Below are 57,671 nucleotides of genomic sequence, written 5' to 3'. Positions count from 1 at the left end.
GACCATTTGTATATAAATCTGAGTTCTACTTAGGACCCTTATCTTACGTATAAATTATGGATACACAAGAAAGAATTAAAGACAGAATACTACGTAGAGCAGCACAAACCTGGGGATATACAGATAGTGAGCTAGAAACCTCTTTTGATCCAATCGTATCCTTACTTTTGGAAGCATGTAGTTCTGAACTTGAAAAAATATCAGCGGAGCTAAACAATTCACGATCTAGAATTATTGAAAGATTGCTAGAGATCATGTCTCCGGAAAATAAAACGGGAGTAATTCCCGCGCGTTCTATCATGCATGTAGTTCCTCTAGAAAATAATTTTACAATTTCGTTAGAGCACCAATTTCAATGTAAAAAAACAATTCAAAACATTTATGATCCACTAAATCCTACAGTTAAAGAAATATGTTTTGGACCTACCTTGCCTTTCAAATTAACCCAAGCATCCTTAGAATATTTAGCCTATGGAAATTCCTTATTTTCTTTAAAAAGAATCATACACAAAGATCCATTAGGTAAAATAAAATCACATTTATCTCCAGGTGAACTTTGGTTAGGATTAAAATGTCCTAAAGACGAAACAGTAATTGAAAAATTAATGTTTTTTACAGATATCAGAAACATTTCTCAAAGAGAAGTATTTTATAACTATTTAAAACAAGCCAAATTCTACATAAACAATAAACAAGTATCCTTTAAAGAAGGATATAATGTTCCAAATTTTAAAATAGATATAGATGCCGTTGTAAATAAAAATTACAACAAAATAAATCAATTATATACAGATGTAAATAACTTCTATGCAGATAAATTCATACATTTAGAAGAGGATATATCACTAGAAGAAGAAGGAATTTTTGATTTACCTAAAGAATTAGAAGAAATATTTAAAGATAAAAATTTAAATATTCAGGAAAGTGGAGATATTGTATGGATAAAAATCCAATTTCCAGAAGTGGTGATCAATGATATATTGGAGAACGTAATGCTTTATGTTAATTCTATCCCTGTTTTAAACAAAAAATTATTAAATCAAAGTCAAACTATAGATTCATTTATAAACTATATCCCCCTTTCCTCTGATGATACATTCCTAGATTTAGGAATCATCCATGATTCCAGAGGATTTAAGTATCATATAAAAGAGTTTTCAGAAGGTAATTTAGAAATAGGAGATGCCACGCTAAGACATACAGGAGTTACCCGTTTTGATGAACGTAATGCCTCGGAACTAATACAATATCTCATTGAACTTCTAAAAGACGAAAGTGCATCCTTTACGGTGATTGGAGGAGATTTTATAGACGGAACGATAAGAGAGGTGAATCAATTAATTGCAACTTTAGAACAACATATAAAAGAAAAAAAATTCACTAAAACTAGTTTTCCTTACGTCATTATAAGACCAAAATCACCAGAAACGAAAGGAGATAATGATATGTTTACTATTACCTATTGGGTAACAAGCGGAGAAGATGCCAATGATTTAAGAGTTGGGACTCGATTAGATGGTGTATTGGCAGGGGATTTTGTTCCAAATTCAGCTATGTTAATAAGTACATCAGTGGGAGGAAAAACAAGACTAAGCACACAAGAAAAAATTATTTCTTATAGAGAAGCATTACTAACTAGAGGTAGAGTGGTAACATTTGCAGATATAAAAACGTTCTGTTTAAATCATTTCAAATTCTCAATCTCATCAGTTGAAGTCCGAAAAGGAACCAAAGTAGATTCATCAACCAACAAAGGATTTGTAAGAACCATTGATATAGTTTTAACAAGAAATGATAAAGCAGAATATCAGGTATCAGATTTTGAATGGCAATACTTATGTGATAACCTCTTACATAAATTAGATTACGTATCATCCAATGTATATCCATATAGATTAATTGTAAAATGAAAAAAATATTAGTAGTACTGTTATTAATTTTCTTCTTTGTAATGTCTTGTAGAAGTCGATATTATAAAGATATACCTTTTAAACTTGTTTATAACCAACAGGATATTGAGAAAAGTCTGAATGTACCTAAATATAAGTATAGCATTTTAGATACCTTAAATCAGGAATATGAAATGAACTTAACCGATAGGGAAGTATACTTAAAAGAAAAGTATTCTATTGTATTAGGAGTTAAGCCACAAGAAGTTAAAAATTATAAATTTTATGATTTTATAGACCAATGGCTGGGAACAAAATATTCCGGTGAAGGATTTACCCGAGATAGCCTAAATATGGCGCCATTTGTAAGTGCATTGTATCAATATACTTACAAAATTAAGCTACCCTCAAACGCTATGGGAATGTTTAAATCCAATCAAGTAAGTTTATTTACTGGAAGAAAATATTTAGAAGAAGGAGACATCTTATTTTTTAGATATGGTAAAGACAGTCCTGTTTCAGATGTAGCTGTTTATTTGAAGAATAACAGAGTTCTAACCACATCAAAGAGAGATGGCTTAATAATATCCGATTTTAATAATGACTATTTTCAATTAAGATATATATCTGCTGGAAGATTAATATTACCAGAAGATAAAGAGTCCAACTAAATAAAATGGAAAATACAGAAAAACATACTATTCAAGAAATACTTAAAAACAGAATAAACTCTTTAACAGATGATTTAAGAGCAGAAGTTATAGTATCAGAATTAATCCATAAGATTAAAGAAGAGGATAGAAATTTTCTGGTAGATTTTAAAGGACAATTTAAAAGACCATTTAGAAAAGACGTTTTAGGCGCAGAAATCGTTGATTTTAATTTTGATACCACTCAATTTGTTAAAATAAATCTCTCTAGAGACGGAATTTTTGATACACTCCCACAAGGATTATTTCATGCCTCTGAAAAAAATAGGCAGAAAATAAGTGTAGATGAAATGACCCAAGAGTACAAAACTCATAAAGTAGAAGAAGAATACGCCAGAAAATTCTTTCTACCTTTTGAAAATGAATTCTTCCTTAAATCTATTGAAAGAGAAAATAAAGAGAAAGAAATATTATTAGAACTAAACGGATCTAAGCCCATAGATTTCTTTTATGAATTTTGGAATTTAGACAGAGATCTTCCAGAAATATTAATGTCTAAACTCATTAGAATACTTCCTTACACCAATCAAATAGTCGGGAATTTAGAACTAACAATCCATTGTCTAAGTTATTTAATTGAAGAAAAGGTTGAAATTGCAGAACAAACTTATAAAGAACAATCCAGCACCGAACAAGATATAACTTTGGGCGATTGTCGTTTAGGATTAGACATGATTTCAGGTAGTGCTTATTTAGATTATTCATTATATCTGGAATTTAGAATAGGAGAGCTAAAAAAAACATCATTTGCAGAATATATTCACGAAGGGAAAATGAAAAAATTCTTAGAATTATTTTACGAATTTTTTTTACCGATGGAGATAGATGTAAAAACAACAATTTTACTTAATAAAGAAGAAGAAATATTTGATTTTAATAAGACAGCCGTATTAGGTATAACTACAAGAATATGAATTTTAGAACTTATTTTAAAGACTTAATAGACCCTACAATTATAGTTGGAATAATTGTGATCTTAATTGTTTTTACACTACTAACAATTTTTTTCGGGTCTAAAGTAGGCGATTTTAAACAAAAATATAAATCCAAGTATATAACTTATCTGATAGTATTATTTTTAGGAGTTTCATTAATAACCTTTATAGGTTCTTCAGAAATATTTAATAACCAATTGGATAATATTTTAGTTTTCTATCAAACTATATTTTTTATGGTTGGGGTTACGCATACCTATTTATATCGAGTATATTTTAATAGATTTGAAAAAAGAAGCATAAAGCAGAGTTGGGTAGAAGGATTGTTTACTCTACTAATATTTGTTTTTAATATAATACCTTTTGTACTCGTTTTTACAATTGTAAAAGGAAATACTTATGCTTATACAATGGCGGGTTCTACAGTATTTTTTATAGTGCCCTCTTTAATATTTTTAACATTTGAATCCACAATTTCAGTACCTCCTAAGATATATAAAACTTGGAAATTTCCCGAAGATCATTCATTTCCTGATCCATTAAATAGCGATTATAGAGATATGCTCGTAGTAACCTTTGTATTTTACAAAAATCCTGAATCAGATGTACGAACAGAGTTTAGAGCAAAAGCTCCAATAAGAATGGATTTTGGTCGTTTATTTTATCATTTTGTTAATGACTACAACATTAGAAATCCTGACGATACCATAAAGTTAAATGATACAGACGGAGAAAGACAGCACTGGGTATTTTATTTAAAATCAAAGTATCTAGGATTTGCAAAATTTATAAGACCTGATTATCCTTTATATATGAATAGTATAGAAGAGAATAGTGTAATTATATGCCAAAGAACTCCTCCATTAATCGATGCTGAAGAAGGATTAAAATATATGGAGAAGGAAATTGAAGGAGAGGAAAAAGCTAAATCTAAATCTAAAAAAAAAGAAAATAAAAATATTTAATTAAAGATAAATCCCTGCCATGCTAGAAAAATTAAGTAAATTTCCCGTGAATTGGGTAGATGGAATGAAGATAAATAAATCTCATTTCATAGCTATGCAAGAAAATTTTGCAGATGTAACAAGAGATGCAATAGGGAGCCATGTAACCCCTATAAGCTACGGCTTATTACCCGTACAAACCCCTTTGGAGTCCATTAAATTATCCCTAGTTATAGATAACCATAAGCTACTAAGAGTAAAAGTTGAAGAATGCCACGCCATAACTCCTAATGGATCAAGAATAGAGATTAGTTCGAAAGACAATGCTATTGATACACAAATGCCTTATCCGGAAGCAGTCTATGACATAGAACAAGGAACAGAATTAGTTTTATTAGCAAATATTGTTGTAAATCCGGTAGAACAGATTCCTTTCGGAGAATTAGATCCAGAAGAAAACCCTCCAAGATATCCATTTTTACATCCCACTTATAGATTGCATTTAGAATTAGAAGGACAAAGTTCACAGCAAGCGGCCCATAAATCCTTTCAATTAACGGTGGGGAAAATACTTGTAAATAGAGATCAAACCCGTTTACAGCCAAACTATATACCTCCTTGTACGATGACAAACAGTCATAAAGAATTAATTGATGCTCATACCAGAATTGATCGATTCATGGGACAATTAGAATTGTTAGCCGTACAAATAGCCCAAAAAATAAACAGGAAACAGCAAACCAATGAACTAGCGGTAATGGTATTGAAGTTGTCGGAAATAATAATTACCTATTTAGGAAATGAGATAAATTCCTTACGGTGGATGGGGCTTTATTCTACTCCGGCATTTATGTTTGATAAAATAGTCCGTTTAGCAAGAATTATGAAGAATTACGTAGATGCTAAATCAGGAGCAGGGAAGGAAGAATTACTTAACTATTTAGCAGAATGGTGTGGATTATCTCAAGGAGATTTTGAAGTTTTATTTACAGATTTAGTGAATGTTGGATACAACCATATACAAATAGATAAAACATTAACACAAGTAGATAAATTTATGCAAACCATAGAGCAATTATTTATTTCACTAAATAAATTAGACTTTATAGGAAAAAGAAATGATACTGGAATATTTGTAAAAGAAAGATTAGAAAATGATCCGATTGAAAAAAATAAAAGGAGTAGATTTTTTGATGAATAAATAAATTAACCGATGGAAATACTAAATAAAAAAGAAAGATTTATTTCATTTATAATTTTTATAAGTCTATTTTTAATTACAACATTAATTATAATATGGGCATTGTTTTACAATGTCTACCTGCCTAAAAGAGAAAATGCTCAACTAAAAAAAGAAAATAAAGCACTTATAACTGAATTTAGATACCAGGCTAGGTTTGAAAATCAAATGGAAGATTTAAAAAAATTTATTGATTCTATCGATTTACCTAAACAAGATTTAAACACAAGTTTCTATTTTCAACAAAAAGCTATAAATAAAATTATAGAAATAGAACAAGGAATACCTAAAGAAGACAGTGTAAGAAGAGGACTGCTTTACAAGAATTTTTTGCTAACAAGCAGGTCGTTAATTGATGCAAAAAAAACAATTAAAACTTACGGTCAAAGTAAATCAGAAATAGATACTTTATTGGCGCAGATTGTCACTTACAAAAAGCAAATTGAGCTAATGAAAAGAGACTTAGATATTTGCAGAATGTTAAATAAAAAAGATTAAGAATTAACTTTTTTTTAACAATTGTGGATTTTAAAAAATATGAAAAATATACTTATATTTGTAATATAACTAAAATTATTTAATTTAAATTTATTTATTATGTCATTTAAAGCAAAATTAGAAGTAGCTGGAAAAACGTACAATGTACTAAATGTTAATTATTCTTTAGCTCAAGAAACAGATCCAACGGGTCGTCCATCTTCTCAAACTAGAGGAGGGAGGATTGAAGTTACTGTAGAATCTACTGGAGAAACTGATGTTTTCGAATGGATGACTAATAGTTTCGAAAGAAAAGATGGTAAAGTAGTTTTCATCAAAAGAGATTCTGATGCAACATTAAAAGAATTAAACTTTACCGATGGTTATGTTGTAAAATACAGAGAAAATTTTGATTCAATTGGATCAAATCCATTAACTGAAACTTTCACAATCTCCGCAAAAACTATTAAAATGGGAACTGGAGAGCATGTAAACGAATGGGTGTAATTTATATACCTGAAAGTTAGCTTTTAGTAAAAACTTTTAACTCTTTTATCTTAAAGAGTAATTGAGAAGGGAGTTTTAAGCTCCCTTCTCTTGTAATATTAATAATCCCTAAGATAAAAATTTATATGTCGTCTTTTTTAGCAAAATTAGAGATGGAAGGAGATACTTACAATGTTTTACAGTGTAAATATGATTTCTATCAAAACATAGATAATGCAGGAAAACCTCAAGGATCTTGTAAAGGAGGAAAAATTTTATTAACTATTGAAAGTAGTGGTAAACCTACTTTTATAGAATGGATGCTATCATCTGAAAAAACCAAAGATGCAGTTATAGTCTTTTATAGGAGAGATGCGATGAGTAAATTGCAAGAAGTTAAATTTGAAAAGGGATATTGTATTGAATTTTCAGAAGAATTTGATGCTATCAATGATCAACCCATGAAAATAAAATTACTTATTTCTGCAAAAAAACTTTCCATCTGTACGGTAGGATTTGAAAATAGTTGGAAAATCAGTTAATTAAATAAAATTTATACTTGTTAAAAGGCTTTTATAATATATAAAAGCCTTTTTTTATAGGTAAGTATTATGATAATGCATCCATCAATGACGGAATAATTTGTTTTTTTCTAGAAACTACACCCTTTAAAAAAGCCTCGTTATCAATAAATTTAGTATTAAAAGCTTTCTCACATTCGTTTATTAGACCGCCAGCAGAAATCATTTTAGAGTCACCCTCTAAAATATTTGTAATAACAAAAACAAATAAATCCAAGGAAGATTCAGAAATTGTATGGTTTAGTACATCAAGGATTTCATTTTTTCTCGATAAAATATCAGAAAAATCTATAGCATTGACTTGCGATACAACAATTTTTTTTCCATGAACTTCAAAAGACTTAGCATCTAAATGAATGAGCTGTTCAGCAGTTTTATTGGATAGATTAGTCCCTGCCTTTAGTAAATCTAATCCATAACTATTAATATCAACTTCTGCGATAGAGCTTAATTCCTCGGCAGCTCTTACATCTTCTTCCGTGCAGGTTGGAGATTTAAAAAGTAAAGTATCAGAGATAATACCTGAGAGCATTAATCCTGCTATATTTTTAGGTATAGCAATACTATTTTCTTTAAAAATTTTTAAAATTATAGTTTGTGTACACCCAACAGCTTCTGCACGATAATATAAAGGAGAGGCAGTTTGAAAATTAGCAATTCTATGATGATCAATAACTGCAAGAATATTCAATTCTGAAATATCAGAAACAGCCTGTTGAAACTCATTATGATCTACAAGCATTACATCTTTAGTATCATTAGAAGCACGATCAATAATTCTAGGAGCATCAAACTTAAAATAGTTTAAAGCAAATAATGTTTCCTCGTTACATTCTCCTAATGCAACTGCTTCAGTATTTTTCCCTAACTGATTTTGAAGAAAAGAAAAAGAAATTGCTGAGGTAATTGAATCTGTATCAGGATTTAAATGTCCAATAACCAGTATTTTATTCATAAATTAAATTTAGATTATCAAATAATTTAGGTGTTTAAAATCAATATACAAATATACATTTAAAATATAGATTTAAAATGAGAGACAAAATGCTTTAGAGTTTTAAAATGTATTTTGAAAATATATAAATAATAGATAATTTTTTAATTAATGAAAACTTATCTATTTTTGCAATACATAAATTTGAAAAAACATGTTTCAAAGTTTACAAGATAAATTAGATAAAGCCTTACATAACATAAGTGGAAGAGGGAAAATTACAGAAATTAATGTTGCTGAAACCGTTAAGGAAATACGTAGGGCTCTAGTTGATGCAGATGTAAGTTACAAAGTAGCTAAAGATTTAACCAAGCGCATACAAGACAAAGCTTTAGGGCAGAATGTATTAACTTCCTTGTCTCCAGGGCAATTGATGGTAAAGATTGTACATGATGAACTTGCGCAATTGATGGGTGGTGAAAATGTAGGAATAAACTTATCTTCAAACCCTTCCATCATTCTTATTGCAGGTTTGCAAGGTTCTGGAAAAACAACTTTTTCAGGAAAACTTGCCAACTATCTTAAAACAAAAAAAAATAAAAAAGTTTTATTAGTCGCTGGCGATGTTTATAGACCTGCTGCAATAAATCAATTGAAAGTATTGGGAGAACAAATAGGAGTAGAAGTATTTTCAGAATTAGAAAATAAAAATCCTGTTGAAATTGCTCAGCATGCTATTGAATATGCCAATCAAAATAAATTCTCGGCCATAATCATAGATACAGCTGGTCGATTAGCCATTGATCAAGTAATGATGGATGAAATTAAAAACGTTCATCAAGCGGTCAATCCACAAGAGACTCTATTTGTTGTAGATTCAATGACAGGCCAAGACGCTGTAAATACTGCGAAAGCTTTTAACGAAGTCTTAGATTACAACGGGGTAGTTCTAACTAAATTAGACGGAGATACCCGTGGGGGAGCGGCATTAACCATTCGTACAGTGGTAGATAAACCTATCAAATTCATATCTACAGGTGAAAAAATGGAGGCATTGGATGTATTCTATCCAGAGCGAATGGCTGACAGAATTTTAGGAATGGGTGATGTTGTATCTTTAGTGGAAAGAGCACAAGAGCAATTTGATGAGGAAGAAGCCAGAAAATTACACAAGAAAATAGCTAAAAATCAGTTTGGTTTTGATGATTTCTTAAAGCAAATCAAACAGATTAAGAGAATGGGAAACATGAAAGATTTAATGGGAATGATTCCTGGAGTAGGTAAGGCATTAAAAGATGTAAATATAGACGATGATGCCTTTAAATATGTAGAAGCGCTAATATATTCAATGACACCGGAAGAACGAAGAAACCCATCCATTATAAACACTTCAAGAAAAAATAGAATAGCCAAGGGTAGCGGTAGAACCATTCAAGATATTAATCAGTTACTTAAACAATTTGAACAAATGAGTAAAATGATGAAAATGATGCAAAGTCCGCAAGGAAAAATGATGATGCAAGCTATGGCAAAACAAATGGGGGGAGCAGGAGGTAAACCTTTTTAATAAACCAATTTTATATAAATAAAAGGGAGGAAACTAATTTTAGTTTCCTCCTTTTTTATACATTTATAACTCTATGGTTTGTTTATTAAATTTAAGAACTCTTGCTCATCTAGTATGATTACACTGCCTAGTTCCTTTGCTTTTTTCAACTTAGAACCCGCTTTCTCACCCACTATTAAATAATTTAAATTTTTACTTACTGATGAAACATTCTTACCACCATTTAGCTCCACCATCTGTTCCGCATTTTCTCTAGTAAAAACAGTTAACTTTCCGGTAAACAAAAAGGTTTTTCCCTCAAGTTTATTGGATATTAAACTATTATTATCTTCAATTTCAAAATGCAAACCAGCCATTTTTAGCTTTTCAATAATTCTCCAATGAACATCATTACTAAAATATTCAACCAGACTTAAAGCTATTTTTTCGCCAATATCATCGGTATTGATCAGCTCCTCAACAGAAGCATTTTTAATATTTTCAATAGTTTTAAATTTTTTTACTAATTTTTTAGCTATTGTTTCTCCAATATGCTTGATGCCTAAGGCATACAAAACTTTTTCAAAAGGAGTGTTTTTAGAATTTTCAATTCCATTGATTATATTTTCTGCAGATTTATCAGCCATACGGTCTAAATGGATCAGCTGTTCCTTTTTAAGCTCGTAGAAATCAGAAATATTTTCAATTAATCCATTCTTATAAAGCAAGGTTACTGTTTCAGCTCCAACACTATCAATGTTCATGGCTTTTCGTGATACAAAATGCTCTAGTCTTCCTATAACCTGAGGGGGACATAGATCCTCATTGGGACAAAAATGGGCGGCTTCACCCTCTTTTCTAACAAGAGGAGTTTCACAAACCGGGCAATTTTTAATAAATTCAATTTTGGTAGTGTTTTTTTCTCTCTTATCATAATTTATATCCACAATCTTTGGTATAATTTCCCCCCCTTTCTCAACAAAAACATAATCATTAATCCTAAGATCCAATTTAGAAATAAAATCTTCGTTGTGCAAAGAAGCTCTCTTTACTACAGTCCCTGCTAATAATACAGGCATCAAATTAGCCACAGGAGTAATTGCACCAGTTCTACCTACTTGGTAATCGATACTTAATAATTTAGTTTCAACTTTTTCAGCTTTAAATTTGTAAGCAATAGCCCACCGCGGAGATTTAGAAGTGTATCCAAGTTCTTCTTGTTCACTTAATGAGTTCACTTTAATGACAATTCCATCAATTTCAAAAGGGAGGTTAAACCTTTCGGTGTTCCAATAATCAATAAATTGAAAAACCTCATCTAAATTTTTACATAGTTTAGCAAAATTTCCAATTTTAAAACCTAAGTTTTTAGCATATTGCAAGGATTCCCATTGAGTTGCATAAACATCATCAACCGAAATTATGTTATAAAGATAACAATCTAACCCTCTTTTGGCAGTTTCAGTACTATCTTGAAGTTTTAAGCTACCACTAGCGGTATTTCTTGGGTTTGCATAAGGTTCCAATCCTTCGCTAATGCGTAATTGATTTAATTTTTCTAAAGATTTTTTAGGCATTATTATTTCACCCCTTATAAAAAATCTTTCAGGATAATCTCCAGAAAGTTCCAAAGGAACTGAACGTATCGTTTTCACATTAGTACTTACATCGTCTCCTTGAAATCCATCACCCCTTGTTATCGCCTGTTTAAATTTTCCTTGTTCATATAAGATACTTATAGATAAACCGTCGTATTTTAATTCACAAACAAATTCCACTTCATCGGAAATAGATTTTTTAATACGTTCAGCCCAATCATGAATATCATCAAAAGAGTAACTATTATCCAAAGAATACATTCGCTTTTCATGTGTAATTGTAGAGAAATTTTTAGTGATTTCTCCACCTACACGGTGAGTAGGAGAATTAGGATCATCCAATTCAGGATAGGCTTGTTCTAATTGTCTAAGTTCATTTAATAATTGATCAAATTCATAATCGGATACCTCAGACTTATCCAATACGTAATATTGATAATTCAGGTGATTAATCTGTTTGCGTAGCTCTTGAATTTTTATAAATATGTTGTCCATTATTAATAAATAATTGAAGATTGAAAAGATGCAATAAAAATATAATTTTATTAGAGAATTTTATCATCTTATCCTTTCATTTTTTTTTGCTATAAAGCTATTATAAACAGATTTCCATCCATGTTGAGAGATTAAGTAATGGTATTTTGGAAAAAAACGGTTAATCTCGTATAAAATTTCTTTTGGAACATTAGATTTCCGCAATTTTTTATTTAATTGAATTTGAGTGCCTAATTCAGCTCCTTTTACTGGAGAGGGGAGTAAATTGTATATTAATAAATTAAATTCCCATGGATGTTGAAGGTCGCAGTCTATAGGTCTTCGTATAACAGGAATAGGATTCATGATTTTTTTTAAAAATTTTCTGGCTCCGTTACGAGTCCATATAGCAGCCAGTGTAGTTATTGGAATGCTTGTTCCACAGGCCGCTAAAAAATAACCTTTGTATATATCTGTAATTTTTATGTGATGTCTTTTTCCATTGATTAATTTAAGAATTTCCCATTGATGTTTTTTTGAAAGATTGTTTTTATGATTTAATATGCTATTTTCTATAATATTTTTAAAATCGGTACATAAAATAGCATCATCTTCAATTATAAGCGCATATTCATATTTAGAAACTAGAAATGTTTTTAATGCTTTCACATGACTTAGATAACAGCCTATTTCTCCCGGAACCAAATCTCTGTCGTATTTGTTTTTAATTATATACTCATCTCCTTTTAATAAACTACCATCTACCGCAGGAATCCTTAAAAAGTTCATTTTTTGTTTTTTAAACTCACTTTCCATAAAATTTAGTCGATCTTTGGAACGGTTTAAATTAATTAAATAGGTTTCATAGAGGTTAAATGGTGAATTCATAAACTTAGTTTTGGTATGTAAAAATATTAATAAAAATCAATAAGAAAAATACACTCACTTCATGTTAAAAATAATTTCTAAATTTGTTTTATTAATTTTTAATGGAATAATATGTCTTACGGATTGCTGAAAGGGAAAAAAGGAATTATTTTTGGAGCTTTAGATTCTAATTCTATTGCTTGGAAAGTGGCAGAGCTTGCTCATCAAGAAGGAGCAGAATTTGTATTAACAAACGCACCAGTAGCCTTAAGAATGGGAGAATTGAATGGATTGGCTGAAAAAACGGGTTCAGACATTGTACCAGCAGATGCTACATCAATGGAAGATTTGGGTAAGTTGTTTGATCATACACTTGAAAAGTTTGAGAAAATTGATTTTATTTTGCATTCCATCGGTATGTCTGTAAATGTAAGAAAAGGAAAAGAATATACAGATATTAATTACGATTGGTTAATGAAAGGTTGGGATATATCCGCAGTTTCATTTCATAAGGTTATGAAGACTGCTTGGGATAAAGATGCGATGAATGAGTGGGGAAGTATATTAGCCTTGACATATATAGCAGCACAAAGAACTTTTCCTGGATATAATGATATGGCAGACAATAAAGCCTACTTAGAAAGTATAGCTAGAAGCTTTGGTTATGAATGGGGGAATAAAAATAAAGTTAGAGTAAATACAATTTCACAATCTCCAACACTTACAACAGCAGGACAGGGGATAAAAGGGTTTAATGGATTTGTAGATTTTGCAAAAGAAATGTCACCCCTAGGGAATGCTACAGCAGACGATTGTGCGAATTACTGTATAACTTTATTTTCAGATTTAACTAAGATGGTTACCATGCAAAATTTATTTCACGACGGTGGTTTCTCAAATGTTGGAGTAAGCGAAATGGTTATGAATAGATTTGAAAAATAATTTTCTTCACATAAAAGTAAATATTTAGAAAATAACTAAGTGGATCTATATTTTGTAGATTCACTTTTTAATACAATAATTCTCCTAATTGAAATTTTTTAAAGGATTAAATGTATTGATAAAAAAATAAAGCCTTACGATTCCGTAAGGCTTTTTATCTTTATAAGATTTAAAAGACTATTTTAATAATTTAGTTTTAGCTTCATCAATATGAAAGTAATTTATAACCGCATTATAATCATTATAATCAACCGGTGGTGTAGTACTTTGTGTTGATGGAAAGAAACCTGGAAGTACTACAATCCTAAACCATTGATTGGTTATGTATTCAGGATTTAAATTAGCAATATTTTTATATCCATCTACATAAATGGTGAAGTCTTCCATACTAAAATCGTAATTATAACTTACTGTTCCGTAATTATCTGCATACGTACTTGGCAGTAATTCCCATACTGGGTTTCCTGATGTGGTAACATTGGTTTGTCTGTAAATCAATAGATGTTCAGAATTACTTAAGGTAAAAGGAGCTCTAAAGATATAAGAAGAAGGATTTACCTCTGTAAAAGAGGTTACATTAATTTCATAAACTTCTGGTATTGTGTCTGTATCAGTGTATAAATTGTTATTACTATTGTTATCATCATTGCTACATGAGATAATGAAAAGATTAAGGATTGCAATAAGCAAAGTAAAACCAAGAATTTTTTTCATAAAATTTAACTTTATCAAAATTAATTAAGCATTTTGACAAATATAAACGAATTAAGTTTAAAGTACTACCTTTGCATGTTAAAAATTTTTAAGAAAAATGATTTTAGTACAGAATTTAGGACTTCATTTTGCCGGAAGATATTTATTTGAAGAGGTTAATTTTAGAATTAATAAAAATGATAGAATAGGGCTTGCAGGAAAAAATGGTGCAGGAAAATCAACTTTATTAAAAATTTTAGCAAAAGAACAACCCTCTACAGAAGGTAATGTTGAAAAGGAAGGAGAAGTAAGGATTGGTTTTTTAAAGCAAGATCTAGATTTTGAAAAAGGTAGAACGGTTTGGGATGAAGCAAAACAAGCTTTTAAGGAACTAAATCAAATTAACGATAAAATTGATAAAATAAATCATGAGCTAGCAACTCGTACAGATTATGAATCTGATTCTTATGCTAAATTAATTCATGATCTAACAGATTTAACCGACAGATTTTCACATTTAGGAGGCTACAATATAGACGGTGAAATAGAAAAAATACTAAAAGGATTAGGGTTTAAAGAATCAGATTTTAATAAACTAACCGACGACTTTTCAGGTGGATGGAGAATGCGAATAGAATTAGCAAAGTTGCTCTTAGAAGAAAACGATGTACTTTTATTGGATGAACCTACCAACCACTTGGACATAGAATCCATAATTTGGTTAGAAGGATTTTTAATAAACTATAAAGGTGCTGTTGTTTTGGTATCTCACGATAAACAATTTCTAACCAATGTAACCAATAGAACCATTGAAATTTCAAACCAAACCATTCAAGATTATAAGGCAAATTATACTAAGTATTTAATTCTAAGACAAGAAAGAAAAGAGAAGCTTATACAATCTCAAAAGAATCAGGAGCAGGAAATTAAAAGAACTGAGCAACTTATACAAAAATTCAGGGCAAAAGCTAGTAAAGCTTCTTTCGCACAATCCCTAATAAAAAAGTTAGATAAAGTAGAAAGAATAGAAGTGGAAGATGAAGATGTAACCCGTTTTAATATCAAATTTGAGCCAAGTGTAACACCTGGGAAAATCATTTTTAAAGCAGAAAAACTGGGAAAATCATTTGGGGATCATGTGGTTTTTCAAAATGCTGATTTTTTTATTGAAAGGGGAGAAAAAATTGCCTTTGTAGGTCAAAATGGGCAAGGAAAAACCACTATGGCGAAAATTATGGAAGGAGTAATTCCTCATGAGGGTTCGTTGGAGATCGGTCATAATGTACAAATCGGTTATTTTGCACAAAATCAAGCAGAAGTTCTTAATCCAAATAAAACCATTTTAGAAGAAGCAGAAGATTCAGCAACAGAAGAATCCCGCCCTAGAGTTAGGGATTTATTAGGATCTTTCTTATTTCAAGGAGATGAGGTTCAGAAAAAAGTATCTGTTCTTTCCGGAGGAGAAAGAAATCGATTGGCTTTATGTAAATTATTACTACGTCCGTTTAATACATTGATAATGGACGAACCCACCAATCACTTAGATTTGCAATCCAAAGCTATATTAAAACAGGCTTTAATAAATTTTCAGGGAACTTTATTATTAGTTTCTCACGATCGTGAATTTTTAGATGGATTGGTAAATAAGATTTTTGAATTTAGAAACGGTGAAGTAAAAGAATTTTTAGGAGGCATCACAGAATATTTAGAATATAGGAAGAAAGAAAATATGAGGGAGGTAGATATGGAAAAATCTACACTTGCCAAAAAAGCATTTACCCAAGAGAATAATCCTTCGGCTCCAAAAAAAGAAGATTCACTTAAAACAAAAGAAGAAAAAGCATTGGAAAATAAATTAGCTAAGCTAGAAAAAGATATGGGGGAGGTAGAAACTAAAATAAAAAGATATGAAGAAAACTTTGCTAATGAAAACCCAACAGAAGAACTTTTAAAAAAATATGAAGAATTAAAACAAACATTGCTTAATTTAAATAAAGAATGGGAACAGACTTTTAACCAATTAAGTTAATTGAAAAAATTATAAATAAAAACTAAATTATTACTACTATGATTATATTTTTTGGTATTAGATATACCACAGGCAGGCTTATACTTACTGGTCAAGAATGTCCAGCATGTAAAGAGAATCACTCTTTAGCTGTAATTCCACAACAAGGTTATTTCCACATTTTTTGGATACCTGTATTTCCAATTTCAAGGGATTATATTCCTGTATGTAACTCTTGTGGATCTACATTTATACACAAAAGACCTCCTATAGATAGAGAGCTTAAGTCCCAATACAAAACCCCAGTATGGACTTTTTCAGGACTCATAATTATAGGCATATTCTTACTTTATATATTTTCAATGATGCTTATATCTAAAATATAATAACTATTAAGATTTTTAATTAGAAATCTAATATTTATTTTTTATACTAAATCTTATTACCATAAAGTGGAATAAGATTTAGTATTTTCATTTATAGCTGAATTCGTAGCAAGTTTTCCAAGATTAGAAAAAAAGTTTTAAAAATTAATTTTTTTATCACGACATCTAATTGCATATCTAGAATGAAATTTGTACAATTTGTTAATAAGTATATTTATATCAACACTAATAGATAACAATGTATTTTTAAAGAACTAAATCATGAAAAATTCTTAATGATTATAGGATAGAATTGTTATCTTTAAGCATCATATAAAAGACACCAAGTATTTCTAAACAAATAAAAAAATTCACTTGCCATGGAGAATGATGGGAATAAACTTAACGTTGACTTTTTATATCTACCCGTTGTAAACTTTGCTATGCAGCAAAATAGAGTCTCTCTCATACGAGATCTTTCAATTGAAAATCTTACAGAAGAAATACTAAAGGATATTAAAGTTAAGTTAGTGGCAGATCCTGAATTTACAACAATTACTCCTATATCCATAGAAGGAATCCAACCAAAAGAAAAAGTTAGACTAGAAATACCGAAAATAAACCTATCAGCCAATTATTTTGCACCACTTACAGAACAAATATCCGGATACATAGCGCTTAAAGTATATTCAAAGGAGAAACTTCTATTCGAAGAAAAATATTCAATCAACATTTTAGCTTACGATCAATGGGGAGGTATTGGGGTATTGCCCGAAATGCTTGCTGCATTCGTTACACCGAATCATCCTGCAACATTACCCATAATTAGGCGAGCAGCAATGATTTTAGAAAAATGGACAGGCAACCCATCCTTAGACGAGTATCAAAGTCGTAATCCAGACAGAGTACAAAAACAAATGGCTGCAATATACACAGCCATAGCTGAACAGGAAATTATATACAGTACTATACCTGCCAGTTTTGAAGACTATGGACAACGAATCCGGTTAGTAGATTCGGTATTAAATCAAAAACTTGGAACCTGCCTAGATATGGCTTTGTTATATGCTTCATGCTTAGAAGCGATCGGGATAAATTCACTGATTATTGTTGTAAATGGACATGCTTTTGCCGGAGCTTGGCTGGTTCCTGAAACTTTTCCTGATAGCATAGTTGAGGATGTATCTCTTATTAAAAATAGAATTGCCGAAGGCATCAACGAGATCACACTAGTAGAAACCACTGGTATGAATATGGGGCAGAATGTAGAATTTGATCAGGCAGTTAAAAATGCAAACCATCGTATTTCACAGAATGGTTTCATACTAGCAGTAGACATCAAAAGAGCTCGTTTTTCAGGGATAAAACCCATACCTCAGCGAGTTTTAAATGGACAACATTGGGAAATAAAAGAAGAAGAACTTAGTCCTATTTCAGATAGATCAGAAATAACCCCACAAAATATTAATCCTTACGATTTGTCTGGAATAAGTTCAGAAGTTGTTGTTACCAAGCAATTATTATGGGAACGAAAATTACTCGATTTAAGTTTGCGTAATAATCTTTTGAATATAAGGCTTACCAAAAACACATTGCAGCTAATTTCTACCGATTTAGATATTTTTGAAGATGCTTTGTCAGAGGGAGAGGAATTTAGAATATTGCAAAAACCTACGGATTGGGAACATCCATTATTCGATTTTGGCCTTTATAAATCAGTCACAGAATCAGATCCTATAATGGATCTCGTTAAATCGGAATTAACTCAAAAAAGGATTCGATCTTACCTCACTGAAAACGAACTTAGCAAAGCCTTGACCCACTTGTACCGTTCATCTCGTACAGCCATGGAAGAAAATGGGGCTAATACTCTGTACGTTGCCTTAGGTTTATTAAAATGGTACGAAACCCCATCAAGTGAGCGACCACGATATGCTCCCATATTGTTGATTCCTGTTGAAATTATACGTAAATCAGTAGCCCATGGGTACGTAATTCGTTCAAGAGAAGAAGAAATAATGGTAAATATTACACTCTTGGAAATGCTTCGTCAGAATTTCAACATTAATATTTCTGGGTTAGATCCGCTTCCTACAGATGGAAGTGGGGTAGATGTAAAACTTATTTACACCATTTTTAGAAATCGTATAAAGAATCAGCCCAAATGGGATGTAGAAGAACAAGCCATATTAGGTTTGTTTTCATTTAATAAATTTATTATGTGGAACGATATTCACAATAACGCTCATAAGCTTATTGAGAATCAAGTAGTTTCCAGTCTTTTGAATGGTAAAATAGAATGGAACATGGAAGAAAGTGTTGTTGATGCAAACACATTTGACCATAAACTTCTTCCTAACGAAATTATTTTACCAATTAGCGCAGATTCTTCTCAATTGGAAGCCATTTGGGAAGCCTCAGAAGATAGAAATTTTATATTGCATGGTCCGCCGGGTACAGGAAAATCACAAACCATTACAAACCTTATCGCCAATGCCTTGTACAAGGGCAAGCGGGTTTTATTCGTTGCTGAAAAGAGGGCGGCATTATCCGTAGTTCAACGACGATTAGAAGCGATTGGTTTAGCCCCTTTTTGTTTAGAATTACATTCCAATAAAGCTAAGAAAGGAATGATTCTTTCTCAATTGAAAGAAACCACTGAGATAGTAAAAAACATACCTCCAGAAAATTTTAAACAGGAAGCAGAACGTATTTTTACCCTACGTACGGAGATAAATGAGTATATGGAGGCCTTGCATAAGGTGTATCCGTTTGGACACTCTCTTTACGAAGCCATTGTTAAATATCAACAAATAGATGCTGAACCTCAATTTAAAATACCGGAAACACTTTTCTCAGAATTAGACCTAAACAGAGAACAACAATGGAGAGAAACACTAGAACAACTTATCTCTGTAGCGGGTGCTTGTGGGCATCCATACCAGCATCCTCTTACAGGAATTAATATCGATGAGTATTCGCCAACAATTAGAGAGGAGGCTACAAAAATTTTACAGGATCTAATCAGATTGATCACTGATATTCAAAAAAACTTGGAGCAACTACCAGATCTTTTTAATGAATTTGAAGTTAACAAGGACAAAACAAATTTAAATATTGTAACTAGCCTCATTGATAAGTTATTAAGTATTCCTGAACTTACCACTGAATTACTAGTATCTCCTCAATTAAATGAGACTTTAGATGAATACAAAGATGTATGCATCCACGGAAAAAACAGAGATATTTTAAAGCAAAGTTTACTTTGCAAATTTTCAGAAGGAGTATTGTTATTAGACGCAAATAAAATTTTATTTGACTGGAATAGAGCATCTAATCAATGGTTTATACCTCGTTTTTTCGGTCAACGAACGATTAAGAAAAAATTGAAAGTATATGCAACCTGCCAATTGAACAAGAATCAAATAGCATCCACTTTAGAGGAAATAATTGCATTTCAATCAGAACAAGACTATTTGAAAAAATATGAAAATGATTTGCCTTTGTACTTTAAAAAGTATGGGCGTCAGGGAAACGAAAATTGGGAAACAATAGAGCAGATAATTGCAGATACTTATGCTATCCATTCATTACTATTGGAACATACCAAAGATCTATCCAAAGCTACAAATTTAAAGCGTGTATTATCCCATCAACTTCCAGATGGAATAAATTCCTTCAAAATAATGTATGGCAGTGCACTTATAAGTATAACCCATTTAAAACAGAATTTAGACCAGAAGGAAAGATTACTATATGATAAATTAGGTGTAAGTAAAGATATATTATACCAACCATCTATGAATTGGATGGATTCCGCTTTAGGGCAGCTGAATATTTGGAAAAAAAATTTAGATAAACTTAAAGATTGGTTTCAATGGTTGGTTGTTTATAAAAAGATGAAAGCTATACAATTAGGGTTTGTGGCAGATCAATATAAAGAGCAGAACATTGAAACAGTTAATCTTTTAAACATATTCAACAAAAGCTTTTATAAATCATCTATTGATTATATTATATCCAAAGAGCCTAATTTACAATTATTTAAAGGAGAAATATTTAATGATAAAATAGAAAAATACATAAAGCTGGTTTCAGATTTCGAGGATTTAACCCGAAAAGAATTAGTAGCTAAACTATCCGCCAATCTTCCCTCTTTTACTCGGGAGGCTTCACAAAACTCGGAAGTAGGTATTTTGCAACGGAACATTCGAAATAATGTCCGTGGGATTTCTATTCGAAGATTATTCGATTTAATTCCGACTTTACTGCCAAGAATGTGCCCATGTATGTTAATGAGCCCTATATCTGTAGCTCAATATATTGATGTAGATGCAGATAAATTTGACTTGATAGTTTTTGATGAAGCCTCACAAATGCCAACTTATGAGGCAGTCGGAGCTATAGCACGAGGTAAAAATGTGGTGATCGTAGGTGATCCTAAACAAATGCCTCCGACCAATTTTTTCTCAGTAAACTCTACCGATGAAGAGAATATAGAAATGGAAGATTTAGAAAGTATACTGGATGATTGTTTAGCTCTTTCTATGCCATCTAAATATTTGCTTTGGCATTACCGCAGCAAACATGAAAGTTTGATCGCCTTTAGTAACTCGGAATATTATGATAATAAACTGTTGACCTTTCCATCTCCGGATAATATTGAATCTAAAGTTAAATTAGTCCCAGTTCAGGGCTATTATGACAAGGGTAAAACCAGACAAAACAAAGCGGAGGCACAAGCCATAGTAGATGAGATTGTTAGGAGATTAAAAGATGATAAGCTTAGAACCAAAAGTATTGGGGTTGTAACATTTAGTTCCGTTCAACAATCTCTTATTGAAGATTTACTTTCTGAGGTATTTATGCACGACTCTCAATTAGAAAGTTTAGCGCTGGAATGTGAAGAACCTATATTTATAAAGAATTTGGAAAATGTACAAGGAGATGAGAGGGATATTATTCTTTTTTCAGTAGGTTATGGTCCGGATATAGAGGGGAGAGTGAGTATGAATTTTGGTCCCCTTAATAGAGAAGGGGGAGAACGTAGACTGAATGTAGCGGTCTCAAGAGCTAGATACGAAATGATTATCTATTCAACTTTACGCTCTGATCAAATAGACCTCAATAGAACCAGTGCTGTGGGGGTTGCAGGGCTTAAGCGCTTTTTAGAATATGCCGAAAAAGGAGGGAGAATAGCTACTAGTACGCAAAATATAATTTCTGAATATTCAATAAACGATATAATAGCCGGTCAACTCGAAAAGTTAGGCTACAAAGTTGATACAAATATTGGTTGCTCGGGTTATAAAATAGATATTGGAATTGTAGATAAAGAGAATCCATCCAGTTATATATTGGGGATTATATGTGATGGAGAAAATTACAAAAGAGCGAAGATGCTTCGAGATCGAGAAATTGTGCAAAATAGCGTATTAAAAATGCTAGGTTGGAGAATACTTAAAATATGGACTTTAGACTGGAGGGAGAATCCCAATGCAGTTTTAGCAAATATAGAGAAAGCTTTAATTGAAAAAGAAAAGAATACTGTGGATATAGGCATTAAAGCTTCACAAAAAAAAATGGAGGTTAAAAATGAAATCATAGAAGATACATCATCTCCCACAGAACTTGTTGAAAATAAGATATATTCTTATCAAACGGCAACTTTAATGCCTTCACCCTATGGGAGCGAAGAATTCTTTTATTCTGGACACAAATCTATAATTCTAAATCAGATTAAAGAAGTGATGGAAACAGAAGCCCCCATAAGCAAAACCTTACTATCTAAAAGAGTACTTGCTGCTTGGGGTATATCAAGATTAGGGCAACGTTTAGACAGTTATCTGCAAGAGTTGTTGATGTCTACTTCCTTTTTTATATCACAAAATGAAGATTTATCTTTTTATTGGTTGAACGAAGAACAATATCAGCGATATGATTATTTTAGAACCGGATTGCGTGATGCGGTTAATCTTCCACCGGAAGAGGTGGCTAATGCAATGAAGTATATTTTGACTAATGAGATAAGCATACCCACCACAGATTTATCCAGACTGACTGCTCAGCTTTTAGGTTTTGCTCGAAATGGATCTAACGTTGATGCGGCTATGCATAGAGGGATGGTCAAAGCAATTAAAAAGAATTATTTGAAAGTAGAGAATGGACGCGCAGTAATCATGTAATCTTCAGTTTTTTTAATGCTGCAATCGACCTTTTTACATATTCATTCTCAGGTTCTACCATGAGCCAGAAATTGAGGTACCCCATTAATCGTTGAAGGTAAACAGGATCTGTTGAACCCCTAAATCTTTGATGTTCGACTAAACCTTTGGTTAATATGTAATGCATATTCTTTCGGATTTCTCTTCTTTTAGCTCTGGGTATGGTCATCTTTTCACCGGAACTTATAGAGATACCGGTAACAATCTTTCGTTTCTTTTCTGTCAAGAAGCGAGTTTTTTTCCTTTGTATTATAAAATTTTCTTTTCTTATTATTACATCAATATCAGTAAGTAGAGGTTCAAAAGCAATATCAGTCCCTGAGAAAGTCAGATCATCAGCATAACGAGTATATCTCAAACTATTTTTCTGAGCAATGGAAGCTAATTCTATGTCCATATTAAAGGCAATTATATTGCTAAGAGTAGGGCTTGTTGGCGCACCCTGAGGAAGTTTTCCACCTAAAGTACACAATTCAGCTAAAACTTGGGATATATTTACAGGGTATCCAATTTTCTCAAAAGTTTTTATTACTCTATCTTTTTTTATTGAACCAAAAAAATCAAAAAGATCAACTTTTAAAATATGATTATTTCCTAAATGGGCTTTAGCGTTATGTGTAACCGAAAAATTTTTACGAAATCCCATACTTGCAGGGTGTATATTCACAGTTAATAAAGTTCGTTTATAGATAATTCTCTGAATATTTAACAATGCTTCATTAGGAGCAGATATGGTTCGATAGCCACCACTTCTTTTAGCTAGTTTAAAATGGCTATAATAGGCAGAAGTGTTTCTTAATATGCTGATCAATGTGTTTTTATCAATAATTAAGAAATTGGCACACCAAGTTATAGCTTCATCGTCGTAAGGTAAAGGTTTAGAAAATATACGGGCTAAGAAACTTTGTTTTTTAGCTTTTAAGACAGAGCCATTCTCTTTTTTTTCAACATCAACATTATTTCCGTCAAAGTTCAGAAGACGAAACAATAACCATATTACTAAAACTATAAAGAATACGACTAAGATTGTATTCATTCTTTAAATAAATAAAGAGAGGATGAGCGTTTACTTTCAGTAATACTTGGATTTATACCTAAGAATCTGAAAGGTTCAGGTAATAAATCGAAGTTATTACTGAATCTCAGAAAAAGGCATGAACCAACGAGGCGACTACACCTCTTTCTTGCTAAATTTTAACTCATCCTCTGAAATGCTAAAGTAGGTTTTTTATTTTAGTTATAAAATAAACTTGAGAATGTAATTCTAAGATTTATTAGAAAAAATTAAGCAGAATTGATTTTCAATGATACGTGATATTTGGATTGATACCTTCTAGAAAGTACTATTTGTAAATATTAATATTTGAAAAGTGGGAATTAAAAAAGACCTTAAGTAATTACTTAAGGTCTTTTTTTGAGAATCACTAGATTTAATTATAAAGGAACTTGCTCAAATCTTATAATTTCGCCATTTATATTCTCTTCAAATATAAATTTATTTTCATTTAACTCAACAATAACAGCTTTTCTTATACCTTCAAATTCACCTTGTGGATTTTTAAGGTAAGTGGTTAAAAGTTTACCATCTAAAGATACATACCAATCGCCATATTTAACGATTTCATTTTTATCAGTAAAACTAGATATAGTAAAATTACCATTGACATAATTTCCGTCTTTATTTTTAGGGAAATAAGCATTAGAATTTAAATTTATAAAATAACTATTGCCTGAATTTACGGTTGCTGGGTAATCATTTAATTTTAATTCAACTCCGGTGTTTAGATTAATAGCTTTATCTGTTTTCCAATTTACAGTAGCTAAAACCTCCGCTGGGGTTTTAGGTTCAGCATGATTATCTACTCTATTAACTAAATCATAATATTTACCAGGGTTTGTATCGTCATTAATTCTGTAGGTAAATAATGAATTATTTAGAGCAACTATATCAAAAATTTTATCGGCTTCAATGTTATATATATTTTCATCTGGATTAATAGTATTATTTGATTTATAAATAGCTAACTGTTTTTTTGTATTGTTTTCAATTAAAGACCAAGTACCAAATAGTTTAGTTTGGTTGTTTGCATCAACAACTCTAAATGTTCCATCGGGTTTATAATAAGTATATCCAGAATAAGTAGATACGGGTGAATTATTCAAGTCGAATAAATTTTTATTGTTGTCAAACGCTTCCGTAGATAACCAAATATGTTCAGAAAGAACAGGAACACCAGGGGGAACTATTTCTGGAGTAGTTGTTGAAGCATGAGCATTATCGTCATTTGAGCAGGAAATTGTAAATGATAATAATCCAATTGACGCTAGTAAAATCAAGGAATTTTTTTTGTTAAACATAATTTATATTTTTTTAATACGACAAATCTAATAAAATTAATATAAAAGATTTGCAATATTACTTCAAAATGGTATAAAAAATCTTTATTCAAAATAATAAATGTTATATGTATTCCTATGATATAGGTATATAATTATATTTTATGCTATTATAAAATATAACTATGAAGATTAGATATTTTTAGTACGAACCTGAACTATTCGTAGAAATTCTATGTTATAAGCCCTTGGGGTATATATCAATTGATATACGGATAAAAATATTTTATAGAAATATTGAAAGGAAAATGATAAAAATTTTAGTTATTTGTTTAAATTAATTTTATATTTAATAGAAATAAAACGAATAATTATGAATTCATTTACTGATGAAAATACAATTGCTCAAAAGAGTTCTAGGCCTGAATTTAATAAAAATGAAAGAAAAGAGAAAGATATTAAATTGAATAAACAGTCTTGGAAAAATGTGCGTTTGGAAGTAGGGTTTGAGTACGATGAGGACGGAGAAGTTTGTAATACTAAAACTCAATTGTTTTATATAGAATCAGAAAATGGTATAATAACTAAAATTGAAGAAAATAAACCCGAGGTATCAGCTGTAGATGTTATGGGAAAGCTGATTTTACCGCCTTTTAAGGATATGCATATCCATCTAGATAAAACCAATTACACTGAGCCATGGAAAGCAGCTAAAAAACGAAATGGAGGAGTAAGAGAAATGATAAAGTTAGAGCAAAAAAATATGCCTGCTATATTGGAAAATTCTACTTACAAAGCAGAAAAAATTATTGAACTTTTGCAATCCCATGGAGTTGCATTCGCTAGAAATCATTTTAACATTGAACCCACATCCGGATTTAAATCTTTAGAAAATTTAAACAAAGCCCTAGAGAATAAAAAAGGAATGTTCTTTACGGAAACGGTAGCTTTTCCACAACATGGGATATTCTATACTCCAACAGCACCATTAATGAAAGAAGTCGCTCAAATGGATATAGATTTCATTGGAGGTTTAGATCCACATTCTTTGGATGGTAGTATTGAAAAAACCATGGATTTTATATTTCAATTAGCCTTAGATTATAATAAAGGAGTAGATATTCACTTGCACGATATGGATGAATTTGGTATAAAAACCGTAGAATATATCACTCAAAAAGTAAATGAGAACCCTCAATTAAAAGGGAAAACATATATCAGTCACGCTTATGTTTTAGCGAATTTAAATAATACACAATTAAGAGATTTATCTGATAAATTAGCAGAAGCTCAAGTGGGTATTGTTTCCACCTTACCTATAGGATCCATTCGAATGCCTATACCTGCCTTGTATGAACACAAGGTAAAAGTTAGAACAGGTAACGATAGTATCATAGATCATTGGGATACCTTCGGAACCGGAAGTATATTACAAAAAGCCAATTTATTAGCACAAATGTACGGGTATAGAACTGAGTTTGAATTATCAAGATGTCTAAGAATTGCTACCACGGATGTTTTACCGTTAAACAATAAAGGACAGAGAGCATGGCCTAAGATTGGAGATCCCGCAGATTGGGTGGTTGTAGATGCTTCTTGTTCTGCTGAGGCGGTATCAAGACTATCTGCTGTAAAATCTTTAGTATCAAAAGGGAAAATGTTATTTTAGAAAATCTTACTAAAATTTAAATTTCATTGTAAAATTTTTATTATTTCTATACGTTATAAAATTTAGTAACTAAAATTTTATTAAATTCATAATATAAAAAATAATTAAATGAGCAATATTTTTAAAAGACTTTTACGCATAGGATCAGCGGAAATTCATTCAGTAATTGATAAGATGGAAGAACCAGTTCGAATGACAGAACAAGGGATTCGAGAAATGAAAGCAGATTTAGAAAATAGTTTAGAAGCCTTAGCCAAAATTAAAGCCTTAGCCATTCGTACAAACAATGATATATCTAAAAAGAACAAGGATGCAGAAGAATACGAAGCTAAAGCCATATTATTAATGACCAAGGCAAAAAACGGAGATTTAGATCCTCAACAGGCTGAAAAATTAGCAAAAGAAGCGCTCACCTTAAAAGCTCGTTTGCTTAGCGAGGCCGAGATTCTAACAGCCGAAAAGACCCAACACGATCGAGTGGTGGAAAACATGAGCAACAATATAGATATATTAAAATTTAATATAAATAAATGGGAAAATGAACTTAGAATACTTAAAGCCAGAGTTAAAGTAAGTAAAGCAACCCAAGAGGTGAATAAGCAAATGGCGCAAGTAGATAATGACGGCACTATGAATATGCTGGAACGAATGAGAAATAAAGTAGCCGATGACGAGGCACTAGCAGAAGCATATGGAACACTTGCCAATAAGAATATCTCAGTAGATGAAGCCATAGATCGCGCTATTGGAGGGGACTCTTTAAAAGTAAATCAAGATTTAGAAGAGATAAAAAGAAAATTAGAATTATAAAATATATTTTCTAATTTAATAATATTAAAACTAACTCAAAATATTTAAATGCCAGAAATTATTCATAGTCTTTTTTATCCTTTGTCTAATGCAATTATGTCCGGCTTTATGGTTGTTATATTCATCTATTGGATATTCGCATTCTTGGGGGTAGGGCTGGATAGCTTTGATTTCGGATTGGATTTTGATGGACCTGTTGAAACCGATCTAGATGTAAATACAGCCGTTGAGCCTGATTCTGATGTAGACGCGAATACGCATGCTTCCACAGGCAAAGATGTAGCAGAACCGCATACGTATCATGAAAAATCTGAGACCGATACCTCACACGAAACTGGAGATCATTGGTTTGTACGTTTTCTTAAATTTATGAATGTTGGAAAAGTACCATTTATGCTAGTGTTATCTACTTTAAAGTTTTTTACATGGGCAGGAAGTTTAATAACAACGCAAATAACTATGGTAGGCAATTGGGGCTGGAAATCAATAATTATATTAATTCCATGTTTTCTAATCGGAATTTTCCTAACAAAAATAGTGACAAATCCATTAGCTAAATTCTTAAAAAAGACAGGTTATCAGGGCGAGGATAAAATAGAATTTTTGGGAAGAAGAGGAAGAATGTTTTCAACCATTGAACATGAAAAACTAGGAAGTGCAGAATTTATTATAGAAAAAAATCCCATAAAATTAAACGTTATCAGTCATTCAGGCGAAAAAATAAATTACGGAGATTCAGTAATAATAACAGATGAATCCAAAGACAAAAAAGTATATTTCGTAACACGAGAAATTTCTCTAGAACAAAATTAAAATTTAAATAAAAACTAAATAGTATGAGTATTGGAATCGGTGGTATTGTAGCCATAATCGTAGGAGCATTTTTGTTTATAGCTCTCTTATTTTTAGCAATATTAGCCTCATTTTACAAAAAAATCCCTCAGGGAAAAGCAATTGTTAGGACAGGAGTAGGAGGAACTAAAGTAGCCTTCAATAAAGGAATATATGTTATTCCTGTATTCCATAAAATGGAAATTATGGATATTTCAGTCAAAAAATTACAAATTGAGCGCTTGGAAAAAGATGGATTAATATGTAAAGATAATATTAGAGCCGATATAAAAGTAGCATTCTTTATTCGTGTAAATAAATCTGTGGATGATGTAATTAATGTTGCCCAAACTCTAGGTTGTGAAAGAGCAAGTGAAGTAGAAACATTAAAAAATATTTTTGAAGCTAAATTTTCTGAAGCCTTAAAAACAGTAGGTAAAAAGTTTGAGTTTATTGAACTTTATGAAGCCCGAAGAGAATTTAGAGATGAAATTTTAAACATAATAGGAAAAGACTTAAATGGATATAACTTAGATGATTGTGCTATTGATTATTTAGAGCAAACCAATTTAAGTTATTTAGATCCTCAAAACATATTAGATTCCGAAGGGATTAAAAAAATAACAGAATTAACTGCTGCCCAAAATATTAATGCCAATTTAATTAGAAGAGACGAACAGAAGGTCATTAAAAAACAAGACGTAGAAGCCCGAGAAGCAATTCTAGAACTTGAAAGACAGTTAGCAGAAAAAGAAGAAAAACAGAAAAGAGAGATAGATAACATAAAATCAAGAGAAGAAGCAGAAATACAGAAAGTAAGAGAAGAGGAAAGATTAAAATCTGAGACTGTACGCATCTCCACAGAGGAAAGTTTAGCTATACAAGAAGAAAATAAACTTCGTCAGATTATTATTGCCGCTAAAAATAAAGAAAGAACGGATGCTGTAGAAACAGAAAGAGTAGAGAAAGACCGCTCTTTAGAACAAACCGAAAGAGAAAGAATTGTTACCCTTGCACAAATCAATAAAGAAAAAGTGGTAGAAGAAGAGAAAAAGAATATCCAAGATGTAATTAGAGAAAGAGTACAACTAGAGAAGGGGGTAGTAGAAGAACAACAAAACGTTAAAGACATAGAAGCACTTCGAGAAGTAGAACGTAAGAAAAAAGCAGGAATAATAGCAGCAAGTCAAGAGGCAGAACAAAATTTAATAAAAACGGTTAAAGAAGCAGAAGCTCAGAAAAAAGCAGAAGAAGAAAAAGCACAACGATTACTAATAGAAGCAGAAGCCCAAAAAGAAGCCTCTTTAAAACAAGCAGAAGCAAGAAAAATATTGGCAGAAGCCCAAGCCAAAGAAGATGCTACCTATGGATTAGCAGAAGCGGAAGTAATAAAAGCCAAAGCAGAAGCTGATGAGCAAAAAGGAATCGTAGATGCAGGAATTATAGAAAGAACAGCCAAGGCTGAAGCCCAAGGTATTGAAGCTAAAGCCGAAGCTAAACGTAAAGAAGGTTTAGCCGAAGCCGAAGTGATTAAACAAAAAGCATTATCAGAAGCGGAAGGAATTACAGAGAAAGCCGAAGCAATGAAAAAGCTAGACGGGGTAGGAAAAGATCACGAAGAGTTTAAGCTGAAATTACAAAAAGAAAAAGAAGTAGAGTTAGCGCATATCCACGTACAAAAAGACATAGCAGATGCACAAGCCCAAGTACTAGGAGAAGCCATGAAAACAGCCAAAATTGATATTGTGGGAGGAGAATCTACCTTCTTTGAAAATATAGTAAACCAAATATCCAGAGCCAAAGGATTTGACAAATTAGTAGAAGAAAGTAAAACGATTACTGAAATAAAAGAATCTTTGTTAGGAGATGGGAATGGAGAAGGAGATTTACATGAGAGGATTCGACATTTTGCTGAAAAATTTAATATATCCTCCGAAGATATTAAAAACTTGAGTATAGCTTCCTTGATCTTTAAAATGCAACAAAATGCAGGAACAGAAGATCAAAGTACACTAGGAAACTTATCTAATTTGGTTAAAAACTTAGGATTATCAAATAAAAAGTTAGGATAAGTACAATCTTTTCAAAATACACTTCCTAAAAAAATAGTAAGTGTATTTTGAAAAATATAGGGATAATTTTAAAATTATCAATAAGATATGATTAAAATATATGGATAGACTAACATTTTCAATTCAGAATAAAAAAATTTCATATCTTATATGGTTCATAGTCTTGGGTATTATTATAAGTGTTTTAATATCTCTAAAGTTTGTTAAGGCATTAGAGTTCCTTGCTATTTCTGGGTATTCAATAGTTGTATCAGTAAGTGTAGTTTTAATCTATCTTATAGTAACAAAAAAACTAACTGCATATATATCCAAGTTTATTTCGACAGTTATTTTTAAAATAACAATAAAAGATCAAATTGTAAGTGTTGAAGAGAAAAAATCCAATGGAATATTAAAAAATTACACCGTAGATGTACGAGATATTTATACAATTTATTATAATAAACATGTAAGGAATTCCAAAATATTAAGTCTAAAAATAAAATTGGTAGATATCCATAATAATACAAAATTTCGGATTATATCCTCATATTTTGAATAAGCAGATGGAAAAGGGAATCTACAAAATTTAGATTCTTTGTCAAATATTATATTCAATAAGCTAAATATAGATAGTGATTGTAAAGGTAAAAATAACTTTATGACCAATCTTAGAAAATACAAAGTAAAAAAGAATTAAAAATATAAAAACTATGAGAAAAAGATTTTTTGTATGGATACTTTTACTTTTTTTATTTAATTATGGAAATGCACAAAAAAATATTCCGGTTAAGGATAGTATTTTTCTTTTTGATGAAGAACATAATTCCTCAACCATGAGGTATACAGACACCATAAGAATAAATTACAACTATAATAAAGATTTATTTGATATTTTACCCCAAATCCCAGATAGTGCCATAGCTAGTTGGATATGGACTAAGAAAGAAAGGCAAGAGATAACTAATTCCGTAAAAAAGAATAATTTTTTTAGCGATACAGATTTTTTTTACAATAATATACAAGAAATAAAACCCAATTATTTATCTACACAGGTGGTAGACGGAAGCTGGGAATTAGCACTATATAAAATTAAAAAAGAACATTATATAGTCATTACTAACGATATAACAGGAGATGGGAAAAACGTAATGACATTTGAATATAGTAAAGGCAATTTAAAATCTATAGCCAATGAAAATATTTTTGATCAATATCCAGAAGAAATATTAAAAACTAATTCCACGGATTGTAAAGAACAAATAGAACATATAATCCCTTATATGAGCTATGATTTTGCCAATAAAAATGAAGTAACATTCTATTACGATTTAGATAATAAAAAATGTTTTAAGGGAAATACAGTTACCTATTTATTTGATAAGAATATAAAGAAATTCTTATTATCTACCATAGAATGGTATTAATTTTAAACAAAGGAATAAATAACCTCCTTTAATTCTTACTAAAAAATATGTCTAATTTAGAAAAAAAACAAAGTTTAACAGAATCCTTAGATTCAGGAACTTACGAAATAATAAAAAAGAGACTTCAAACACAGCAAGAAGAATTAACTTCTCGTTTGTCTCAATTAAACCAAGCAAGAAAAGAAGTATTTAATTCCGTAGAATTTGTTTTAGAATCAAACCAAAGAATTAATACAGAAAATAACTGTATTGCCCGAGGAATTATAGCCATAGAAAATCTTTGTATTTTTGCTTACAATGTTCATTTTGGTTTACGAACCGATATACAACTAAGTGATGTTTTTAGCATTTATTCCTTTGATGGAAAACAGTTTACCCCCCAATCGTTGGATTTAATCAAAGACGAAACTTTCATCAACGATTACAAAAACCTATATCAATACTACCGAGATTCCATCTTTTCCAGATTTAGAAGAACAGAGAACTATCTATATATGATTTTCCAAACCGGAAAAAATACAGAAGATCTCAAAGCCTTTAAATGGTTGATAAAAGAGGGTAAATTAATCTATCAGGACGATCGAAGTATTCACGAAGTACCCAAAGTACAACAATACGAATTTAAATGGAACAAAACTACCTTAGATAACCGAAGGTTAGGGGTGCATCCGCATATTTCCATTTTAGATAAAGTATTTATAGAAGCTATACAAGGAGATATAACTTTTAAAATAGAAGACAATACTGATACCGGAAAAGGAATCTATTCCGAACCGGTAGAAAACAGGGATCAACAGTTGGATGATGCCGACTATTACTATGCTGATTTAGGGAATTTTATTTTAATAAGAATTAAACCCTATCAAGAAAAATTTAGGGCTTTTGTTTTTAACAACAGAACCAAAGAAGTAATCAATATTCCCAAATTAAATGAAACCGGGATACTTCTTCCCGATAATCAAGGAATTATATTTTCTAATGGCTATTACTTACAAAGTGGAGAATACAAAATATTTGAAAATGGATTAGAAAATTTTGAATTTATAAGAAAAATACCTTCTGCTAACGGAGAAGACTATCTTTACATTTTCTACCAGAATGAAAGCAATACCTATGTTTTAATGTCTTATAACATTATAAAACAAGAAGTAGAAACCCCTATTATCTGTAACGGATTTGCTTTACTCAATACAGGAAAGCTTATTTATTTCCGTTCCGAAGACGAAGCCATAAAACACCATGTAGTACAAATATGGAATACCCCATACCAGGCAGAAATACAAGAAGCGCCGGAACAAAAAAATAATGAAATTTACAAGATAGGAAATAAAGACATTGTAAAAGCCATGGCAGAATGCCAGGAAATCATTAACCTTATAAACAAAGAAGATTCTTACGAAGGCTTGTATAATGACATAGCAAAAAAAGCAGGCGATATTACCGATTCTTTTTTCTGGATCTCTCAACCTTCTACCTTTAAACTCTCAGAGCCTCTGAAACAAATTCAGGAAATAGCCCATACAGCCATCGATGAATTTGCTAAAGTACAGGAACAAAAAAAGAGTGCCGTACAGCAATTGGAAGAAATTACCGAAAAAGTAAAAAAACTACAATTCAACATAAAAAGTACCCAAGGAGATACCTTGGAAAGCTTAGTGAAATTGTTATCGGAAAACCGAAAATTGCAGGGAGAGGTAATAGAACATGGAAATATAAAATATATTGATCTTGAAAAAATAGAAGAACTCAAAAAACAATTAAGTAAGAGTAATACCCAACTTTCAGATCAAACCGTTGAATTTTTATTGAGAGAGGAAGCCTTAATACCATACGAAGAAAAAGTAATTGCTGAGAAAGAAAGAGTAAACCAAATCACTAAAGTAATTGACGGGCAGTTGGTCGATGAAAATTGCAAACTTATATCTTCCGAATTAGAATTACTTATCGATATTCTTAATAGTTTAAAAATAGAAGATACCACACAAACTACAAAAATCATAGAAAAAATATCTTTGATTTTTGCTTCCCTAAACGAGGTAAGAGCACAGTTGAAGAAAAAACTCGAAAGTTTAAAAACGGGGGAAGCCATTGCCGAATTTCATGCCCAATTAACCCTTTTAGATCAAAGTATTGTAAACTTTTTAGAACTTTCTACTTCCCCCGAAAAATGCGATGAATACTTTACTAAAGTAAGCGTTCAGGTAGAAGAAATGGAAAGCAAATTTGCCGATTTTGAAGAATTTATTACCCAAATTGCAGATAAAAGAGATGAGGTAATAAAAGTTTTTGATGCACAAAAAACAAGGTTGGTAGAACAAATAAACAAGAAAACTTCTTCTTTAGAACAAATCGGAAGCCGGATTCTGAAAAATATAGAAAATAAGGCGTCCTCCTTCAAAACCAAAGAAGAAATACAAGCCTTTTTCTCTACCGATTTAATGGTAGATAAAGTAAGAAAACTGGCAGAAGAACTAAAACAACTAGGAGATGTTTCCAAAGCCGAAAACTTAGAAAATAGCATAAAAACTTCCCTGGAAGACAGCTTGCGAACTCTAAGGGATAAAACAGAACTTTTTGTAGACGGAGAAAATATTATCAGTCTTGGAGAATACAAATTTGCCGTTAACCGTCAGCCCTTAGATCTTACCATTGTAAGAAGAAATAACCTATTATATTATCACTTAACCGGAACCGGGTTTTTCCATTCCGTAAAAGAAGAAAAAATATATCAATATCAATCCATCTGGGAACAAGATGTTATTTCCGAAAACAACCAAGTATACAGAGCAGAATACTTAGCCTATCAGGCATTTCAAGAAAGTTTTAAAAATAAAAACTTTAATCTTAGCGAATACATAAAAAACAAAATAGAACAAAGCTATGCAGAAGCTTATCTAAAAGGAGTTCATGATTTTGACGCCATTCAGATCTATACTGCCTTAAACGAATTGCACCAATCCCTACAAACCTTGGTTTATTCCCCTTCTTTACGAGCCGTGGCACAATTGTTTTGGAATAGTTTATTAGAAGAAGAAAAAAATAAACTAAACAAACTAATTATATCCGCAAGTTCAGTATTAAAAATATTTCCTGATTCCGATAACTACCAATATGTAGTCAATAATTTAAAAGAACAATTCGAACAATGGAATACCGCTTTTAGTACACTGGAAATATCTTCCGAACAAGTAGCGGAATATTTATTTAAAGAATTCAGTACATCTCCAAACTTTACCAAAAGTAAACAGGCAGATGAATTGAAAAAAGAATTTACCGCCTATCTAAAATCACAAAAAGCACTAAGTATTTTTGAAGAAGATACCCAAGACGCATCTTTAGAATTCTCCGATCAGTTTTACTTAGTGAAAAACTGGCTGGAATCTTTTACCGGATTGTCTGACCATTTTTCAGCCTTTGAAAAATATATAGACGAAGCCAGTTGTTTATTATTGTTTGAACATAAAAATGCCTATACCTTAGTAGAAAGTACGGATGAAACTATTCTAACCCAACTCAAAGGCAGTCATCCTGTAATAGAAAAAGACAGTTATGTACTCAATTATCATAGTTTTATAGAAAAACTAATACTTTTTTCAGAGGAAAGTGTGCCTAAGTTTAAAGAATTCTCACAAACTAAGGAACAACTGTTAGAAGAATATAAAAAATCATTAAAAGTAAACGAACTACAACCCAAAGTTCTCACTTCCTTTGTAAGAAACAAACTTATAAACGATGTTTATTTCCCTCTAATCGGAGCAAATTTAGCCAAACAAATTGGAGTAGCCGGAGAAAACAAAAGAACCGCCCGTATGGGAATGTTACTTTTAGTATCACCTCCCGGTTACGGAAAAACCACTCTGATGGAGTACTTGGCAAAAACACTGGGATTAAATTTTGTAAAAATTAACGGCCCCACCATTGGGCATTCCATTACCTCCATAGACCCCAACGAAGCCACTACTTCTGGAGCACGAGAGGAACTAAAGAAAATAAACCTTTCTTTTGAAATGGCAGATAATGTGATGTTATACTTGGATGATATTCAGCATTGCAGTGCCGAATTTTTACAGAAATTTATTTCGTTGGCAGATGGACAAAGAAAGATGGATGGAATTTTTAGTGGAGAAAGCAAAACCTATGATTTGCGTGGAAAACGTTTTTGTGTAGTGATGGCAGGGAATCCGTATACCGAAAGTGGAGAAAAATTCCAAATTCCTGATATGTTGGCCAACCGTTCGGATGTTTATAACTTAGGAGATGTAATTGGCAATACTGAAAACTTGTTTAAGCTCAGCTTGCTGGAAAATTCCATAGCCGAGAATAATTACCTACAAAAATTAAGCAGCCGAAGTTTTGATGATTTTTATAAACTGGTCAATTATATAGAAACCGGAAATGAAGAGTTATTGAATTTGGAAGGGAATTATTCCAACCGAGAAATAGAAGAATTTATTTCCGTATTAAAAAAATGTATACAAGTGCGGGAAGTGGTAATGAAGGTCAATCAAAATTATATTTCCAGTGCAGCCATGGACCATGCCTACAGAACCGAACCAGCGTTTAAATTGCAAGGATCTTATCGAGACATGAATAAGATGGTCGGAAAGATTGTTCCCTTAATGAATGACGAAGAAGTACAAGAATTGATACGTACCCATTATGAGAATGAATCTCAAACTCTTACTTCTGATGCCGAAGCCAATATGCTGAAGTTAAAAGAATTAATGAATGAATTAACAGCAGAAGAAACTCAACGTTGGGAAAATATAAAAACTACCTTTCTTAAAAACAATAAATTAGGGGGAGTAACCCAAGATGCCCAAGCTGGTCAGGTAATTGCCCAATTAATGGATTTTAATACCAATTTAGAAGGAATTATTAAGGTATTGAATAATAGAAAGAATTAAAATATAAAACCCAATCAATAAATTGATTGGGTTTTATATTTTTTTAATAATCCCAAATGTTAGAGTTTTTAGGAGAACTGATTGGTGGAATTATTATTGAAGGTTTGGGAGCCTGTGTCCGATATTTGTTTTTTTTATTAATTGGAAAAAGAAAAAAGTTTTCCAAATTATTAGAATCTGGGGGTTATAATATCATTGTATCAATTATAACTTATGTAGTGATTTTCTTCATATTTTACCTAGCTAATTTATAGAATCTGTATATTTCTAGCTTCCACAAGCTATATAATAGGTAGGTATTCCATGAATAATTTCAGGTTCATCAATTCCTTTAAAAAACACATGATCTCCTAGCTCTTTATTTGCTTGTTGATTATGAAGTTTGATAAGAAATTCTAAAGTTGTAAAGTTCTTTCCGTTATCAGCTTTAAATTTTGCTATGATTTCAACTGGATATTCATCTTCCTCTAGTTCTTCATCAAAAATACTTTTATAGTCATCAATTAAAGTTTCATTTTCAAGTAAGTCAGATGGACCAGTAATCCAAGCCCTATATTGAATTTGTAATTCAGGAGAGTCTATAGCAACCTCATCCGGTTTCCAATCTTCATCAGTTTCACCAATCGATTTTTGATAGTTAATTACTTCTTTATTAAACTCGTCAAAACTTGTATAGGTTTTAGGAGTAAAACACCAACAAATTTGGTTTAAGCTCAAGTTTTCTTTCATAGTAGTTTTATTTAATTAAAATTATATAAGAGATAATAAATCTTATATATCAAATTTATAATTAGCTAAGTTATAAAAAAATAAAAGATTTATTTAAATGTTTCGTTTAGTATATTAAAAAAGTATTTAATTACTATTCTTAGGGATAGAGATATAAAGACAATTTAGTGTTTTTATAATTAGATTCAACATTAATACTAATTTAATTAAATGTTTCTTTTATATAATATTGCGCACCTCTAATAGAATTGTTAATAATAAATTCATATGCTTAAAAAAATCCTTATACTTTTTTCAATTTTATTTTATTCAAAAGGAATTAGCCAGACCACTGCCGAGAAGGAAATAAACCAAATATTTCAATTAGAGGAAAAAGAAAAAATACATCAGTTTTTTCAGGCAATTGAAGAATATAAACAAGACCATGATTATTCGGATGCCATGATCATGGATTCCATTTTTGCAGAAATTACCCCACCGGTTTTAGTTAATTTTATTAAAAGTATAAACAAAGAAAAATTTATCCAAGAAAAAGAATTTACCAAAGACTACGAATTCAATATTTTTCCTAAAGAATATGCAGCGAATATGCCTTGTGCAGATGTTGTAAGTCTTCAGTTTTTAGAAGAAAAAAATCAATTTCTTCTTATGGTAGGAAACTCTTTTTATGTAGAAGATTTTGGATGTACGGAAAGTGGAACAAGTTATCTATTTAAAATAGAAAAAGGAAAGATAAAAATTATAAATATAATGGAGGTAGGCTAGTTAGTCCATAGTTGTAGTTAAATAAATTACATATAGATTTATATCTTTGTAGTTTAAAACAACTACTCAATGAAATGCCTTTTACTTAAAAGAATCTTTTTGGTTCTACTATTATTTCAATTACTTTCTTGTAAATCCTCTCAGGAAAAACAAGAAGCAATTTTATCTAAAATCCCCGATCCTAAAACCTTAAACGAAACCTTTGTTAGCGATCCGGATCAAATACTTAATCCATCCACCGTTTATAGTTTAAACCAAACATTAAAAGAATTAGATATTTCAGGAAAGGCACATATAGATGTGGTTATAGTAAAATCTATAGGAGATGAAGTACCCAAGGATATCGCTTATAAATTGTTTAATACATGGAAAATAGGTAGGGCAGATACTAATAATGGTTTATTGATTTTTCTTGTACTAGATCAGCGAAGAATTGAATTTGAAACAGGTGTAGGTCTGGAACCCGTTCTTACCGATATGATTTGTGCTGATATCCAAAGAAAATATATGATTCCCTATTTAAAGCAAGGCAACTACGATCAAGCTATTGTATCTGCAATATCTCCTATCATAGAAGTATTAAATACAGAAAGTTACAATTTTAATGTAGAACCGGAAAATCTTGGAAATATTAACGTAGCTTTATCAGAACCCCATGAATCAGAACATAAAACGAGTAATTCCTTTTTTAATTCTATTGAAAATATAGCTGATAAATGGCTTAAGAATTCAAATTTCGTATTAGTTTCGATTATTATATTCTCTTCTTTGACTTTTTTTTCAACGATCATAACAGTAGTTAAAAAAGTGTTTTTTCAAAGAAAGAAAAAATCAAGACTTGTATCCAAATTCTTGATAATTTTATTTCAATTAACAATTATATTGTTAATAAGCTCCATTATTACTGCAGTATTTCATATAAATTTTAAAAAATGCGTATATGTAATCATAGGCTTATATCTTTTTAGAGGATTTTTACTTCACATAAGATTACTTATAATACTTATTTTAGCAAAAAGGAAAGATAGAGATAAAAGATATAATTACCTATTAAAGTATAAAGAAACATTTAAATATAGCGAAAATTTATATCCAATATCATTTATTCATTTATTGTATAAAAAACTTTGCAAAGATATTAAGCATTCACGTTATGACCCTTATGTATGTGAGAATTGCAAAAGTTTAATGAAATTGAATAAGAATAAAAATTTGTCCAAGGGACAATCATTAGAAGAGAAAATAAATTCAGTTGAATATGATTCTTGGGAATGTATCTCTTGTAAAACAATAAAATTAGTAAAATATACTAATATATACTCAAAAGCGAAAGAATGTGAAAAATGTCATTATAGAACTAATGTATTGAAAAAAACGTATATAACACAGAAGGCTACCACTAGTTCTTCAGGTAGTGGTTATGAACTTTACGAATGTAAATTTTGTCATGAGAAAGAAGAAATTGAATTTGTGATACCTAAAGATTCAACCCGTTCTTCCAGATCCTCCTACTCAATAGGAAGTAGTAGAAGTAGTGGAAGTAGTAGTAGAAGCAGTAGTGGTGGATATTCCTCTAGTAGTGGGGGAAGATCAGGAGGCGGAGGAGCTGGTAGTAGTTGGTAATTTTAATAGTATAATAAATAATTTAATAAAATTTAAAATTTTTTATTCAGATCCTCCGAAAGTATTAATTATTAAAAGTTTTTATATTATAAATTATGGGATTTGGATTTAATTTATTTTTTGTACTCGTATGGGCTCCCTTCAATTTTATACTTTTAATACTATGGTTATTTACAAGGAAAAAACTATGGGGTAAGTCGATTTTATTTTTTAATATTAGCTTAATCATCATTATAAGTATAAGTGTAGGAATAAGCTCAAAGAATATGATAGTTCTGCTTAAGAAGGAAGATTATTATGGGGATTATGTTATATATAGAGATGCCTATCCTGGTTATCAAGCCGATTGGCAATACTATCGTTATAAATTTACTATAAAACCTAATGATCAGATTTTATTCTATGAAACCAATGACTATGGTAAAACTAAAATTTTTAAAGGAAAGATAAGTACAATTAAACCATACTCTTCTGAAAGATTAGTTATTCAAATGGATTCTTCACATCATATAACAGCAAAAAATCCAACCGTATATAGAACTACCCAAGGGTTTTATTTAGTATTTCACTCATCTCTTTTTAAAAATGTTTTTTTTAAAAAAAGATAAAAAATAGAAATCTTAATTAGCCAAAGAACCCACTAGGTTTTGTAACTTTGGCAAATCTTTTTTTAAATTAATTATAAAATAACCATATGATAAAAAGAATATTACTAACTGCAACCATTGTTTTTTTAACCATTCAATGTCAAACGACTCATTCTATAATAACACAAAAACCCACAGAAGTAAATACTGAAAATAAAGTAGATTTATCTAAATTTAGGTTCAGTTACGACCAAATGGTTCAAATCGCCAATCCCGATTTTTTTAAACATAGAATGTTTTACGATAAACCATCGGAAGGTCCGGATGCCGCTTGGTTTGATGCGGTTAAGCAAGGGAACTTAGCGGAAATAAAAAGAATGGTTAAAAATGGACAAAATTTAGAAGCTAAAGACGAAGCATCTTTAGGACAAACAGCCCTAGGCTGGGCAGCGTTTATTGGATATCCAGACATAGTGAAATATTTAGTAAAACAAGGAGCAGATATTAGAGCAACGGATCGGGCTGATGTTTATAATGCATTAAAGTCGGCAACTATGGGTGGAAATGTTGAAATTATTTCCTATTTATATAATCTTTTAAAAGATGAAACAGATTGGAATGCTTTGGAAGAGGATGGAGAGACCTTGTTTATGGTTGCAGCCGTGGATGGACGAACCGAGGCGGTTAAATTTATCTTTGAAAATAGCCCTGAACCTATTGATCTAAATGTAGTTTCTGAAAAATTAGATAGAAGTGCTTTAAGCGGTGCATGTGAGAGGGGTTTTACAGATATTGCTAACCTATTAATTGAAAAAGGTGCTATTAATCATAAAACGGGAAAAAGTTCTTGTAAGTAAATTGGAATAAATATTATTAAGAAGCACATCTGGCATTTATTTGGTAGATGTGTTTCTTGTTTTCAATAATATTTGTTAACCCTAAAAGAGTTTCTATATTTGTTTAGAAACTTTAAAAAATAAGTGAAATTCTAAAAATTTATGTCTAACATACCTAAAATACACAAAAAAACTAAAAATTTTGTCTCAGAAAGTACATTCTTTCTATTTAGTTTTTATTTTAGTACAGGACTAAGAATTACTTTTGCAATGATGACTCCATTAGCATTGGGAGTATTGTTTGATCAGTTAAATTTTGGAATACTAGCTTCCTCTGGAGCTTTAATTGCAGGTGCAGGAGACAACCCCGGATCTTTTAAAGTTAAACTTCGAACACAATCAATAGGAGCTCTATTTTATTTACTATTGGTTGTAATTTCACAATTTCTTTTACCTTACAGAGAACATGTAATAACATTTGGGTTATGGGTTACTTTTTGCGGTTTTTTCTTTTCCATGTTTTTTATATATGGAGCTAGAGCCGTAAGTGTTAGTACGGCTTCATTATTTTGCATCGTTTACGCCTGTAGTTTCTACCACAAAAGTATTTGGTTCAATACCCTTGGTATAATGTCTGGAGTTCTTTTCTATGGAATTGTTTCTTTAGGGCTCTGGCGGATACAGCCGTATCGGGTAATTGAACAAAGATTGAGTGAAGGAATTAAGCTGTTAAGTGAATATACTGAATTACTCCTAGAATATATTAACACGAAAGAAAAAGCTAGCTTTAAGAAAAACAAATTAAAAGAACTTTACTCAAAAATATTAGAAAAGCAAGAAAAGGTTCACACCAACCAAGAAGACATTAGAGAAAATCTTTTTAAACTTAGAATTAACGCCAAAAGTTTTTCTTCTAAAGGACGAAGAATGACAATGATTTTTAGTGCTTTGGTCGATTTGTATGAGCAACTAATTTCATTAAATATTCAAGACGATAAGCTTATTGAATCGTTGAAAAATAGCCATTTGCAAGCTGATTTTACCCAAGGATTATTGGATATGAAAGAAATATTGGAACATATAAGCTGGGCGATAAATATTCATAAAAAGATTCATAGGAATATAGAAATTTCTTTGTTAGATAAGTTTAAGAAAAGAATCCTAGATTTAGAAAAGTATGAAGAGGAAAGTGGAATTGAACAAACTGAAGTTATTCATTTACTAAAGCATATACGTTTTATCTTTCGAAGTTTTTATAAACAAACTCTTATTATAAAATCCATTGTTAACGGAGAAAACGCCAACGATAGCAATACCTATCAAGATTTAGATATAGTTAAGTTTACCCGAGAATATACTTATAATTTTAGTACTTTTAAAGCAAACTTAAATCTAAAATCAAACATTTTTCGCCATGCTTTAAGAGTAAGCACAGCTATACTTATTGCTTACATATTTTGTATAATACTAAATATATCCTTTTTTTCGCTATTATTTTTAACGATAATTCTTATCCTTAAACCAGTATATGGCAATACCCGTACATATGCTTTAAGAAGATTACAGGGAACCCTTATAGGAGCAAGTATAACTTTAGTTATTTTTTTATTCACCAGAGATCCCTATATTCTATCTATAATAACTGTGCTAAGCGTGCTAGGGGCTTATAGTTTTTTATCTATAAATTATAAAATTGGAATTTCCTTTGTAACCATTTTTGTTTTATTATTGGTTTATTTGGAACATAGAGGGGGGGGTAGTTTAAGTAATTTACTCATTCGCTTAGGAGGAACATCCATTGCTGTTGTAATAGCATTTATATTCAGCTTTCTTTTTCTTCCCACTTGGGAAAATAAACAATTGCCAAAATTAATCGGTAATCTTATAAGAAATAATTTAGACTATTTTAGTAAAATATCTTTTAATCTTGTGGAAAGCAACAATCAAGAAATGATTTCAGATACAGAGATTAAATTAGCAAGAAAAGAAGTGCTTTTGGCAACCTCAAATTTTTCTAGTACCTTTCAAAGAATTGTTTCAGAACCTGCATTGTCCAAAGAATACAAATCAACCATATACAGCCTTCAAACGCAAATTAATTTATTATCAACACGAATTTCATCGTTGAGGACCTATAACTTTACTTCAAATAAAGATATAGTTACAGAGTTGGATAAAAAAATAATAGCTTTAATTAAAGAGTTGCTAAATGGAGCTATTATTATGATTCAAAAGGATCAAGAAGAAATAGATTCAGAAGCTGATTGGAAAGAGATAGATTTTAATCTTTCCTTAAAAAAATTAAGTCTTACTACATACCAATTAAAAGAAATATACAATCTGGTACAGCAAATTTATTCAAACATTAAAAAAATTAAAGACTTTAAAGAGTGGAAAAGTGCAGAAAAATAATTACTGTAAGAATTTATATCCATAAAATACAACTAAATAACGCAAAAATTTCCCCAATAGCATAAACACAGTTACAATATAAATGTTAGCTCTCATATAACCCAAGGCTAGTGGTATAGTATCTCCTACAATGGGTAAGAAAGAAAAAAAAGCCATAGAAGCCCCTTTTTTTTCCAACCATTGTTGCATTTTTTCAAGTTTTTCTTTTTTAACTTTTAAATACTTTTCAATCCATACCATTTTCCCCATTTTTCCTAAAAAATAATTCGTTAGTCCACCCAAAGTATTGCCAAGAGTGGCTAGAAGAATACAAATCCAAGAATTTCCTCCTAAAGCAAGTATTCCCAGTAAAACAGCTTCGGAACTAAAAGGTAAAATAGTAGCTGAAAGGAAGGAAGCAATAAATAAACCCACATATCCGTATTGCATTAGAGCATCTAACATAAGGAATTATTTTAGTTCAGGATGATTTATTTTATTATCCTTGATTTTTTCATAGATCAAATGAAACGCCAATTGTTTTAGCTCTTCTTTATTTCTATTTTCAGGAGAAAGAATAGCTAACCTTTCCACTTTAATTTTGCCAGGATATCCCAATCTAAAAACAAAGGGAAACATGTTGTTTAAATTATGAAATGCATAAATAACTATGGGGATATTGCAATTAATGGAAGAAACAAATGCACCATCTTTAAAGGGAGCTAAAATAATATCTCGATCAGGAACTCCACCTTCAGCAAAAATAACTACGCTTTTATGGTTTTCTTCAAGGGCTTTTTTTATTGCTGGAAAAACATTTTTTCTGCTTTCTTTACTAGATCTATCTACTAATATGCATAGTTTTTTGTAGATGCGCCCGAAAAAAGGGTATTTTTTTATTTCACTTTTTCCAACAAAAGTAATAGGGTTATTGGGGTGTAGTATAAACATAAGCGCTATATCCATCATTGAAGCATGATTGGAAACCAAAATATAATTTTTACCAGGAGCCAAGTCTTCTTTTGATCTAAGGGAATAGCTAAATCCTGATCCAAAGAATAAAACATAGGCCCAAGCTCGCATAAAAATGTAAGTTATTTTATCATTTTTCTGAAAGCTCAATAAATAAATTATAGTCCCTATAAAAATAGTATCAATAATTACCACTAGATAAAACCATAATTTCCAGATTACAGTAAAAATTATTTTCAAATAATTCATTTTATTGAAAGAGTTATAGATGAACTTCTAAAAGAGTTATAGGAGCGTCTTTGTCGCTAATAATTTCTATATTTTTCAGACAAGCCGGTATAAGTATGCTCTGCCCCTTTTCTATAAAAATAGATTGATTTTGGTTATAACTCATAGATCCTCTTCCTTCTAAAAGAATAAAAATTTTAAAAGATGTAGGTAAGTCTTTAAAAATATAATTTTTAGCAATGTTATGCTTGTTAACATTAAAATAAGGGCTATGTACTAAACATTCATTTAATCCTTGAGGGTTATAAGTAGAATAAACATTTTCAATGTATGAAAAATCTATAACCGCTTTAGCTTCTTCAATATGTAATTCTCTTTTTTTACCATTCTTATCAAGCCTATCGTAATCGTAAATTCGATAAGTGATATCTGAAGACTGTTGTATTTCAGCAATCAATAAACCTTTACCCAGAGCATGAACACGACCTGCAGGAATATAAAAAACATCTCCTTTTTTAGGATAGACTTTTCTAAAAACTCCATCAAAATCATTAGCATTTAATTTTTCAAAAAATTTCTCTTGAGTCATGTTTTTTTCAAAACCCAAAATAATTTCGGAATCTTTATCAGCATCAATTACATACCACATTTCTGTTTTACCCCATGAATTGTGATGCTTCTTACCATAAATATCATCAGGATGAACTTGTACTGAGAGGGGTTCGTGGGTATCTAAAAATTTAATTAGTAATGGAAAATTATTTCCAAACTTATTATAAACATCAGAACCTACTAAATCTTCCTTATAGACGTTGATGAGTTCCGTAAGTTCTCGGTCTTTTAAAAATCCATTAGATACTTTACTTATAAAATTAGGAACTGATGATATTTCCCAGCTTTCACCAATTTTATCATCGCTTACTTTTTTTCCAAGTGTTTTTAACTTATTACCTCCCCATATTCTATAATGTAAACTAGGATAAAATATTAGTGGATATAACGACATTATTAAGTATTAAAATATTACCTATACAAAAGTATCATTTTTACTTAGAATAATTATTTAATGTATTAAAATAATAATTATTATTTTCTTTTAGAGAAACAATAAATTTTTTAAAAGAAGCTGCATGTTCTGGTTTTTGGAACATGCGGTCATGAACGAGTATAACTACTGAATTTTTGGAATGTGTTTTCCCATTTTTTAAAATGTAATTCACGGTTCTAACCATCTCATCAGCACTTTGCACCGGAATATTCCCGTTTTTAAAATGCCATTCAGTATCCCACCCAAAAACAGAATAACCCAAGGAATCTAATTTTTTCACGGTTTTTAATGCCGATAATTCTCCTTTAATAATATGGTCAACAGACCAAGTGTTTCTCCCTGGTAAACGAGCAATTTTACTATTTAAGTTTAAATTTTTTTCAGCCAGTATAAAATCGTTAATAGATCCTGAGGGATCATTATAAAATTTGCTATATTTATTAAAGTAGGCATGGGTGTTACTATGATTTCCAATGACAAATAAAGGATCGTTATGAATAGAGTCAACCAAACTTGTTTTTGATTTACCTTCATTGTGTACACCAATCATAAAAAAGGTAGCAGGAACGTTGCATTCTTTTAAAATTTTCCAACAATTTCTTGTACCCTCTTGAGGACCATCGTCTAAGCTTATATAAATATGGTACTTGTTTAGTGAATCATTTTTTAAATTTAAATTATCCTTATTTTTAGTTTTGAAATTCGAGGCAGAATCTTTAACGCTATTATTATTGGTTTCAATAATACTTAGTGAAGCGCTTGTATCACTTTTTGAATTGGTAGAAGTTTCAATAGTTATCTTTTCATTATTAATAATAGTATCATTATTCAAATGTACTTCTTTATTATTTTTGCAACTATTAATTAAACTTATGCTTAGTATAAAAAATATATTTAGTATATATTTCATTTGTGATATAATTTTATCAAAATTTATCAAATATAAACAAAATTCCATTAAAAATAATTCATGAAATATTCAATATTTCGTAATAATTTTGCAATTGATATTTTAGATTAAAATTATAAATCTTCTAAAAATTCATAAAAGCTTGAAATTCGACATTAAAATTGCTATGAAAACAAGTTTCATAGAATACGTTTTAAATGATAGTTAATTCATTCTTAGAATTTTAAAAATTTTAATGAAGTTTTAAAATTACTTGAGATAAACTAGACACTAAAAATTTTATTAAGTTCAATTGGTTATTTATTCATAAAATTATAGGATAGAAAATTATAGATATTTAATGGGTATAATTTCAATTTTATCCGTAGTATAAAAAATATTTATTATAAATAATTTTATTTTTTATGTGTAAAAATAATATTTTAACATGATTTTAAATACAACTGCTTTGAAATATATATCGTATTTTATATTATTTATAACTATAATGTCTCCGTGCAAAGCTCAAGTAGCCTATAATTTAACCGTAGAAGAATTGTTTAGTCTTGGACTTAAAAACAGTTTAGAGATACAAGAAGCTGAGATCCATAAGGAGATATATGAATCAAAAGAAAATACTGCTAAAACAAAAAGATTACCAAGTTTAGATGTAACTTTAGCTAACGGATATCTAGGTACACCAACAGTATATGATAAAAATTTATCTTATGTTAAAAAACCTTATATGCCTAAATGGAAGCAAAATTATGCAGTTGATTTAAAACAGCCGATTTACCAAGGAGGACGTATAAAAAATTCTATAAAATATTCTTCAATTGAAAAAGATATAGCTACTGTTGACTTTGAAAAAAGTAAATCTGATATTAAATTGTGGCTTATAAACAATTATTTAGAATTATTTAAACTTTATAAGCAAAGAGAAGTATTTGAAAAGACCATTGATGAAGCAAATAAAAGACTTAAAAATATAAAAAATTTAAAAAGACAAGGTATAGTTACCAATAATGATGTTTTAAGAAGTGAAATTGAGGTCTCAAATTTTCAATTATCTTTAGAGGAAGCCAATAATGATATATCTTTAACATCACAACAATTAGACATAATCTTAGGATTAAATGAAGAAATAATTCTTATCCCGGATTCAACTTTACTAGACTTAGATCTTTTCTTAGCAAGTGAAGAAACTTATTTAGAGCAAGCGTATAAAAAATATCCAGATCTTAAAAAATCAAATTTTAATATTGAAAAGGCAGAGATTGAAAAAAAAATATCAGAATCTAAATATATTCCCAATCTTAATTTAAATGTAGGAAGTCAATTAATAAGACCAATAACGACGGTATCCCCTGTCCAAGATTTATATATGAATAGTTGGGGAGTTACTTTAGGAGTAACTTACGATTTATTTTCATGGTTTGATTATAAGCATACAAAATATCAAAGCAATAAGAACGTTGAGCTTCAAGAAAATAGGAAACGACAAATAGAACAAGAAATACGAGTAAACATAAAGTCAGCCTACATAAAACATATGCAAGCCTTAAATAGGGTAAAGGTTTTAGAGAAAACAGTTATACAAGCAAAAGATAATTACCGGATAACGAAAAATAAGTATTTTAATCAATTGGCTATTCTCACAGATTTACTAGATGCCGCGTCTGTTCAGCTTGATGCAGAGTTACAACTAACCGTTGCCAAAGCAAATACTATATACACTTATTATTCATTGTTACATACAAGTGGTAATTTATAAAATTTATTTATTATGAAAAAAAATGAAATGCATCCTCATAAAGACGTAACAACTGATGATTCCTTGATTAATGAACCCAGCACGAAAAAAGATTCTACGACCTATAAACGAAATAATGAGCGAAGCAATCTTCACATAGAGCTTAAAAAGAAAAAAAGAAGAACAATTATAGTTAACACTATTTGTATTTGTATTATTTTGTTTGGTATAGGTTGGGTAACCCAATATTTTTGGCGATATTACGAGTATGAAATCACCAATGATGCTAGCATTGAAGAATATATAACTCCTATAAATTCAAGAGTTTCTGGCTATATTAAAGAAGTAAGATTTAAAGAGCACGAAAAGGTTAAAGCAGGAGATACCTTAGTAATCATTGATGATAGTGAGTTCAAAATTAAAGTTTTAGATGCAGAAGCTTCTTTAAAAGATGCGGAGGCATCTAAAAATGTAATGATTTCAAATCTTCAATCATCATTGAAAAATGTGTCTGTATCAGAAGCTAATATATCAGAAGCTAAAGTGAGAATGGACAATGCTTACAAAGATTATATTCGTTACGAGAATCTGTGGAAGGAAGAATCTGTACCGCAACAACTTTATGATCTTAAAAAAGCAGATTATGAAGCTTATAGAGCTAAATATCAATCCTTGATTAATCAAAAGCAAGCCAATATTTCTAATACAGAAGGAGTAAGTAAAAAACAAGAAAATGCAGATGCACAAATATTACGAAGCAAAGCCAATTTAGAAATGGCTAAATTAAATTTATCATATACTGTAATCAAAGCTCCCTACGATGGCTATGTGGGACGTAAAAATATTGAAGTTGGAGAATTAGTACAAGCAGGGCAGGTATTAACTAATATTATAAAAAACAACGACAAGTGGGTAATCGCAAATTACAAAGAAAAGCAAATTGCTAATATTTATGAGGGACAGGAGGTTAACATATATGTAGATGCAATAAAGGATAAAACCTTTAAGGGTAAAGTAACAGCGATTTCAGAAGCTACAGGATCTAAATATTCAATGATTCCTACGGATAATGCCGCTGGTAATTTTGTGAAAATTCAGCAAAGAATTCCTGTTAGAATTGATTTTATTGATTTAAATCAAACAGAGAGAACTAGACTAAGAGCTGGCATGATGGTTGAGACAGAGGCTAAAATAAAATGATAAATAGGCATATTTTTAGAAAAGACATTCCCCGTTGGTTAATGTTAGCGGTAGCTTATATAATAATGGCGCCTGTAATGTTGATTAATGGGGCGTATACTGGTAGTTCTGTTGATATTTCTAGTTCTTTAGGAGTAATGTCTGAAGACATTAATATGGCTTATTTTTCAACCTCAGCAGGGATGTCTATCGCATATCCTTTAATTATAAAGTTAAGAAAGGTAGTTACACAGAAAGTAATTATTCTATGGGCTTTACTAATGCAAGTTTTTTTAAGTCTTTTATGTGCAGAGGTTAATAATATGGTAATTATTACATTATGTAGTTTTTTTATAGGTTTCTTTAAAGCGCTTGCTCTATTAGAAATTATAATGATACTTATGCCAATGCTTAGTCCTGATAATCATAGAGGAATCTTTTATTCCAAATTTTATCCAGTCACCCTAGGGTTAAGTCAATTGTCAATGGTTTTAACTTCAGAATTAGCCTATCGTTACAACTGGCAGTATATGTATTACTTTATGATAGCGCTTTTGCTAATAGCCATGATAGCTGTTTTACTAACCTTTAAATATACAGAATTGCCAAAAAAAATTCCGTTAAAAGATGCGGATTGGCTAAGTGTATTTTTATGTTCCATCATTTATATATCAATCATCTATGTGTTTACCTATGGTAAAACATTTGATTGGTTTAATTCAACTTCTATCTTTGTATGTACCTTTTTTATTATACCTATAGCAGTAATTTTATTTATTAAAAGACAGCTAATTAAAGAAGATTCTTACATTGATTTATCTATTTTAAAAAATACAAATACATCCGTAGGATATTTGGTAATGTTTATTTGCATGTTTTATGTATCTGCCAGTGTAATTGTATCCTCTTACGTAACTTCTGTTCTTAGACTTGAGAGTAATCGATTGTACGAATTGTATATTATAACAATTCCAGGGTTTATTTTAGGAGCCATAGTATGCTGGAGGTGGTTTAACAAAGAAAGAAGGATAAACCTAATCATTTTTTTTGGATTTCTTTGCTTAGTCAGTTCATGTGCTATTTTATACTTTACAGTTTCTCCCAATGGGCAATATAGCTTACTATATATTCCAATGTTTTTAAGAGGGACGGGAATGATAGTTACATTTGTTGTTTTTGGTGTGTATGTAGTGCAAGGGCTTCATCCAGATAAATTTATCTATAATGTTTTTTTTCTAATAGGAATTAGATCGGCACTATCACCAGCTATAAGCTCGTCAATCTATTCCAATACCATTTATCGATTACAACAACAGTATGTAGCAAAATTATCTGAAAGTATAAATAATACCAACCCTTTGGCTGTAGAAAAATACAATCAATATTATCACACAGGGGTAAGTAAAGGTTTTGGAGTATATGAAGCACAACAATATGCGCTTTCCAGTATCAATTCATTGGTGCAAATACAAGCCTTAACTTTAACTTTAAAAACTATTTTGGGTTGGCTAACCCTTTTAGGAATATTTATTCTATTATTAGTATTAATTTATCCATTCAACAACCACAAAAAATTAAAATTTATTAAGTGGAGAAAGAGCATGGGGTATTAAAATTGTGAATGAATAACTTTTAAAAAATTATGCGTAAAATCATTCATATTGATATGGATGCCTTCTATGCATCTATTGAGCAAAGAGACAATAAAGAGTATAGGAATAAGCCCTTAGTAGTGGGTTCTTCTGGAGTAAGAGGGGTTGTAGCTGCTGCAAGCTATGAAGCTAGAAAATATGGTATTAAATCAGCCATGGCTTCACAAAAAGCGATGCAATTATGTCCAAACATAATTTTTGTACAACCTCGATTTGAGGTTTATAAATCTGTATCCAAGCAAATTAAAGAAATTTTTTTAAAATATACCGATAAGGTTGAACCCCTATCACTAGACGAAGCCTTTTTAGACGTAACTGAAAATTATATGAATGAACCCTACGCGATGGAAGTTGCCAAAAAAATAAAATCAGATATTTTTAAGGAAACGAACTTAACGGCATCTGCTGGGGTGTCATTCAATAAATTTTTAGCTAAAATAGCCTCTGATTATAATAAACCCAACGGACTTTTTATTATTACACCTAAAAAAGCAGAAAAGTTTGTTGGAAAATTAAAGGTTGAATCTTTTTTTGGCATTGGAAAGAAAACTTCACAAAAACTACATGAACTTGGAATTTATACAGGATGGGATCTTAAACAAAAAACAGAAGATGAACTAATTAGATATTTTGGTAAACAAGGGCGAAAATTTTATTTAAATGCAAAAGGAATTGATCACGGGGAAGTGAATCCAAATAGAATAAGAAAATCATTAGGAGCAGAAAATACTTTTAGAGTGGATACAAACTCTTTAGAATTTATTTATTTAGAATTAAAAGAAATCTGTAAAGAAGTGATTGAAAGAATAAAAAAAGTATCTTTTAAAGGTAAAACCATAACTTTAAAAGTTAGATATGAAAATTTTAAAATAGTTTCAAAATCTAAAACATTATCCCAACCCGTGACCGATTATTCCGTTTTATATAAATCTGCACGAGAATTACTTCATGAATTGGACTTATCAAATAAAGTTAGACTCATAGGTATAAGTATTAAAAATATGTATAATATTGAAACTGATACTACTTTGGGTCATCAATTAGAAATTCCTTTTGAAGTTTAAAAAATTAATTATAATTTAAAAAAGGCATTAGGTGCTTATTCTAATGCCTTTTAATTTTGTTGCTAAAAAACTTCTAATACTAAACTAATCTTAACAATCTAATAAATTCGTTTTGAAAACAACACCACGTTTGTACAATTTATATTTGAGTATTTACTAAAATTTTCTTTATTAAATGTGTAATTACTTATTAACATTACAAATGTAGGAGGTTTTTTTAAAGAATTCTTACGGATATCCGTAATTTGTGAATTAATCAATTTTACTGTATAAAATATTTAAATTATCAATTATATAATTCCCAATTCAACAGCTAAACTTAGTAGATGTTTAGTATCTTTAGCATTAAAAGTTATTCTAAGCAAAGCTAACTTTTTCTCAATTGAACTTTCACTATTGGGCGTAATTTTTTCCTTTTTTAAATAATTTTCAACTTCTTTTTGTGTAAAACCCTTAGCTAAAAGTTTTAATAAATTAATATCGTATTCCGTTAGTTCAAAAAGATTGCTTTTAGAAATTTTATTATCATCAGAAATATAAGATTTATTTTCTTTAATCGCTTCAATGGCCTTTTTTAAATCTTTGATATCATCTCTTCCTTTAGTTACAAAAGCGTTAATCTTGTATTTTTCAAAAAGATGATTTATTTTATGATATCTATTTTCAATTGAAAAAACAATAATTTTTAAATTGGGTTGTTCTTGCTTTATTAGATTAATTAAATCTTCTCCACCCTCGAGTTCTTGTTCTCTATAGTCAGAAGCAAAAGACAAGTCAGTGATTAATAGATCATAAGGATCATTTTTTGACAAGGCAGCTCTTAATTTTAATATTGCATCGTCACAATAATAGGTTTTATCCACAATTTTAACATTTGCCTGTTCGGAAATAGTTTTTTCAATGCCTATACTATAACTATCAAAATCTTCGGCAATAAGTATTTTTCTTAACATAATTTTTAGTTGTTAATTAATATTTTTATATAAAAACCAATATTTCTTGTAAAATCGATAAAATAAGAGCCATTGATTGAATTTATTCTAGCTTTCAAATTAATAAAATGTTTGTTGGGATTGTAATCTTTTAGGTTCATTCCTATACCATTGTCAATGTACTCAATTGTGAATGAATTCTTATCATTTTTAAATTTTATGGTAACAAGGCTAGCTCTACTATGCTTACGCATATTAGTTAAAAGTTCCTTTAGTATATAATAAAGCTCCTCTTTCTTTTCTAAACTGATTCCATTCCATATATTAGCCTCATTTCCCATCAATATGATATTAGTATCTTTAGAACTATAGGTTTGTATCATCTGTCTAAGAATAAGATTGTAATCTTTTTTCAGATCCATCTTAAATTCAGCATCGTGAGAGATATCTCTAGATTTATGATATAAGTTTTCTAAATCATTAATCACTTTTGAAGGTTTAATATCTGAACTATTAATGATTTCCGTCATTAGAAAATATATACCATTGGCTACCTCGTCATGAATTTTTTTAGAATATTTCAATTCTGTTTTTTCAATTTCCTGATTTTTTTCAAGATTAAATTTCTGTCTTCTTTTTTGATACCATAAAACAAAAAATACAATAATTATAAAAATGATGAGAATAATTATGAATACTATGATTCTTTGCTTAAGAATCTGATAGTTTTTTTGTATGTTTTCAGCTTTCAAAAGTGCATTTTCTTCTTTATTTTTTTCTACTTCGTAGCGAATTAAAGTAAATTGGTTTTTAGCATGATTTCTTTTTTTCTGAATGCTATCGCTGAGTGTTAAATAAGTTTGAAAATAATCTTTCTTTGCTGATGATTTAGGATCTAAAAAAATTAATTTTTGAAGAGCAGCCAATTGATCTTCAGTTCGATCTAATTTAATGGCAATTTTGTACATCTTACTCGCGTGGTTAATGGCTTCATAAGGATTATCTTTCTCAAAATATTCTGCCAAATGAAAATGACTAGCCATTTCACCCAATGGGTAGTTCTCCTTTATTCTAATTTTTAAAGCTTCTTCAAGCTCATTCTTTATATCATTGTTAGAACCATATTTTTGCCACCTTATATAAGCTAAATTGTCCAGTACTCTCGCTTTCTCAATAGGATTTTTATCTAAAATAGGATTTTTTAAGAGTGTTGAAAGAGTATTTATAGCTATGTCATATCTTTGGTCTTTAGCATTAACAACAGCTTGATTATTTTTTAATATTATATTAGACAATTTGTTAGAAGAAAAATTCATGGCTAGTTCGTGGTATTGAATTGCCTGAGAATAATCCTCCAATTCTGTTTTAGAGATCGCTAGAGTATTGTATACCGAAGCTAAAGGTATACTATCCTTCATTTTGTATGGGCTTAAATATTTTAGCGCTTCAACTGCTGTTTCTTCACAACCTAGAAAGTCAGCTTCATCAGCTTGTATCATTGCCATATTAGATAGACATCTTCCAATAAATGAACTATCATTTTCAATAAGTGATTGCTCTTTAGAATGATTAAAATAATAGAAAGCACTATCACTTATATTTCCATCTAGATAATAATGACCTAATTGGAAATAGATATTACTTAATTGATGAGCATTTTTATTTTTTTTAGCAATAAGAATATCTTTATAGGCAGATTGTAAATTTTTATCGTTATAAATGTATTCCAGAATTCTGGGTGATTCTTTATTAATACTATCTATTGAATTATTTTTTTCTTTACATGCTAGTAAAGTTATAAATGTAGCGCATGTATAGATGTATATTTTCTTTAACATATGATTAGTACTAAAGAATAAATAAATTCATATAAATGTAAGGATTAATCTTTAAGCATGAAAAGAATTAAATTAAAAAGGGCTATTTAATTTATTTTAAATAGCCCTTTAAATAAAGATTATTGTAACTATTAATCTTTATTTTATTTTTCGTTTTCCGTTGGAATATTTATTGAATTAGCTCCAACAGGAATATGTCCTTGCTCACCGCCCACTTGCGCTTGATCTACAACTCTATTAGAATAAGATTTAACAGAAATATGTCCTTGCTCTCCACCTACTTGAGCCCCATGAGCAACATCTATAGAAAGCTCTTTAACAACGATATGCCCTTGTTCACCACCTACTTGTGCTTGATCTACAACTCTATTAGAATTAGCATCCACAGGGATATGCTCTTGTTCGCCACCTACTTGTCCTTGATCTACAGATTCAGATGCAGAAGGTTTTGTAATAGGTAAGTCATTGTAATCATCAGTACAAGAAGTAATTAATGCGACTAAAGCAAAATTAATGAGTAATATTTTTTTCATAAATTTAAAATTTTTTTATTTGCTGTTCTAGTATAAACAAGCATTTATTTTATGCAAATATACTATAATTAAAACATAAACAATATGGTTAGATTGATTTTATTCCTGATAATATTCTAAGCTTATTTTTTAAACACTTGTAAATTAAATATTTATAATGATATAATTTCACCCTAAAATTTTTTAGTATATAATTATTCATGAGGAATTAAATAAATATAAATTTCAATTTAATATATAAGCTTATTTATTATGAAAGTAATTGGCTGATAATCGTAAGTTTGTTTGGAAAAATTCACGTTTATCAATAATTTAGCAAGTTGAAAATCTCCTATGAATAATTTAAAATCGTTGTTTGATTATTCTTTTTCCATAGTAATACTATTACTTTCTATATTCCCTTTACTTGTATTTTCTTTACTGATTATAGTTACTACGAAAAAAAGTCCTTTTTTTAAGCAACAAAGAATAGGGAGAAATAAGAGAAAATTTTATATTTATAAGCTAAGAACAATGAAAGGGGAGTATAAATCCTCCATTACCACATCTAAAATGGAGATTACTCCACTTGGGAGATTTTTAAGAAAATATAAGTGGGATGAAATTCCTCAAGTAATCAATATTTTAAAAGGGGAAATGTCTTGGGTAGGTCCTCGCCCGGATGTACCAGGGTATGCAGATCAATTGTTCGGGGAGGATGAGATAATACTTACCGTAAAACCGGGGATTACAGGTCCTGCTCAAATTAAATACAGAAATGAAGAAGAATTACTATCCAATCATCCAGATCCAATAAAATATAACGATGAAGTACTTTGGAAAGACAAAGTAGAGATAAATAAAAAGTATGTAAAAGATTGGTCGTTGGGCAAGGATTTAAAATATTTGTTTCAAACTTTTTTTAAATAAATTTTATAAATCCTATGAAATATTAGGTTAAGAATTATTATAAATGATTTTTAATTAGTTATCTATATTAATAAAGAACTTATTGCCGAAGTAAATTTTAAGAAAATAGGTGAATTCATACACCTATTTAATAACGATTTTAATATTCTGTATTGCTATATTTTTTTTAAAAGGTAAAAACCTTAGAAAAAATCAATAAATTTGCTCATATTATAATAAAATATATTCACTAATTTAAACATAAAATATAATGAGCTTTATAGATCCTAACAAAGGCAAAGGAGCAGGAAAGACTGTACCCGATATATCCCCAAAAAACATAGTTTCCACCGGAGCAGAACTAGACAAAGACCACCTAAACAATGCCTTAGACCATGTAACCGACCAGATCACCAATAAAGTACAAGAAAAACTAACCGAACTCACCGCCCCCGTACAAGAAGCCATAGATAAAGCCAAAAAATCCGTAGAAACAGCAAAAAATATAGCTAATCAAGCCCAAGAAATAAAAAAAATCATCCCCGGAGACCTAACCAGCCTACCCAACGGCTTATTAACCCCGGAACAATATGCCGAATATAAAGGATACAACACCCTCATAGCCACCTACGGCGGAGACCCCGAAACCAACCTAGCCAACTCCCATATCGTTTACAGTAAGATTATGATCGCAGGACAAAGAGTACTGGCCGAGAGTCATTTTACCGTAGAAATCAAACAAAAAATAGCAGACCACGACAGCTTTACCATCACCTGTTATTCCGATGCGATAGATGGAGCAAAAGCCTACCCCCTAGA

Annotated in this window: 47 protein-coding genes (1 of these 47 running past the window's edge); 33 read left to right on the top strand and 14 right to left on the bottom strand. The window is 30.3% G+C overall.

Annotated features, from left to right (window positions below):
* The 9 genes from ETU08_RS06790 to tssD (ETU08_RS06750) all read left to right on the top strand — a co-directional run.
* On the top strand, window positions 1-53 hold the 3' end of the coding sequence (locus ETU08_RS06790; protein ID WP_146262276.1) for a GPW/gp25 family protein. Its footprint begins 382 nt before the window's first position; only the last 53 of its 435 coding nucleotides appear in the window; its start codon lies off the left edge, out of view; its stop codon occupies window positions 51-53.
* A gap of 3 nt (window positions 54-56) precedes the next feature.
* Window positions 57-1,910, top strand: coding sequence for a type VI secretion system baseplate subunit TssF (locus ETU08_RS06785; RefSeq protein WP_146262275.1), 1,854 nt, complete (start codon window positions 57-59; stop codon window positions 1,908-1,910).
* The gene (locus ETU08_RS06780; protein ID WP_146262274.1) at window positions 1,907-2,560 is read left to right on the top strand and encodes a C40 family peptidase; all 654 of its coding nucleotides are present in this window, start codon (window positions 1,907-1,909) and stop codon (window positions 2,558-2,560) included. Before ETU08_RS06785 ends, ETU08_RS06780 begins: the two co-directional genes overlap by 4 nt.
* A gap of 5 nt (window positions 2,561-2,565) precedes the next feature.
* Window positions 2,566-3,513, top strand: a complete 948-nt coding sequence (locus tag ETU08_RS06775) for a type VI secretion system baseplate subunit TssG (protein WP_146262273.1) — start codon at window positions 2,566-2,568, stop codon at window positions 3,511-3,513.
* On the top strand, window positions 3,510-4,499 hold the full coding sequence (locus tag ETU08_RS06770; RefSeq protein ID WP_146262272.1) for a TssN family type VI secretion system protein: 990 nt from the start codon (window positions 3,510-3,512) through the stop codon (window positions 4,497-4,499). The genes ETU08_RS06775 and ETU08_RS06770 overlap by 4 nt, the downstream gene beginning before the upstream one ends.
* 19 nt (window positions 4,500-4,518) lie before the next feature.
* Entirely contained in the window at window positions 4,519-5,679 is a 1,161-nt protein-coding gene (locus ETU08_RS06765) for a hypothetical protein (protein ID WP_146262271.1), read from the top strand.
* Window positions 5,680-5,691: 12 nt separating this feature from the next.
* Window positions 5,692-6,216 carry a type VI secretion system TssO gene (gene tssO / locus ETU08_RS06760; protein ID WP_146262270.1) on the top strand — a complete coding sequence of 175 codons (525 nt, stop codon included), beginning with the start codon at window positions 5,692-5,694 and terminating at the stop codon, window positions 6,214-6,216.
* Between the two features lie 99 nt (window positions 6,217-6,315).
* Window positions 6,316-6,702: a type VI secretion system tube protein TssD gene (gene tssD / locus ETU08_RS06755; RefSeq protein ID WP_146262269.1), complete on the top strand. Its 387-nt coding sequence runs from the start codon at window positions 6,316-6,318 to the stop codon at window positions 6,700-6,702.
* A 125-nt stretch (window positions 6,703-6,827) separates the two neighbouring features.
* Window positions 6,828-7,223: a type VI secretion system tube protein TssD gene (gene tssD, locus ETU08_RS06750; RefSeq protein WP_146262268.1), complete on the top strand. Its 396-nt coding sequence runs from the start codon at window positions 6,828-6,830 to the stop codon at window positions 7,221-7,223.
* Between the two features lie 67 nt (window positions 7,224-7,290).
* Here tssD (ETU08_RS06750) and ETU08_RS06745 read toward each other — a convergent pair whose 3' ends face one another.
* On the bottom strand, window positions 7,291-8,217 hold the full coding sequence (locus ETU08_RS06745) for a manganese-dependent inorganic pyrophosphatase (RefSeq protein ID WP_146262267.1): 927 nt from the start codon (window positions 8,215-8,217) through the stop codon (window positions 7,291-7,293).
* A gap of 193 nt (window positions 8,218-8,410) precedes the next feature.
* Here ETU08_RS06745 and ffh point away from each other — a divergent pair, with 193 nt between their 5' ends.
* A complete protein-coding gene (gene ffh, locus ETU08_RS06740) occupies window positions 8,411-9,763 on the top strand; it encodes a signal recognition particle protein (protein WP_146262266.1) in 1,353 nt (450 codons plus the stop codon).
* A gap of 71 nt (window positions 9,764-9,834) precedes the next feature.
* Here the strand turns inward: ffh and ligA are convergent, their stop codons facing one another.
* Window positions 9,835-11,835 (bottom strand): NAD-dependent DNA ligase LigA, encoded by a 2,001-nt coding sequence (gene ligA, locus ETU08_RS06735; RefSeq protein ID WP_146262265.1) that lies wholly within the window; start codon window positions 11,833-11,835, stop codon window positions 9,835-9,837.
* Between the two features lie 63 nt (window positions 11,836-11,898).
* Window positions 11,899-12,702, bottom strand: coding sequence for a glycosyltransferase family 25 protein (locus tag ETU08_RS06730; RefSeq protein ID WP_146262264.1), 804 nt, complete (start codon window positions 12,700-12,702; stop codon window positions 11,899-11,901).
* Window positions 12,703-12,813: 111 nt separating this feature from the next.
* Between ETU08_RS06730 and ETU08_RS06725 the strand changes: the two genes are divergently transcribed.
* The gene (locus ETU08_RS06725) at window positions 12,814-13,623 is read left to right on the top strand and encodes an enoyl-ACP reductase FabI (RefSeq protein WP_146262263.1); all 810 of its coding nucleotides are present in this window, start codon (window positions 12,814-12,816) and stop codon (window positions 13,621-13,623) included.
* A 177-nt stretch (window positions 13,624-13,800) separates the two neighbouring features.
* Here ETU08_RS06725 and ETU08_RS06720 read toward each other — a convergent pair whose 3' ends face one another.
* Window positions 13,801-14,337, bottom strand: coding sequence for a hypothetical protein (locus ETU08_RS06720; RefSeq protein WP_146262262.1), 537 nt, complete (start codon window positions 14,335-14,337; stop codon window positions 13,801-13,803).
* Window positions 14,338-14,434: 97 nt separating this feature from the next.
* Between ETU08_RS06720 and ETU08_RS06715 the strand changes: the two genes are divergently transcribed.
* The 3 genes from ETU08_RS06715 to ETU08_RS06705 all read left to right on the top strand — a co-directional run bounded on the left by ETU08_RS06715 (window position 14,435) and on the right by ETU08_RS06705 (window position 22,874).
* Window positions 14,435-16,345: an ABC-F family ATP-binding cassette domain-containing protein gene (locus ETU08_RS06715; RefSeq protein ID WP_146262261.1), complete on the top strand. Its 1,911-nt coding sequence runs from the start codon at window positions 14,435-14,437 to the stop codon at window positions 16,343-16,345.
* A 38-nt stretch (window positions 16,346-16,383) separates the two neighbouring features.
* Window positions 16,384-16,710: a zinc-ribbon domain-containing protein gene (locus ETU08_RS06710; protein WP_146262260.1), complete on the top strand. Its 327-nt coding sequence runs from the start codon at window positions 16,384-16,386 to the stop codon at window positions 16,708-16,710.
* A gap of 359 nt (window positions 16,711-17,069) precedes the next feature.
* Complete coding sequence (locus tag ETU08_RS06705) at window positions 17,070-22,874, top strand: anti-phage protein ProA (protein WP_146262259.1); 5,805 nt, start codon at window positions 17,070-17,072, stop codon at window positions 22,872-22,874.
* Here ETU08_RS06705 and ETU08_RS06700 read toward each other — a convergent pair.
* Together ETU08_RS06700 and ETU08_RS06695 are read right to left on the bottom strand one after the other, a co-directional pair.
* Window positions 22,867-23,949, bottom strand: a complete 1,083-nt coding sequence (locus tag ETU08_RS06700) for a retron St85 family RNA-directed DNA polymerase (RefSeq protein ID WP_146262258.1) — start codon at window positions 23,947-23,949, stop codon at window positions 22,867-22,869. The genes ETU08_RS06705 and ETU08_RS06700 overlap by 8 nt on opposite strands.
* Window positions 23,950-24,347: 398 nt before the next feature.
* On the bottom strand, window positions 24,348-25,271 hold the full coding sequence (locus ETU08_RS06695; protein WP_146262257.1) for a DUF4822 domain-containing protein: 924 nt from the start codon (window positions 25,269-25,271) through the stop codon (window positions 24,348-24,350).
* Between the two features lie 352 nt (window positions 25,272-25,623).
* Here ETU08_RS06695 and ETU08_RS06690 point away from each other — a divergent pair, with 352 nt between their 5' ends.
* The 8 genes from ETU08_RS06690 to ETU08_RS06655 all read left to right on the top strand — a co-directional run bounded on the left by ETU08_RS06690 (window position 25,624) and on the right by ETU08_RS06655 (window position 37,199).
* Entirely contained in the window at window positions 25,624-26,919 is a 1,296-nt protein-coding gene (locus tag ETU08_RS06690) for an amidohydrolase (protein ID WP_146262256.1), read from the top strand.
* A gap of 108 nt (window positions 26,920-27,027) precedes the next feature.
* Window positions 27,028-27,729, top strand: a complete 702-nt coding sequence (locus tag ETU08_RS06685) for a PspA/IM30 family protein (protein WP_146262255.1) — start codon at window positions 27,028-27,030, stop codon at window positions 27,727-27,729.
* Window positions 27,730-27,777: 48 nt separating this feature from the next.
* On the top strand, window positions 27,778-28,542 hold the full coding sequence (locus ETU08_RS06680) for an OB-fold-containig protein (RefSeq protein ID WP_146262254.1): 765 nt from the start codon (window positions 27,778-27,780) through the stop codon (window positions 28,540-28,542).
* A gap of 23 nt (window positions 28,543-28,565) precedes the next feature.
* Window positions 28,566-30,632 carry a flotillin family protein gene (locus ETU08_RS06675; RefSeq protein ID WP_146262253.1) on the top strand — a complete coding sequence of 689 codons (2,067 nt, stop codon included), beginning with the start codon at window positions 28,566-28,568 and terminating at the stop codon, window positions 30,630-30,632.
* 100 nt (window positions 30,633-30,732) lie between these two features.
* Window positions 30,733-31,173 (top strand): hypothetical protein, encoded by a 441-nt coding sequence (locus tag ETU08_RS06670; protein WP_146262252.1) that lies wholly within the window; start codon window positions 30,733-30,735, stop codon window positions 31,171-31,173.
* A gap of 151 nt (window positions 31,174-31,324) precedes the next feature.
* Window positions 31,325-32,038 carry a hypothetical protein gene (locus ETU08_RS06665; RefSeq protein ID WP_146262251.1) on the top strand — a complete coding sequence of 238 codons (714 nt, stop codon included), beginning with the start codon at window positions 31,325-31,327 and terminating at the stop codon, window positions 32,036-32,038.
* A gap of 47 nt (window positions 32,039-32,085) precedes the next feature.
* A complete protein-coding gene (locus tag ETU08_RS06660; protein ID WP_146262250.1) occupies window positions 32,086-36,945 on the top strand; it encodes a DNA repair ATPase in 4,860 nt (1,619 codons plus the stop codon).
* Between the two features lie 56 nt (window positions 36,946-37,001).
* The gene (locus ETU08_RS06655) at window positions 37,002-37,199 is read left to right on the top strand and encodes a hypothetical protein (RefSeq protein WP_146262249.1); all 198 of its coding nucleotides are present in this window, start codon (window positions 37,002-37,004) and stop codon (window positions 37,197-37,199) included.
* A gap of 13 nt (window positions 37,200-37,212) precedes the next feature.
* Here ETU08_RS06655 and ETU08_RS06650 read toward each other — a convergent pair whose 3' ends face one another.
* Complete coding sequence (locus ETU08_RS06650) at window positions 37,213-37,674, bottom strand: hypothetical protein (RefSeq protein ID WP_146262248.1); 462 nt, start codon at window positions 37,672-37,674, stop codon at window positions 37,213-37,215.
* 267 nt (window positions 37,675-37,941) lie between these two features.
* Here ETU08_RS06650 and ETU08_RS06645 point away from each other — a divergent pair, with 267 nt between their 5' ends.
* From ETU08_RS06645 to ETU08_RS06625, 5 genes are all read left to right on the top strand, one after another.
* The gene (locus tag ETU08_RS06645) at window positions 37,942-38,439 is read left to right on the top strand and encodes a hypothetical protein (protein ID WP_146262247.1); all 498 of its coding nucleotides are present in this window, start codon (window positions 37,942-37,944) and stop codon (window positions 38,437-38,439) included.
* Window positions 38,440-38,508: 69 nt separating this feature from the next.
* The gene (locus ETU08_RS06640) at window positions 38,509-40,062 is read left to right on the top strand and encodes a TPM domain-containing protein (protein ID WP_146262246.1); all 1,554 of its coding nucleotides are present in this window, start codon (window positions 38,509-38,511) and stop codon (window positions 40,060-40,062) included.
* Window positions 40,063-40,328: 266 nt separating this feature from the next.
* A complete protein-coding gene (locus ETU08_RS06635) occupies window positions 40,329-40,670 on the top strand; it encodes a hypothetical protein (RefSeq protein WP_146262245.1) in 342 nt (113 codons plus the stop codon).
* A gap of 86 nt (window positions 40,671-40,756) precedes the next feature.
* Window positions 40,757-41,506 (top strand): ankyrin repeat domain-containing protein, encoded by a 750-nt coding sequence (locus tag ETU08_RS06630; RefSeq protein ID WP_146262244.1) that lies wholly within the window; start codon window positions 40,757-40,759, stop codon window positions 41,504-41,506.
* 141 nt (window positions 41,507-41,647) lie between these two features.
* Complete coding sequence (locus tag ETU08_RS06625) at window positions 41,648-43,897, top strand: FUSC family protein (protein ID WP_146262243.1); 2,250 nt, start codon at window positions 41,648-41,650, stop codon at window positions 43,895-43,897.
* Here ETU08_RS06625 and ETU08_RS06620 read toward each other — a convergent pair whose 3' ends face one another.
* The 4 genes from ETU08_RS06620 to ETU08_RS06605 are packed head-to-tail and all read right to left on the bottom strand — an operon-like array spanning window position 43,898 to window position 47,034.
* Window positions 43,898-44,341, bottom strand: a complete 444-nt coding sequence (locus ETU08_RS06620; protein ID WP_146262242.1) for a YqaA family protein — start codon at window positions 44,339-44,341, stop codon at window positions 43,898-43,900. It lies immediately after the preceding gene.
* A gap of 6 nt (window positions 44,342-44,347) precedes the next feature.
* Entirely contained in the window at window positions 44,348-45,088 is a 741-nt protein-coding gene (locus ETU08_RS06615; RefSeq protein ID WP_185145292.1) for a lysophospholipid acyltransferase family protein, read from the bottom strand.
* A 22-nt stretch (window positions 45,089-45,110) separates the two neighbouring features.
* Window positions 45,111-46,082, bottom strand: a complete 972-nt coding sequence (locus ETU08_RS06610) for a type I phosphomannose isomerase catalytic subunit (protein ID WP_146262240.1) — start codon at window positions 46,080-46,082, stop codon at window positions 45,111-45,113.
* A gap of 40 nt (window positions 46,083-46,122) precedes the next feature.
* Window positions 46,123-47,034, bottom strand: a complete 912-nt coding sequence (locus ETU08_RS06605; RefSeq protein WP_185145291.1) for a polysaccharide deacetylase family protein — start codon at window positions 47,032-47,034, stop codon at window positions 46,123-46,125.
* Window positions 47,035-47,461: 427 nt separating this feature from the next.
* Here ETU08_RS06605 and ETU08_RS06600 point away from each other — a divergent pair, with 427 nt between their 5' ends.
* From ETU08_RS06600 to dinB, 4 genes are read left to right on the top strand one after another with little or no spacing between them, the layout of a single operon-like run.
* Entirely contained in the window at window positions 47,462-48,787 is a 1,326-nt protein-coding gene (locus tag ETU08_RS06600; protein WP_221410421.1) for a TolC family protein, read from the top strand.
* A gap of 12 nt (window positions 48,788-48,799) precedes the next feature.
* Window positions 48,800-49,966, top strand: coding sequence for an HlyD family secretion protein (locus ETU08_RS06595; protein WP_221410420.1), 1,167 nt, complete (start codon window positions 48,800-48,802; stop codon window positions 49,964-49,966).
* Window positions 49,963-51,558 carry an MFS transporter gene (locus ETU08_RS06590; RefSeq protein WP_146262238.1) on the top strand — a complete coding sequence of 532 codons (1,596 nt, stop codon included), beginning with the start codon at window positions 49,963-49,965 and terminating at the stop codon, window positions 51,556-51,558. The genes ETU08_RS06595 and ETU08_RS06590 overlap by 4 nt, the downstream gene beginning before the upstream one ends.
* Window positions 51,559-51,587: 29 nt before the next feature.
* A complete protein-coding gene (dinB, locus tag ETU08_RS06585; RefSeq protein WP_146262237.1) occupies window positions 51,588-52,661 on the top strand; it encodes a DNA polymerase IV in 1,074 nt (357 codons plus the stop codon).
* A 290-nt stretch (window positions 52,662-52,951) separates the two neighbouring features.
* On the opposite strand, the gene ETU08_RS06580 is transcribed toward dinB, so the two are convergent.
* The 3 genes from ETU08_RS06580 to ETU08_RS06570 form a co-directional block, all read right to left on the bottom strand.
* Entirely contained in the window at window positions 52,952-53,614 is a 663-nt protein-coding gene (locus ETU08_RS06580) for a response regulator (protein ID WP_146262236.1), read from the bottom strand.
* 5 nt (window positions 53,615-53,619) lie between these two features.
* Window positions 53,620-55,431, bottom strand: coding sequence for an ATP-binding protein (locus tag ETU08_RS06575; protein ID WP_146262235.1), 1,812 nt, complete (start codon window positions 55,429-55,431; stop codon window positions 53,620-53,622).
* Between the two features lie 143 nt (window positions 55,432-55,574).
* A complete protein-coding gene (locus ETU08_RS06570) occupies window positions 55,575-55,964 on the bottom strand; it encodes a hypothetical protein (RefSeq protein WP_146262234.1) in 390 nt (129 codons plus the stop codon).
* A 333-nt stretch (window positions 55,965-56,297) separates the two neighbouring features.
* On the opposite strand from ETU08_RS06570, the gene ETU08_RS06565 reads away from it, so the two are divergent.
* Together ETU08_RS06565 and ETU08_RS06560 are read left to right on the top strand one after the other, a co-directional pair.
* Window positions 56,298-56,873 carry a sugar transferase gene (locus tag ETU08_RS06565; protein ID WP_146262233.1) on the top strand — a complete coding sequence of 192 codons (576 nt, stop codon included), beginning with the start codon at window positions 56,298-56,300 and terminating at the stop codon, window positions 56,871-56,873.
* Between the two features lie 250 nt (window positions 56,874-57,123).
* On the top strand, window positions 57,124-57,671 hold a 548-nt coding region (locus ETU08_RS06560), incomplete at its 3' end, for a hypothetical protein (RefSeq protein WP_146262232.1).

It is taken from the genome of Apibacter muscae, assembly GCF_007845635.1.
Lineage (GTDB): Bacteria > Bacteroidota > Bacteroidia > Flavobacteriales > Weeksellaceae > Apibacter > Apibacter muscae.
Note: the sequence above shows the minus strand (reverse complement) of the source record. Positions and strands in the feature narration are given on the sequence as shown.

Coding starts and splice junctions, on each gene's coding strand:
- ETU08_RS06725 (WP_146262263.1), top strand. CDS start 12,814: ATGTCTTACGGATTGCTGAAAGGGAAAAAAGGAATTATTTTTGGAGCT.
- dinB (WP_146262237.1), top strand. CDS start 51,588: ATGCGTAAAATCATTCATATTGATATGGATGCCTTCTATGCATCTATT.
- ETU08_RS06745 (WP_146262267.1), bottom strand. CDS start 8,217: ATGAATAAAATACTGGTTATTGGACATTTAAATCCTGATACAGATTCA.
- ETU08_RS06680 (WP_146262254.1), top strand. CDS start 27,778: ATGCCAGAAATTATTCATAGTCTTTTTTATCCTTTGTCTAATGCAATT.
- ETU08_RS06705 (WP_146262259.1), top strand. CDS start 17,070: ATGGAGAATGATGGGAATAAACTTAACGTTGACTTTTTATATCTACCC.
- ETU08_RS06645 (WP_146262247.1), top strand. CDS start 37,942: ATGCTTAAAAAAATCCTTATACTTTTTTCAATTTTATTTTATTCAAAA.
- ETU08_RS06620 (WP_146262242.1), bottom strand. CDS start 44,341: ATGTTAGATGCTCTAATGCAATACGGATATGTGGGTTTATTTATTGCT.
- ETU08_RS06640 (WP_146262246.1), top strand. CDS start 38,509: ATGAAATGCCTTTTACTTAAAAGAATCTTTTTGGTTCTACTATTATTT.
- ETU08_RS06580 (WP_146262236.1), bottom strand. CDS start 53,614: ATGTTAAGAAAAATACTTATTGCCGAAGATTTTGATAGTTATAGTATA.
- ETU08_RS06665 (WP_146262251.1), top strand. CDS start 31,325: ATGAGAAAAAGATTTTTTGTATGGATACTTTTACTTTTTTTATTTAAT.
- ETU08_RS06650 (WP_146262248.1), bottom strand. CDS start 37,674: ATGAAAGAAAACTTGAGCTTAAACCAAATTTGTTGGTGTTTTACTCCT.
- ETU08_RS06785 (WP_146262275.1), top strand. CDS start 57: ATGGATACACAAGAAAGAATTAAAGACAGAATACTACGTAGAGCAGCA.
- ETU08_RS06715 (WP_146262261.1), top strand. CDS start 14,435: ATGATTTTAGTACAGAATTTAGGACTTCATTTTGCCGGAAGATATTTA.
- ETU08_RS06635 (WP_146262245.1), top strand. CDS start 40,329: ATGATAGTTCTGCTTAAGAAGGAAGATTATTATGGGGATTATGTTATA.
- ETU08_RS06625 (WP_146262243.1), top strand. CDS start 41,648: ATGTCTAACATACCTAAAATACACAAAAAAACTAAAAATTTTGTCTCA.
- ETU08_RS06670 (WP_146262252.1), top strand. CDS start 30,733: ATGGATAGACTAACATTTTCAATTCAGAATAAAAAAATTTCATATCTT.
- ETU08_RS06610 (WP_146262240.1), bottom strand. CDS start 46,082: ATGTCGTTATATCCACTAATATTTTATCCTAGTTTACATTATAGAATA.
- ETU08_RS06565 (WP_146262233.1), top strand. CDS start 56,298: ATGAATAATTTAAAATCGTTGTTTGATTATTCTTTTTCCATAGTAATA.
- ETU08_RS06595 (WP_221410420.1), top strand. CDS start 48,800: ATGAAAAAAAATGAAATGCATCCTCATAAAGACGTAACAACTGATGAT.
- ETU08_RS06730 (WP_146262264.1), bottom strand. CDS start 12,702: ATGAATTCACCATTTAACCTCTATGAAACCTATTTAATTAATTTAAAC.
- tssO (WP_146262270.1), top strand. CDS start 5,692: ATGGAAATACTAAATAAAAAAGAAAGATTTATTTCATTTATAATTTTT.
- ETU08_RS06720 (WP_146262262.1), bottom strand. CDS start 14,337: ATGAAAAAAATTCTTGGTTTTACTTTGCTTATTGCAATCCTTAATCTT.
- ETU08_RS06775 (WP_146262273.1), top strand. CDS start 2,566: ATGGAAAATACAGAAAAACATACTATTCAAGAAATACTTAAAAACAGA.
- ETU08_RS06590 (WP_146262238.1), top strand. CDS start 49,963: ATGATAAATAGGCATATTTTTAGAAAAGACATTCCCCGTTGGTTAATG.
- ETU08_RS06780 (WP_146262274.1), top strand. CDS start 1,907: ATGAAAAAAATATTAGTAGTACTGTTATTAATTTTCTTCTTTGTAATG.
- tssD (WP_146262268.1), top strand. CDS start 6,828: ATGTCGTCTTTTTTAGCAAAATTAGAGATGGAAGGAGATACTTACAAT.
- ffh (WP_146262266.1), top strand. CDS start 8,411: ATGTTTCAAAGTTTACAAGATAAATTAGATAAAGCCTTACATAACATA.
- ETU08_RS06655 (WP_146262249.1), top strand. CDS start 37,002: ATGTTAGAGTTTTTAGGAGAACTGATTGGTGGAATTATTATTGAAGGT.
- ETU08_RS06675 (WP_146262253.1), top strand. CDS start 28,566: ATGAGTATTGGAATCGGTGGTATTGTAGCCATAATCGTAGGAGCATTT.
- ETU08_RS06765 (WP_146262271.1), top strand. CDS start 4,519: ATGCTAGAAAAATTAAGTAAATTTCCCGTGAATTGGGTAGATGGAATG.
- ETU08_RS06685 (WP_146262255.1), top strand. CDS start 27,028: ATGAGCAATATTTTTAAAAGACTTTTACGCATAGGATCAGCGGAAATT.
- tssD (WP_146262269.1), top strand. CDS start 6,316: ATGTCATTTAAAGCAAAATTAGAAGTAGCTGGAAAAACGTACAATGTA.
- ligA (WP_146262265.1), bottom strand. CDS start 11,835: ATGGACAACATATTTATAAAAATTCAAGAGCTACGCAAACAGATTAAT.
- ETU08_RS06605 (WP_185145291.1), bottom strand. CDS start 47,034: ATGAAATATATACTAAATATATTTTTTATACTAAGCATAAGTTTAATT.
- ETU08_RS06695 (WP_146262257.1), bottom strand. CDS start 25,271: ATGTTTAACAAAAAAAATTCCTTGATTTTACTAGCGTCAATTGGATTA.
- ETU08_RS06770 (WP_146262272.1), top strand. CDS start 3,510: ATGAATTTTAGAACTTATTTTAAAGACTTAATAGACCCTACAATTATA.
- ETU08_RS06575 (WP_146262235.1), bottom strand. CDS start 55,431: ATGTTAAAGAAAATATACATCTATACATGCGCTACATTTATAACTTTA.
- ETU08_RS06570 (WP_146262234.1), bottom strand. CDS start 55,964: ATGAAAAAAATATTACTCATTAATTTTGCTTTAGTCGCATTAATTACT.
- ETU08_RS06710 (WP_146262260.1), top strand. CDS start 16,384: ATGATTATATTTTTTGGTATTAGATATACCACAGGCAGGCTTATACTT.
- ETU08_RS06630 (WP_146262244.1), top strand. CDS start 40,757: ATGATAAAAAGAATATTACTAACTGCAACCATTGTTTTTTTAACCATT.
- ETU08_RS06690 (WP_146262256.1), top strand. CDS start 25,624: ATGAATTCATTTACTGATGAAAATACAATTGCTCAAAAGAGTTCTAGG.
- ETU08_RS06660 (WP_146262250.1), top strand. CDS start 32,086: ATGTCTAATTTAGAAAAAAAACAAAGTTTAACAGAATCCTTAGATTCA.
- ETU08_RS06600 (WP_221410421.1), top strand. CDS start 47,462: ATGATTTTAAATACAACTGCTTTGAAATATATATCGTATTTTATATTA.
- ETU08_RS06700 (WP_146262258.1), bottom strand. CDS start 23,949: ATGAATACAATCTTAGTCGTATTCTTTATAGTTTTAGTAATATGGTTA.